Raw genomic sequence first — 42,491 nt, 5'->3', positions numbered from 1 at the left:
CTAATTCAGGGGGAAAGAAATTTTCTCAGACCCCACAAGCATTGCAAATCAAGGACTTCGGGTTATGAAAAACCCTCGATAGACTGAGCGTCGGACACAAACCGAGCGGCTATTGCATGCAAGTGCGCATGTGCCCAAGGAGCGGAAGGGTGTTTAAACGCGCCAATGATGTCATCCAAAGTACCGGCAGCTAAGTGACCGAGTAGCCCTACGACTTGAGCCAACGTCGAGTTGAACGAAGGTCCTAACGTTGGATTACCAGTGGGCCCCAACATGGCTCGTACCTGCTGGGAAGACGGATGAACGGGTATCGAAAAGGCTGAATACATACGAGCGTACCGTTCAGTGTATTTGTAATCACTCCGCGATTTATCCAATTCCTTGCACACCGTCTTTAGAGAGCAACTGACCTGTTGTTTGCCAGCCAGAGCCTTGACCCCGCCGTCAGGTTGCTGTTTAGCAAATTCCCACCACCACCATTGGCTGACGGGACGTTCGGGAAACTGGTTCTTAACCGTGTTCCAATTCGCCTTGACGCGGGACCTCTCTTGGGCTGAAGGACCAAATGGGACCTGGGTCCCCGTGGCCTGCTCGACTTCTTCAATGCCTTTAAGATGATAGTACTGTTGCGCAGTCTGGAATTCTCCAAAGAGCTGGGAACGGGCACTCGGACTAGCCAACATAAACTGCACCGAGATGTCCGCCTCAAAAAGGTTCCGCAGAGTACTCGCCGTCTCAGCCAGAGCGCCCATTTGGACACATCCAAGTGCTCCCCAAAGTCCGTGACAGACTCTGGCGTAGAGCGTTGGCAACCCCGATAAGGCGGCATTCGGTGGTTCGAAGAGCTTGCCCTCCTCTACCATGTAATTGGCTACATAAACGAGATCGTGTAGGTCGGTTACCATCGAGGCTAGTTTTGCCTGGTTTCCTGCAAGAAACTGGCTCATGCCACCCGTGATTGTCGATTTGTATTGAGCAAAACCTGAGTCACCAACGGTATTCATTACCTATTCCTCCATTCAGATTGAACCAACCTGCTATGCAGGGAATTGTTTCCATTCTTGCACTAGTCCAATGTTACCACATTCAGGAAAATGTTCTTGCGTCGGGAAGCTCAACGCGAGTTGCTTAACGATACGAATAATCTGCTATCCGGCCCGTTAACAGCCCATTCGCCTCGTTAAGTTTAGGTCCACAAGATGCCGTAGGAGACGACGCGAAACGCCGGGGTTTCCCCGGCGTCAGCGCAGAACTTTATTACCAAACATCAATAGGCGGCACAGTCTATACCGTCATTCCACGGTCACGGATTTAGCGAGATTACGCGGTTGGTCGACGTCTTGACCGCACTTAACAGCAGTCCAATAGGCCAGCATTTGAAGCGGTAGAGCTGCTAATGCCGGCGCGAGCAGCGCGTTTGGCACCCGAATGGGAATGAGATGATCCACTGGAACCCGAGTTTTGAGCCGATCATCAACGATCGCCCACACCTCAGCCCCCCGCGCCTTCACTTCGAGGATATTAGAGATGCTCTTTTCTGCCACGCTGTCTTCGGTAACAATTGCTACTATCGGCGTTCCGTCTTCAATGAGCGCTAGCGTTCCATGCTTCAGTTCGCCGGCCGCATAGGCTTCGGCGTGAATGTAGGCAATTTCTTTGATTTTCAGCTGCCCCTCCATGGCCAACGCGTAGTCTAGCCCACGCCCGATATAGAAGACATCGCGGTTGGTGGACAGTCTGGACGCCATATCCTCGATGTGTTCCATTTCAGCCAGAATGTCTGCCCCCATCTTAGGAAGGGTCAATAGACTGCGCACTAGGTCAGGGCGAGGCCGACCATGAACGTCCGCCAGCGCAAGCGCCAACAGTGTTAACACAAGAATCTGGGTAGTGTAGGCTTTAGTGGAGGCAACGGCAATTTCGGGTCCGGCGTGCGTATAGACTACGGCGTCGCTTTCCCGCGCAATCGTGGACCCTACGGTATTGACTAGCGCATAGGTCGGCATTCCCTGTTGCCGCGCGAGATTGATGCAGGCCAAGGTATCTGCCGTTTCACCAGATTGAGACACGGCCATCACAAGCGTGCCTCGCTGCAGCACTGGATCTTGATAACGGAACTCGGAGGCAACAGCCACATCGACAGGAATACGGGCCAACCGCTCGATCAGGGCTTTGCCAATGAGGCCCGCATGATACGCAGTGCCGGCTGCCACAACCTGAATGCGGCGAACCTGTTCCAACTGCGTCTCGGTAAGGCCGAGTTCCTCAACGACAACGCGGTCACCCTCCGTACGGCCTAGAAGGCAATCACCCCACACGTCCGGTTGCTCCATAATTTCTTTCAGCATGAAATGAGCATATCCGCCCCGTTCCGCCTGGCGAATATCCCAGTCAATGGTCAACGGCTGCCGAACGATGGCCGTTCCGGCCATGTCGGTAATGGTTACGTTATCCGGTTCTACCACCGCCATATCCCCATTTTCGAGCACCACGGCTTGCCGGGTGGCGGACAAAAAGGCGCTGAAGTCCGAAGCCACATAGTTGACGCCCTCCCCCAAACCGATTACCAGCGGACTGGATCGGCGTACGGCCACAATCTTGTCCGGCTGAGTGGAACAAATGGCTAGGAAGGCGTACGCGCCGCTCAACCGCTTTTCCGCTCGTTGCACGGCTTTGACCAAATCCTGCTGAGCCCCGTATTCCTCCAACAAATGGGGAATGACTTCCGTATCGGTATCAGAAGCGAAGCGATGGCCCTTCTCCTCTAACTCCTGTTTCAACTCCTGAAAGTTCTCGATGATGCCGTTGTGCACCGTAGCAATGGTCCCGCTGCAATCGGTATGCGGGTGCGCATTTTCATCCGTAGGACGTCCATGGGTTGCCCAACGGGTATGGCCGATTCCGCAGGGCACTCCCCGCGGCATACCGCCAATGATTTGCCCCAAAGCTTCCAACTTGCCGCGGGTCTTTTTGAGGGCAATTCCGCCCGCTTCCGCCAGTGCGATCCCAGCGGAGTCATAGCCCCGATATTCAAGTCGCTTCAGGCCATCAAAAATAAACGGCAAAGCATCTCCCTCTTTGCCGACGAATCCGACAATCCCGCACATGAGACTCGCCTCCATCGATAGAGTGAGTCGGTCCCAGCCGCACGGTTTTGTGTCGCCCTTGCGGACTACCTTTGTCCGTGATTTAACGGCTGCTGGGAAGCCGGAGGTCACCCGCCGAAATTTCGAGATCCCTCTCCTCGTCACCCCCATCATGCCCCTGGGGGTCCGGCGCTCGGCTCTACGCTTAAGCCTCAGCCGACTCCAAGGCTTGACGCACTCCCGTTTCGAGCCGGTGAGCCCACTCATTGATCAGTTCCACATCCCTCCCTTCAAGCATGATGCGAAGCAATGGCTCCGTCCCGGATGGACGAATCAGCACGCGGCCATCTTCCCCGAGCGCTGCTTCTGCTTCTGCGACGGATTTGCGCAGACCCGGAATCGCCGTCCAGTCCCTCACGGGTTCCGCCAGTGGCACATTTCTAAGAATTTGGGGATAGCGGACCAAGGGCGCCACAGCTTCTTCTAGCGTGCAGCCCATTTCCCCTAACGCGGCCATCAGAGCCAACCCCGTCAAAACCCCATCACCGGTTTCGGTCCACTCTTTTAATATGACGTGGCCGGACTGTTCGCCACCCAGTGCCACGCCGCGACTCCTCATCTCCTGCGCCACCCAGCGATCCCCAACCGGCGTGCGCAACAATTCGATGTTCTCCTCTTCCAGTGCCCGCTGCATCCCTAAATTGGTCATCACGGTGGCCACGACCTGGTTGTGCGGCAACTTGCCGTTGGCCTTCAAGTCGCGAGCCAGAACATAAAGGATTTCGTCGCCATCTACGATCCGACCGGTGGCGTCCACCGCGATGACCCGATCGGCATCCCCGTCAAAGGAGAGTCCAATGGCGGCTCCGGACCGCAGAACCGCTTCTCGCACCTTCTCAGGATGGGTGGCCCCGCAATCGACATTGATGAGCTCACCCAGGGGTTCACCGTGCAAAACCTCAGCTGGGATACCAAGGGCTTGAAAAATGGCCGGGGCCGTTCGTCCAGCGGCGCCATGGCCCACATCCAACACCACTTTCCATTCCGGCAAACGTCCGGCAAAAATGCTTAGCAGGCGGTTTTGATAGATGGCCGGCGCGGCGTCCTGATACGCATGCTGCTGCCCAATATGGTGGGCATCGGGGGCGGGCCAATCCTTGTCGGCAATGGCCTGCTCCACTGCGGCCTCCGCCTCTGGCTCCCACTTGCGTCCCGCCACGTCCAACAGCTTAATGCCGTTATATTGCGGAGGGTTGTGCGACGCGGAGATCATCACCCCGGCGTCTGCCTTCATGGCACCAATAAGATAGGCGAGAGCAGGGGTCGGTACCACGCCGGCCAGCATCACATCCACCCCCGACTCCATAAAGCCGGCCGACAACGCGGCCTCCAAGAGTGGGCCGGATATGCGGGTATCCCGTCCAATGAGAACCCGAGCCGGACGCGGTAGATGCCGGGCCGTCCCCTTTGCAATGGCGTAAGCCAACTCCGCTGTTAAGGTTTGATTCGCGATGCCTCGCGCACCATCGGTGCCAAATAGCGACAACCCAATCCCGCCTTCTCTCTAAAGGTGTGTAGAACTACCCTATTAACTCCCCTTGGTAATGGTGACAGTCACCGTCACCTGACCAGAACTTACCAGGCTGGTGCCGGACGGAAGCTGAACCGGCACCGATTCGGTAATGGTCTTGGTCGCTCCCGACACGTTGACCGGCACCGTAAAGATGTGGTTCAACCCGGCCAATGTCTGGGTTGTCCCAGAAACGGTCACCGACGACGGATATACATTGATTTGCGAGACGGTATAGCCCGACGCGGGCTGCCCGGTGAGTTTGGACACCACCGGCAACACCTTCTCAGGTGGTTTCTTCTTGATCGTCGCCGTGACCGCGGCGGTGGGCGGATCAACCTGCACTTTCGGAACCACCCGACCGGCCGCATTGACCGGTTCCAACACCACATCCTGGCTAAATGTCGTGTTATGCCCGGACAGCGACACCGTCCCTGCTACCGCCTTCACCTGTCTCAGTGCATTGGTGGGACCCGATACCGTGGCGTCCTTGATGCTGCTGGAATAATTGGATAGCTCATAACCCGCTGCCGGCTGTCCGCCCAAATGCACCTCCACTGGTCGCTTAGTATTGCCAATCCGGGCTACAGTTACCTCCACACGGCTCGGCGTTACCGACACCGGCGTCACCCCAGCCGGCACCGAAGCGGACACCTTCAGGAGATAGGTGCCAGGACTCTTAATATTGGACAGATTGACCAGGGCCGAGACACTGGCGGTCGAACTGCTGTTCACCGAGCTCGGTGGACCACTAATTTGAACCGTCACCGTTCCCGGGTTCAATGACAGCACCGTCAAATGCGGGTTGATGGTCGACCATCCCACGGCCACCCCCTGAATGGTGTGGTTTTCGTTTGGAACATGCGCCGCCGGACCGGCCCGAAACCAAATAAAGATGGCCACAATCACGGACAGAATCTTGAGAAAGGTGTTGTTCTCCAAGAGGCGGTCAGTCATGGCTGCGCCCCCCGATGCCATAGGCGAAGCGGCGGGTGAGGACGGGGCCTAAGATAGCGCATCAACATTTCACGAAGAGCCCGATCCTCCAGCCGCCGATACAGGCGGCCTTCCGCGGCGATGGATATCCACCCGGTCTCCTCCGAGACGGCCACAGAAATGGCGTCCGATTGCTCGCTAATGCCGATGGCGGCGCGGTGGCGGCTTCCCAGTTCGCTTCCCGGCTGGGCGCTTTCGGTGAGCGGAAGGAAGGCTGCCGCTGCCACTACCCGATCGCCGCGAATAATGCAGGCGCCATCGTGAAGGGGTGTGTTGGGCACGAAGATGTTTTCCAACAAGGCGGCACTCACCACGGCGCCGATGGGCGTGCCGGTGGCGACATACTCTTGCAGCCCCGTTTGCCGCTCAATCACCATTAAGGCCCCCGTTCGGCTCCGGGACAGACGGTCGGCTGCCCGTGCCACCTCATCAATCACGTGCGCCACATCCACTTCCTCATTGCGGGCCAAAAGATTTTCGGAAAAAAACCGGCCTTGCCCCAATTGCTCCAAGGCTCGGCGCAACTCCGGCTGGAACACAATGGGGATGGCAACGATTAGCATGGTCTGGATGTCCTGCAGCACCATATGGGTAGCGGACAACTTTAGCCATTTAGAGATAGGAACCGCCAACAGCAGCAGAGCAATGCCCTTGATGAGCTGCACTGCGCGGGTGCCGCGTATCAAGAGAAATAACCGATATATGCCGTACGACACGATGGCGATGTCCACGATGGAGATGAACCAGGAGAACGCCGTCATGTTATGAATAAACGATAGCACCAAATCACACCCGCGTCCTGAAAATTCCCCTCTTAGGTTACCACAGTTAATCCCAAACACCATGTCCGTATCCGGTTATCCCGGTATGCTAGACTGGTGATGCGGACGAGCCTAACCCTGAATACCGACGAACGACGGGGCCCGTGCACAACCAAGTTTTGAAGGTCATTTTTTGAGGAGGGACAACATGGATCGTCGCGCCCAGAGTGCGTCCACCCGGTCTGTTCTGTGGCGCAGCTACCGCATTACCTTCCTCTTCGTGTCTATCATGGTGGAGCTCATTTGGCAGGCACTCACCTTAAAAAATCAACCCCCGGACGTGGCGGAACCGCGCCGTACTGCCCTGTACCAACGCCAAGCAACTCGCTTTCGCCGCCGCGCGGAGGAAATGGGGGGCCTTCTCATCAAAGTCGGCCAATTTCTGTCTAGCCGCGTGGACCTCCTTCCCAAACCCTATTTAGACGAGCTGGCTAAACTGCAAGATAGTGTCCAGGCCGCGCCTTGGGCCGCTGTCCGGCCCATTTTGGAAAAGGAGCTGGGCTCGCTTTCCGATCACTTTGTGTGGTTTGGCGAAACGCCGGTCGCGGCCGCATCCTTAGGTCAAGTTTACGAAGCGGTCCTCAAGGACGGCCCACGTGTCGCTGTCAAAGTGCAGCGTCCCGGTATTCATCGCATTGTCGAAGCTGACCTGAAGGCACTCGGATGGGTTGTTTCCTTAGCCACCCGTTTTTCACACTTTGGGCGCACGTTTGACCTACGGACGGTGCTGCGCGAATTTCGCCGCTTGGTCTTTGAGGAATTGGACTATCATCGCGAACTCACGAACACGGAAGCCATCCGCGAGGACTTGGCCGCCGATCCAACCGTCGTGGTCCCTGAAACCTTTCCCGCCCTTTCCACCGGCCGTGTGCTGGTGATGGAATTCTGCGAGGGCATCAAAATCGATCGGGTGGCTGAACTCGAAGCGCACAACATTTCGCGCGCACAGGTGGCGGAACGGGTCATCCGCCTGTATCTCCACATGGTGTTGGAATCGGGTCTATATCATGCCGATCCTCATGCGGGGAACCTCTTAGTGGATGATGACGGCCGCATTGTGCTTTTAGACTACGGCATGGTGGGAAGCCTCGACTTAGCCACCAAACGCCACATCCGCCACATTTTTGTGGCCGTCTCCACCCGCGACCCGGGGGCTCTCATTGAGGCCATGTCGGCCATCGGCATGATCCGCCCGGACGCAGACATCGCGGCGCTTCGCCGCCGCCTCAGCTATCTCTTCGACCGCTATTACGCCGAAACCTTGGATCAGTTGGGGAATCTGGATATCCCGCAAATGCTGCGCGATGCGGAAAGCATTTTGCGCGACCAGGCCATTCAAGTGCCCGGCTACTTTGCTTTCTTAGGCCGCGCCATCGCCATATTGGTGGGGCTGTCGACCGCCATCTATCCCGAAATCAACCTGATAGAACTCTTTACCCCCTACGTGCGCCGCTTTGTCACCGAGGAGGCTGGCGGGACAGCGGGCTATATGGCTCAGCACGCCAAGCGCTATGCCCGTACCCTTGCCGAACTGCCCCTCCTTTCCGCCAAGGTGCTCCACACATTGGACCAAGGGAACCTCGAGACGCAAATCGAATGGGTCCGCGGGCAGACGGAATTGGCGCGCGTAAATCGCTCCGTGCGCCTTCTCTCCAGCAATCTCTCAGCCGTTGGCCTGGTCATTGCCGGTGTCATGGCGCTCGGAAACCACACGCTCTGGCTGGGGCGTGTGCTTTTGGCGATTGGAGCCCTCGTCTTTTTAGCTGGGCGTATCGGCCGAAAGCGGTAGCACCATCACCCAAAACGAGCCGCTGGCGGCGCTGAATGTGCGAACAATGGCAAAGCCAAGCCGTTGATAGAGGCGGACAGCGCGCTGATTGCGGGTGGCGACGGTGAGGCGAAACCCAGCGATTGGAGAACTGCGCGCAAGCACCTCCAGCACATCTTCAAGAAACGGGCCGCCCAGCCGCCGGCCAGTAAGATCGGGCCGCAACCCCAACCCGACATCCAGATAGTTCTCGCTATACACGCCGTCCGGCACCCGCGCGGCCACACCGGTGCAATAGAAAGCGGCCACCCGCCCGGACGTGTCTCGGGCAACATGATAGGAGCCATCGAGAAGTTCCGCCAGCACTTCGGGCGCCGGTTCGAGATTGTAGAAGTCGAAGGGAGGCGGGTACCGCCACTGAACCACCTCACCAGCAGCCTCCGGGGTCATGGGTCCCATAATCCATGTGCTTCGCGGAAGCTGGATCATACGCTCTCTTCCGCCGCCGGAGGTTCCATGGGCCCGGACTTTTGCCGCATAAAGCGCCCGTCGGCCCACGCCACCCCCGCCAAAATTGCCACCGCACCTACCCCCTCCAAAATGCCGAGCCGTTCGCCCAAAAACACCCAGCCGGCCACCGCTGCCACCAACGGAATAATATACAGCATCAAAGAGGCCCGTCCGGCTCCTAAGCTGGCAACGGCGGTCTGCCAGAGTGAGAGCCCCATCAGAGTCACAAAAATAATGGTGTAGAGAAGTGGCCATACCGTACTGCCACCCGCCTGCCACGGTGCGGCGAAATTTACAAAGGGCAATAATCCCAACGCCCCGATCAGGCTAATCCATCCTGTCTGCGCAAGCCCCGTCACCGACACCCGAAAATGGTCCGTAATGAGGGCAAAAGCACTCCAAGACGCCGCGGCTCCCAGCGCGAAGACATCCCCAAGATACCCGCCGCCGTGAAGCGAAGCGCGCGCCAATAGCGCCACGCCCGCGAACGATAGAGCCGCCCCCCACCAGATGTGTTGACCCATGACCCGTCTCTGGACGACACGCTGCCAGAGCAGCGTCAAGAGCGGTGACAGGTTGAAAATGAAGGCTACATTTGCAGAAAGCGTCAAGTTTAGTGCGGTTGAGAAGAGCCATTGATAGAGGGAGACCCCGACCAATCCCATGACCACGATGCCGAGCCACTCGCGCCGCCCTCGCGGCCGCTTTCTAAGAGTCCAAGGCAACGCAAAAAGGGCGGTGCCAACAAACCGCCAAAAAACGAAATCCACTGGGGACAGCTGGGCGACCCCAATTTTGGTCACCACATAGTTAATTCCCCAACTGAGCACGATGAGCGAAATCCCTAGTTCCCCGCGTCGGTCGCTCTTCAAGGTCGCGTGCGGGCCGCCGTTCCCACGAAGTACGCCAACGCCTGCATTTCCAGGGTGAGGTCAATGTCTTGCACGAAGACTTCTGGATTGCCCACGGTAAGCGAGGTGGGCGCAAAGTTTAAAATGGCGTGCACCCCCGCCGCCACTAAGCGGTTGCACACCGCCTGCGCTCCCGCCGCCGGGACGGTAATGATGCCCATCCCGATGTCCCGCTCAGCAATCAAGTCCTCCAAGTGGTCTAGCGGCTCCACCGTCAAATGCCCCAGCGCTGTGCCTATCACCACAGGGTTGATGTCCACGACGGCGCTAATGACCACGTCACTGGCCATTTCGTCGGTGTGGCGTACGAGGGCCGTACCCAGTCGGCCGGCTCCCACCACCACAGCCCGCACCCCTTGATCCAGCTGCAGTATGTGGCGAATTTCCTGCGTCAGCATGGATACGTCATAGCCCACCCCGCGGGTGCCAAAGGCCCCGAAGTAGGCGAGGTCCTTGCGCACCTGCTCAGAGGAATAACCGGAAGCCTGACCTAAGGTCTCCGAGGTCACGCGGTCCAGACCTGTCAGTGTCAATGCCCGAAGATACGCAGGCAGGCGCCGAATGGTGGTCTCCGGTATTTTTCGCAACTTGCCGTCATGTCGCTGCATTAATGATCCCTAACTCCTATAAATTCCGCTACATCTTCGAGCGCCTGCCGTTCGGGACCGGAAGACACTTCGGCAAGAGCCTCGCGGGCCGCCTGCAAGTGTTCGCCAGCCCGTCGCTGACAATACGCGAGCGCGCCACTCTCAACCAGGAGCTCCCGCACGGCATCTACCGACTCCGCCCCCTGTTCGAGCGCCGCCTTAAGCGGCGCCCGGAACTCTGGTGTCTCCAATCCATGAATTACCGGAAGCGTGTAGATGCCCGCCGCGATATCCTCCCCCACCGCCTTGCCCAACCGTTCAGGGTCGGCGGTCCAATCCAGCAAGTCATCAATCACCTGATACGCTAGGCCAATATGGTGCCCATAACGGCCCAGCGCATCCTGAACCGACTGCGGAGCCCGAGAAGCCACCGCGCCTAGCCGGCAGCAAGCCTCTAGGAAATGGCCGGTCTTGGCCTCGATGCGCCGCCAATAGGCGGCCTCCGAGGCGATTTTGCCCTGATCCAGATGCTGGCTGATTTCCCCGGTAGACATCACATAGACCACATCCGCGGCCAAATTCACAATTTCCGGCCGTCCCGTTGCCGACAGCAGTTGGAAGGCGCGGGCGAAAAGGAAATCACCCGCCAGCACCGCCACTGGATTTGAGAATTTGGAGCGCACGGCCGGGATTCCCCGACGCATGTCGGCTTCGTCAATGATGTCGTCATGCACCAAGGTAGCCATATGAATCATCTCAACCCCCGAGGCCACGTCCAACAAATCGGACGCAACCGCCGGGGCCTGGCCAAATTGCCCAGCCAATAACACCAGCGCGGGCCGAAGCCGTTTGCCACTGGCCTCCTGTAAATAGTCCGATACTTCGCGAACGACCGGGTTGTGCTGCTCCAGCACTTCCTTCAGCCGTCGGTCGACAGCTGCCATTTGGTCAGCTATCAGGGTGAACAGGCCCAATCGCGTAGCTCCTTTAACGGGTTTGCAATGAAACAGAAGAGTCTCCGCTCCATCATATCATGCCGAAAAGCCGCTTAGCGCAACCAATAGAAAGCAGCTGAGTGATTTACGATATGCACCACGGGTGCCGGGTAGACGCCTAGTCCGATGGTCCCAACCACCGCCACCACCAGCACAATGGCCCCAGCCAAGGGCCAACGGATCGGTTGGGTGTCAACCTCGCCGCTGGGAGCAGAAAAGGCCCGCTGCAAGGGGCGGACATAGGCTGCCAACCCGACCATCGCACCGACCACCAATCCAATCGCCAAGCCCGGCTGGTTGGCAAACAGCGCCGCTTGAATGAGATAGAACTTGCCGACAAAGCCTCCTGTCAAGGGAATGCCGGCCATAGACAGCATGGCAACGGCTAAAAAGCCGGCCAGCCACGGAGAGCGGCGATAGAGTCCCGACAAGTCATTAACCGTCAGGCTTTCCCGTTCACCCGCCACCATGTAAATCACGGCAAACGCGGCCAACACGGCTAAGCCGTATGGCAACAGGTAGAACAACAAGGCTCGCGCCCCGAACATATTGTGCGCGGCAATTCCCACCAAGAGATAGCCGGCGTTGGCAATTCCGGAATAGGCCAGCAACCGCTTAAGATCCTTTTGCGCCAAGGCCAATAGATTGCCGACCACCATGGTGAGAACCGCCAAATAGCCCAGAGCCGGGCCCCACCAGCCGGTGTCCAAGGAAAACCCAAAGAAGAGAAAGCGCATTAAGATGGCCGCGGCTCCGACTTTGGTGCCAAAAGCCATATAGCTGGTCACCGGCGTGGGCGAACCCTCGTAGACGTCCGGGATCCACATGTGGAACGGCACAATGCCCAGTTTGAAGGTGAGCCCAACCACCGTCAGCGCCAGTCCCCCGGCCGCTAACGGGAAAATCATATGGGACGGATCCAACTGCGTGAAAACCATTGTGCCGGACGATCCATATAAGAGGGCTAAGCCAAACAGCAGGATGCCGCTAGAAAACGCCCCCAACAGCAAATACTTCAGCCCTGCTTCACCACTCGGTCCGGGCCCGTGGCTGGCGGCGAGGATATAGAGCGGCAACGACAACAGCTCAATGCCGATAAACAGCACGATGAAGTTGTTGGCCATTCCCAGCACCATCATGCCCAGCATGGCCAAGAGCACCAACACGGGGAAGTCTGGGCCATATCGCCGGTCGTTCCAGCCAATCAGCAGCGCTCCGCCCGCTGCTAGTAGAACCAGTCCGTTAACCACCAAGCTAAAGGCATCCACTGACAACCCATGAGCATAAAGCGATGCCGGGAAGCCTGGGCTTCCCCAATCCACTACGGTAATAAGGCCTGAAGCGACAATTGTGGTCAGGGCCACCCAATAGGCTTGAATGGAGCGCGCCTTAAACGCCATGACGGAAAACATGGTGATGAAGATGCCAATGATCACACTATACTCGGGCCACAAGGCGTAGCTCATCAGCGCACGCCTCCTTTCCCTAACGCCACATGCATGGCGTGATAAAGAGACGGAACCGCATGGCTGGTAATCCCGGCAGGCCACACGCCCAACAAAATCACCAAACCAGCCAAGGGCACCAGCCATACCACCTGACCTGTAAACAGATCCTTGATGCCGCTGGTGCGCACAGGTCCCTGCATCACGCCTTGGAACACCCGGAGCATATACCAGGCAGCCACAATCAGCACAAACCCCGCAATGACAGCGAAAACCACATGGGAAATGATGAGCCCCTGAATAATCATGTACTCACCCGCGAATCCCGGAAGGCCCGGAAGTCCCAGTGTCCCTAGCACGAAGAAGAGGAAATAGGCCGCCAGGCGGGGCGCCGAACGGTTCAAGCCCGCCAGCTCTGCCATCGAGCGGGTGCCGGTGCGCTTCTCCAAAAGCCCCAGCACCAAGAACAAGCCGCCCACCATCAATCCGTGAGCCACCATGTAGAAGGTGGTGCCAAGCAATCCCGCTTGGGTCAGGGAGAATATCCCCAATGCCATCATGGCCATGTGGGACAAGGAGCCATAGGCAGTCACCATCTTCATGTCGGTTTGCCGCAGCGCCATGAACGCTCCATACAAGAGTCCGATGGTGGCCACAATCAAAAGCCACATCTGGTATTGGTGAAACTGGGGCATAAAGATGGGAATCATCACCCGAAGAATCCCGTAAATGCCCGCCTTCGACAAGACGCCGGAAATAATGGCCGTCACCGGCGATTCAGACTCGCGATAGGTTTCCGGCATCCATCCGTGCAAGGGCCAGAGCGGCGCCTTGATGGCAAAGGCCACCAGAAAGGCGAAGAACAGCCAGCTGGCTACCCCGCTGGCCATTGACATGTGGCTCAGCTGGGCGATTTCAAAGGTAAAGCCGCCCCCGTTCTGATTGTGGATGACCGCCAGGGCGACCACCCCCACCAACATGAAGAAGCTTCCGACCAAGTTCATAACCAGCCACTTCATGGCGGCCTTCCGACCCTTTTCTCCCGACCATCCCGTCAGAAGGAAGAAGACCGGAATCAGCAGCACCTCCCAGAACACATAGAAGACAAACAAGTCCACCGCCGCGAAGAGACCGAAGGTGGAAAACGCCAGCACCAGCACCCAGAAGTAGTAAGTCCGGCCTGCCTCCTTATTGGATGCCAACACCGCCACCACAAACATGACGGCTGATAGCCCTAACAGGAACAGCGAGAGTCCGTCAGCGACCAAGTGGAAGCGGATGCCCCACTTGGGGATCCAGGCCCAATTGATGGATGCGCGGCTAATGAACAGCAAGCCGGCATAACCCAGCAACGTCAGCACGCTGGTGATGGCCGCAATCCCTTTGGCAGCCCGATCCGGGGCCACCAAGGCTGCGATGGCGCCCAAGAGCGGCACCGCTAAAAGCCATACCAAAAACATGTCCTAGCCTCCTTAGCCTTACGAGATGAATCCGACGCGAATCAGGTAGTAGGCCAACAACGCCACGCCGCCGACCATAATGGAGAGCGCGTAGCGCCGCACGTAGCCGGTCTGGATGGGAGCCAAGTCGCTGGCCCAGGCCTGAATGCCCACAGCGATTCCGGCTACCCCGCCCAAAATGGCCCGCTCCACCAGCAACATGCCGTCGCCCAATACCTTCAACGGATTGACTACGATAGCCATCCACACCGCATCCATCCCCCAGGCCTTCAGCATCCAAAGACCCGGTGCCTGATTGGTGCCGGCCTTCGGTGCCGTGTCACGGCGAATGTACAACAGGTAGGCGACAATAAAGGCGATGACTGCCAGAGCCACCGTGATAATCGTGCCGAACATCGGCCCCGACTCCAATGCTGCGTGCGATGCGCCCGGATAGAGACGAAAGGCGGGAGCCAACCAGCCATTCAGCCAGCCGCCAAAGAACCCCCCGATTGTGGACAGCACCCCTAAAATCACCACCGGGATGGTCATGACCAAAGGCGCTTCATGCGCGTGATCGTAAAGATGCTGATTGCGCGGCTTGCCAAAGAAGGTCAGGAAGAAGAGACGGAACATATAGAAGGTGGTCATTCCGGCCGTAAACACGCCAATGCCCCAGATGAAATAATGGCCCGAGTTGTACGCCTGACCCAAGATGGCTTCCTTGGAGAAGTAGCCGGAAAACGGCGGGATACCGGAGATGGCCAAGGTAGCCGCTAAGAAGCTGGCCATCGTCCACGGCATTTTCTTCCACAACCCACCCATCTGGCTCAAATCCTGCTCGGCCTGCAGCGCATGGATGACGCTTCCTGCCGCCAGGAAGAGACAAGCCTTGAAGAAGGCGTGGGTCATGAAGTGAAATACACTGGCGGTATAGGCGCTGACGCCAATCCCAAGGAACATGTAGCCCAACTGACTTAATGTCGAATAGGCCAGCACCTTCTTGATGTCTTGCTGGAAAAAGGCGACGCTGGCCGCGAAGATGGCCGTAAAGGCGCCGATGAGACCTATGAGCTCATGAGTTACGGGGGCGAGCCGCAAGAGCGGGTAAAGCCGCGCCATCAAATAAACGCCGGCGGTCACCATGGTGGCCGCGTGAATTAAGGCCGACACAGGGGTGGGACCCTCCATGGCATCGGCCAGCCACATGTGCAGCGGGAATTGTGCCGATTTGGCCATCGCGCCGACATACAGCAGGAAGGCGCTCCACTCGAAGAAAGCCGAGCCCGGCTTGGCCGTGCTAAAGGCTTGGAACAAATGGGTGTAGCCGACCCCGTGATAGTGGATGTATAAGAGCGCCAAACCCAACAAAATCCCGATATCGCCCAAGGTATTCATGACAAACGCCTTCTTGGCGGCGGCAACGGCGGTCGGCCGCTCGTACCAGAACCCAATCAGGAAATACGAGGCCAACCCCACCAGTGCCCAACCAATCAAGAGCACAATGAGATTGCCCGCCAGCACCAAGAGCAGCATGGAAAAGATGAAGAAGTTCAGATAGGAAAAGAAACGCGCCTCACCCGCATCATCGTGCATATAGCCGATGGAGTAGATGTGAATCAACGCCCCGACACCGGTAATAATGAGCAGCCACACCGCCGACAGCGGATCGAGATATAGTCGGAAGTGAATCGTCGGACCAAATCCTGTGGCCCAGTTCCACAACACGCCGGAGAAGACGCGGTGGCTGGCTCCTAAGGCATGAACCCGACTGTCAGCAAGGATGCTCAAGATGAAACTGACCACCACGAGAAAGCTGGCCCAAATCCCTGGCAGCTTCTTGGGCATCAGTCCCTTGAATGCGGTGATGGTCGCGGCTCCCAAGAGCGGCAAGACCAAAATCTCCACTAAACCCTGCATTCTGTAAACGCCCCTTCAAAGCGTAGTCGCTATCTAGCCTTTCAGCTCCGAAACCTCATCAATATCTAAGCGATGGCGATGGTGAAACACCGAGACAATAATCGCCAAGCCGATGCCCACCTCGGCTGCAGCCGTGCCGATAATGATAAAGGCCATCACCTGCCCATTCATGGCGTGAAACGACCGTGCGTAGGCCACAAACACTAAGGCCGCAGCGTTCCACATCATCTCGGCAGCCATAAACATAATCAACGGGTTCTTGCGAACCAGCACACCCACGGCACCAATGGCAAACAGCACCGCACCCAATCCGACGACGTCGTTCAGCGGTATCATGATGACTCGCCTTCCTCCTTCCAGCGCGTCCGGGTCTTCTGCTCGCGCCGGGGTCGATTGAGCACCAGCACCCCAACGGCCGCCGTGAGCAGCATCAAGGCCACCGCCGCTAGATAGATGAAGTCCGGACCCCAGAGAATGGCGCCCATGCCGTGCAGATTGCCAAAGTTGTGCGGGAGTGCCAAATTAATGGACTGACTTGGATACTTGACGGCCAATACCGCCAACCCGCCGCCCATCAACACCGCTAAAATGAGGGCCCAGCCCCGCTGCCCTACCAGCTTGTCTTTAGGCTCGCGGTCATCCTTACCCGCAGTTAACAGCGTCACCACGAACAGGAACAAAACCATGATGGCGCCCGCATAGACAATCACTTGCGCGGCGGCCATAAACTCGGCCGACAGCAATATATAGAAGATGGCCAAGGACAAGATGTTGAGAATCAAAAACAATGCGCTGTGCACCGGTTGGCGGGCAACGATGACGCCAAACCCGCCCACCAGCGCAATAATCGCCAGAATGATAAACCCAATCATGACCGATCGGTCACCTCATTTCCGAATGGCTGGATGGAGCAGCTCTTCCTTGTCGGCGATCATGCTCTCGCGATCATAAGCCGCCAACTCATTAAACGGCGTCAGCCGCACCGCATTGGTCGGGCAGGCCTCTTCGCACATGCCGCAGAAAATGCAGCGAATTAAATCCACCTCGTAGTCCACCGAATAGCGATTGGTCCAGGAGACCGGCTTGTCATTCGGCGCCTCAGCCGCGACCACCCGGATGGCGTGCGCCGGGCACACCGCTTCGCATAGGCCGCATCCGACACACAACTCATGCCCTTCTTCATCCTTGGCCAACATGTGCTTGCCCCGGAAACGGGGCGAATATTCGCGCCGCTTTTCCGGGTAGGGATAGGTGTCCCGAGGCTCGCCCAGCGCCTTGAAGGTGGTCCCCAACCCTTTAGCGATGGCCTTGATTCCGTCCAGCATGACGATCCCTCCTTCAACTTGTTAAATCAATCCCGAAACAAATGCCGCCGTGCCGAGAAAGTAAATCAACGCCGCCGGCAACAGCACCTTCCAGCCAAAGTTCATGAGCTTGTCATAACGGAACCGCGGCAGCGTTGCCCGAATCCAGATAAACACGAACAGGAAAATCGCCACTTTGATGAAAAACCAAATGATCGGGGGAAGCCAGGGGCCCAGCCAGCCGCCAAAGAAGAGCGTCACAGCCACGCCGCTGACGGTAATCATGTTGATGTACTCAGCCACAACATAGCTGGCAAAACGCATGCCAGAATACTCGGTGTGATAGCCGGCCACCAGCTCCGACTCCGCCTCCGGAAGGTCGAATGGGGTTCGGTTGGTCTCAGCGATGGCGGTAATGAAGTAGATGAGAAAGGCGATAATCTGCGGAAGCCATAGCCAGCCATGATGCTTTTGATACAGCACAATGCCTTCCATATTGGCTGTACCCGCCATCATCAAGACGCCCATGACCGACAACCCCATAGCCAACTCGTAGGAGATGACCTGCGCCGAGGCGCGAATGCCACCGAGCAGCGAGTACTTATTCTGCGAGGCCCATCCGCCCAGCACCAGACCATATACGCCGATGGAGCTAAAGGCAAAGATGATTAGGAGCCCAATCGACGGGTTGGCAATGTCCAAATTCACCGTCAGACCAAACAGGTGGATGGGCGCTCCGAAGGGGATGACGGCGTCAACACAGAGCGCGGCAAACAGTGAGATGACGGGGGCCAGCCGGTAGACCATGGGGTCTGCACCGGCAGGCATCAAATCTTCCTTTAACATCATCTTCAATCCGTCGGCGACGGGTTGAAGCATCCCACCCGGTCCAACCCGATTGGGTCCCAGACGGAGTTGGAAAAATCCTAGAAGACGCCTTTCCAGAAGCATGGTATAGGCGAAACCGCCCATCAAAATCGCAATCAGGAGCACAATTTTAATGACTAGAAAGAGCACCGATAGCCAAATCATGCGCTCGGAACCTCCTCGCTGACGCTGACTTGGGCTGCCCCGACACCAATCTGATTCACCGGAACGAGGGGCATACCGAGCGGAATGAAGATCCGTCCTGGCGTCAGACGCGGATCAACCTCGACCGGCACCTGAATCGTCTCCCCATTTCGGCTTACCGCAACCGTGCCGTGTTCCTGAACACCCAGCCGTTCCGCATCCGAGACGCTAATACGACCGGGATAGAGAGGAATCCGCGGCTTTAGGATATCTGAAGGAATGCCGTTCTCGATAACTAGCGCCCCGGTGATGACCTCGAGTCCCTCCGGCGATGGGGCCGCTTGAATCGGGTTGACGGCGTTCTCGTCGACCGGCACCCATGGTACCAAGTCGCCCGAGTTATCATCATAGGGATCCCAGTCGTCTTGCAGCACAAACGGCGTCTTCAAGGCGTGCGCCCAAGCTGTAATATACGCCTTGGTGGGCCGTGCCTGACCGGGCGGCTGCACCGACGGCATAGCGACCTGCAACCGTGCCTCCATGTTGACGTACGTGCCGTAAACCTCCCCCGGCGCTGTCGCCGGCAAGATGGCCTTGAAGTATTCGCGTCCTGCGGGTGGGAAGAGCGATTCCGCCACCAGCACCGGAACGGCCTGATAGGCGGCCTCGACCAGTTTCCGGTCGGGGAATTCCCTTAGCAAGTCGGCGCCCCAGAGCACCAGCATCTGGATTTTGCCCGCCTTAGCATCTTCCAAGATCGCCCGAAGGTCTTCAATGTGTGCCGAGAAGCCCGCCCGCTCAAAGCCGCGCCAGTTGCTCGGGCCCCATGTCGGCAGCACCCGCGTGGCCTTGTCGCCGCGCACCGCTTTCAGTGCTACCAGCACCGACTCCATATCGGCCTCCAGTCCATCCCACAACAATGTCAGATGTTGGCTCTCCGCCACGACCTCAGCCAATGCCTGCAGGCGATCCTGACCAACCCCATCCACGGATGGAACTTGAAGTGCCTGGACGGCCGGATGCTCGGGAGCGACTAGTTGCAACGCAGCTCCGAGAACCGCTGCTTCCTGACCACCGTGCGTCACGACCGTGTCGACCGCGAGCGTTTCGCGGGCTAATTCCCGCGGCGCCAGCCCCATGAGTTTAAGCTTGGGGAAAGCCCGTACCCGGTCGCGCAGTCTCAGATGCACCACCGGCACGGCTTCATAAGGATCGGTGCCAATTAGCATCACCGCATCGGCTTCGTCGAGGTCTTGGAAGGTTCCATTCAGTCCTCGCGGCAGGTATCCCGGAACATCCCGACTAACCGCCAAGCGGTCAGTCTTGACCACCTCGCGGGCAAAACGGTTTAGTTGGTATGCTTCCTCGGTGGAGTGCAACCCGCCTACCACAAAGGCGACGGAATTCCCACCATGCTGGGAAACGGTCTCGCTAAGCCACTGGCCAACTTGCCGCGTGGTTCGGGCCGCTGCTTCCGGGTGCCCCTCGAGGAAGGAGCCGGTCACCCGGTCGGCATTCACCGCGAAGTCATAGCCAAAGCGCCCGCGATCGCAGAGCCAGCCCCAGCTGCGGTCCGGAACCGGTCGGCCCTCGACCCGTACGATATGGCCGTCACGACCGGTATTCAAGGTTGTGCACCCGACTGGACAGAGCGTGCAGACCGCTTCCTCCCGCTCAATGTTCCAAGGCCGGGCCTTGTGGTGATATGGCACCGAGAGCAGTGCGCCGACGGGGCAGAGATCGATGACGTTGCCGGAAAACTGGCTGGTAGCAGGCTTGCCGTCCACCGTGGCCACCACCGTCTCGACTCCACGGCCATCCAACAGCAATTGCCGCTCGCCCACATATTCGCCCATGAACCGCACGCAGCGCTGACACAGCACGCAGCGTTCCTGATCCACCAAGATAAACTCGTTGATGGGCCCATCCTTCACCTTTTGAATCTTGGGCTCCTCAAAGCGCCCCTTGGGTGGCCCATACTGAAAGGTGTAGTCCTGTAGAAAGCATTCGCCGCCCTTGTCGCACACCGGGCAGTCCAAGGGGTGGTTAATAAGAAGGAACTCCAAGACGCCCTTACGGCCTTTGTCCACGGCAGGTCCGCTGGTATGCACCACCATGCCCTCCGACACGGCAGTGGTACAAGCGGTGGCCAGTTTGGGCATTTTCTCCACCTGCACCAAGCACATGCGGCAGGCACCCAACGGTCCCAGGGCTTCATGATAGCAATAGACCGGGATGTCGATGCCCAGCTTGGCCGCGGCGTCCGCAATTAGCGTCCCTTCCGGGACACTAATCTCCTGGTCATCAATAGTTAACCGTATCATAGACTTTCGCCTCCAATGGACAGCCGCGCTCCGTCACATGAGCTTCGAACTCGTCCCGGAAATGTTTGACGGCGCTGACCAAAAACCCGATGGCGGCGTCGCCCAAGGGGCAAAAACATTTGCCATTCATGTTGTCAGCGACATCCAAAATGGTGTCGAGGTCCGCCTGGTCGCCGATCCCGGCCTCGATGCGTTCCAGCACGTCGGCCAGCCAATAGGTGCCTTCCCGACAGGGAGTGCACTTCCCGCAGGATTCTTCACGATAGAACTTCACCAAGCGGGCGCTGGCTTTGACGATGCAGACCGTATCGTCAAGAACGATACACCCGCCTGAACCCAGCATGGACCCGGCTTTGAGCACCGACTCATAATCTAGCGGCGTGTCCAACTGGTCCGGCATCAAGAGCGGCACCGAGCTGCCGCCTGGGATAATGCACTTAATCGACCGGCCCTCCTGCATACCCCCGGCATACTCGTCAATCAATGTCTTAAGCGGGGTCGCAAGCGGAATCTCGTAATTGCCCGGTCGGTTGACCTTGCCGCTGACCGAAAAAATCTTGAGCCCAGGACTCTTTTCGGTGCCCATCGAGGTATACCACTCGGCCCCGTAGGTGACGATCGGCGGGAGGTTGGCAATCGTCTCGACGTTATTGACAATCGTCGGCATGCCATAGAGCCCCGCCACCGCGGGAAACGGCGGCTTCAAACGCGGGTTTCCCCGCCGACCTTCCAAGGACTCCAAGAGCGCCGACTCCTCGCCGCAGATGTACGCGCCCGCACCCCGATAGACAAAGAGGTGAAGGGAAAAGTTGCTGTCGAGAATGTTCTCGCCCAGGAATCCGGCGTCATAGGCTTCCTTCACCGCACGGGTGAGCTCTTCATAGCCCTCGAGGAACTCTCCCCGGCAGTAGATGTACGCTTCCCCCGCACCAATGGCGTAACTGGAAATAATCATGCCTTCAATCAATTGATGCGGGTTATGCTCGATCAACTCGCGATCCTTGAAGGTACCCGGCTCCGCTTCGTCCGAGTTGACCACCAAATACCGCGGGCGACCGTCTTTGGCAAGAAAGCCCCACTTCACGCCGGTAGGAAAACCCGCGCCGCCGCGGCCGCGAAGACCAGATTTCTTGACCAAATCTACGATCTCTTCCGGCTGGTATTGGGTGAGCGCTTTCTTCAGCGCATCGTACCCGCCATGCGCCTGGTAGACCTCGATCTGTCCGATATCCGGAACCTCTCGATTTCTAAGGAGATAATATGTCTGGCTCACTTAGACACCTCCTCATTCAAGAGCTGATCGGCGTTTTCCGGCAGCACCCGACCCTTGTAGCGGAGATTGACCTGCGCCACGGGCGCAAGGTCGCAGGCGGCCAAACACTCCGCCTCCAACAAGGTGTACTCGCCGTCGGGGGTGGTTTGCCCTTGCGAAATGTTGAGCTTGTGCTCCAACCGATGCATCAGCTCATCCGATCCGGCCAGCATGCACGAGAGCCCCACGCACACGTGGATCACCTTTTTGCCGACCGGTTGCTTGAAGTAAAGCGAGTAAAACGATGCCACCGACTGGACGTATTGCGGCGACAGCTCCAACAACTCCGCCACATCGCTCAGCGTCTCGGGACTCAGCCAGCCTTCCGACCGCTGAATACGATGCAGGAGCGGCAACAGCGCTGAGTTGGCCTTCGGGAACTCCGCCTTGGCCTCTTGGGCCCATTCCTTCCACTCTGGCTTCATTTGTCGACATCTCCCAGCATAATATCGATGCTTCCGATGGCGGTAATCACGTCGGCCACCAGCCCGCCCTGACACAAAATGGGCATCGTCTGCAAATTGTAGTAAGACGGCGTGCGCGCACGCCAGCGATAGGGTTTTGGGCCACCGTCGGATATGAGGTAAAATCCCATTTCGCCGCGCGGTCCCTCTACCGCCTGATAGACCTCACCGGCCGGCACGGGAAATCCTGCCGTCACCAGTTTGAACTGGTGAATCAGGGCCTCCATATTGCCGTAAATCTCCTCACGGGGCGGCAACGCCACCTTGCGGTCGCGCGTCGCGTACTCGCCCTGCGGCGCGATCTTCTCAATCACCTGCTCGATAATCTTGTAGGACTCATACATCTCGTCGTAACGAACCCAAAAGCGAGCGTAGGCATCCCCCTCAGTCCGCGTCGGGACGTTGAAGTCGAACTCCTCATAAAAGCAGTAGGGCTCAATCTTTCTAAGATCTAAGGCCAATCCCGTCGCCCGGATGTTGGGACCCGTCACCCCATATTGATAGCAGGCCTCCCGGTCAAGCACGGAGATGCCCTCCAAGCGCTCGTTAATCAAAGGGTTGCCGTCTACGAGATTGCGATACATCTTAAGCCAGCGGGGGAAGTCCTTTAAGAAGTCCCTGACCTTCTCGTGAAAGCCTTCCGGCAAATCATAGGCTAGTCCGCCCACCCGGAAATAGCTGGGGTTCATGCGGACTCCGGATGCCGCCTCAATCAAGTCCAAGATCACTTCGCGCTCCCGCATGCAATAGAAGAAAAGGCTCATGGCGCCCAGGTCCATCACGTGAGTTCCAAGCCATACCAGGTGACTGGCCAGACGGGTGAGCTCAGAAAAGAGGACCCGAATATACTGGGCCCGTTTTGGCACTTCAATATCGAGTAATTTTTCCACAGCCAGCACGTAGGCCAAGTTGTTGGTCATCGGCGCCAGATAGTCCAGCCGGTCGGTTATGGTGTTGCACTGCTGATAGGTGAGCGTTTCCGCCGTTTTTTCGAATCCGGTGTGTAGATATCCAATTACCGGCTCGGCTTGCACCACCCGCTCGCCGTCTAACGTTAACCGTACCCGGAGCACCCCGTGGGTGGAGGGATGCTGCGGACCAAGGTTTATCACCATGGTTTCGTCCGGCGCTTGTTCAAGCTGCTGGTCTTTCACATCGTTGACTGCCATGCTGATCCCTCCTAATCCACCCGCGGGCCCGCGGTGGGATAATCCTTGCGCAAGGGATGCCCTTCCCAGTCATCGGGCAAATAAATGCGGGCCAAATTTGGGTGACCGTCAAACACGATCCCAAACAAATCGAAGGCTTCACGCTCCGGCCAATTAGCACCCGCCCACACGTCGGTCACCGTCGGCATGGGCTCATCCTCGGCCACAAACGACTTAAAGCGGAGACGCTGAAACTTCTCCGGGTGATACACGTGGTAAATGAGCTCAAAGCGTGGGCGGGATGGAAACCAATCGGCCGCCAGCACATCGTTGAACATGACATAACCTTCGACATTTTTCACGTGCTCAGCAAACGCCTTAAGCATTTCGCGCGGAACCGTCACGGTCGGCTGATCAATGCTCGCCACGACCTCCAAGCTCCCCGGAAAACGTTCCTGGAGGCGGTCCAAAATCCCTTCGTCGGTCAGCTTCATGAAGCGCCCCCCCGCTCTGCGATCTCCTGATACTTCGGCGGCAACCCCATCTGGATTTTCTCGCGGAGCTTCAAAATGCCGAACATCAGCGCTTCCGGGGTGGGCGGGCAGCCCGGCACATACACATCCACAGGCACCACGTGATCCACGCCCTGGATGATGGCGTAGTTGTCAAACACACCACCCGATGAGGCGCAGGCGCCCATGGAGATAACCCACTTCGGCTCCGGCATCTGTTCCCAGATGGTCCGCAAGACCGGAGCCATTTTCTGGCTCACGCGTCCAGCTACAATCATCAAATCCGCCTGTCGGGGCGAGGCGCGGAAGGCCTCGGAACCAAATCTGGCCAGGTCATAGCGCGAGCTGGTCACGCTCATCATCTCGATGGCGCAACAGGCCAGCCCGAACGTTGCGGGCCAAACTGACGACTTGCGCGCCCAGCGGGTCATCTTGTCGACAGTTGTCAAAAGAATCCCGCGTTCGGCCTCTTTTTGGGCAGACTGGGTCGAAGTCAGTCCCATTGAAATCCCCCCCTGTTCCACACATACATAAAGGCCACGGCAACAATCACCAAGAAGGCCAGTGCCTTTAGCATGCCCGCTTGATGCAGTGTTTTGAGACTTGTCGCCCAGGGATAGAGCGACATCACCGCCACGTCAAAAATCATGAAAAACATCGCCACCCGGTAAAAACGCACCGAGAAGTACTTAACCGGCGCCTCCGGAACAATACCCGACTCATACGTGGTGCCCTTCAATCCGCCAGGCGCTTTGGGTCCCATGCGCTCTGACGAGTTGGCTACCATAAACGCGACCACAAAGGCCACAACAACATATAGCAGCAAAGCCCCGTAATGGGTGATCATAAGTCTTCGCTCCTATCTCCGCAAAACGATTCAATTGTGACGCAATTCACATATGATTCCGCGACTCTACCAACGTTCCTATTCATATTGTAGCCATCTTGGCTCGACGATCAACCTAAGTGCTAAAATTGATCAACGATTCTCCGATTCCTGTTCTAACCACAGTCTGAGGCGCCTGAGACGGTGATTGACCGCCGACTTGGAGATAGGCGGATGGAGATTCCGGCCCAGTTCCTCAAAACTCCACTCAGGGTGGGCAACACGTGCTTCCGCTAGTTCGCGAAGATTTTCCGGAAGCCGCGATAGACGTCCCCGGGCACCCAGAGCCGACAATTTTTCCGCGTCCTTAAGACCCGATTCGACGCTCCGTTTCATATTCGCGGTCTCTGAGTTGACCAGCCGGTTGATTTGATTTTTCATGGACTTCACCACGCTCTGGCTCTGGATCGCCAGCACCGTTTGATGGGCGCCAAGGCGCCCCAACAGATAGGCCACCTGCTCGCGGTCTTTGAGGTAAATAAGAGGTTGGCTGCGGCGCGACGAGGTATGCGGTACCACCCCTAGCGCCTCAACAGCCCAGGCCAGCGTCTCACTTTGCCGAGGACCGGCCGCCTGTATTTCAAAATGGACCGGGCGATCAATTTCGGAAACATACCCGCGCATCAAAAAGGCTCCCCGGACCAGCCCCGCCGGACAGTCGCGAAGGCTTTGGTCGAGATCCGGGGGCGGCACATCGTTCCCCCACAGAGAAAAGGTGACTCGGTGGGTGTGGCGGCCGATGTGAATCGACGGATCCAAATCCAGATGTTTCATGAGGCGATAGGCGCGACGGCTGACAAAGGCCGAGCCGGCCTCCACCCAAGGTCCACCATCCTCATATGGATCCGACACCCGGCCCGACAGTCCCCAGAGCTCCGCCCAACAACACGGCAGCGAACCAAGCGGCGTGCCGGCCAACTCCGCTTTCACTTGGCGCGTAAACGACCAAGTCACGCTCCTCGCTTCCTTTCCCGCAGGCGAGCTTCAAGCCACAGCCCATCCAGTATCCGGCCCTCCGACCAATGCGGGCGGTAGCGCACCAAAAGCTTTAGCAACGCCCGCGCCAACTTTTGGGGGTCGTGGCGCACTACCCCGTCGGCCGTAATCAAGGGCGATGCCACCACCTCTGGCCAAGCCGACGCACCGCCCTCGAATGGCAGCACCGGCTCCGCCCCTTCTTTGCGATAGCGGGCCAGCACCTCGTCGTCCACCTTCTGATTATTGACCAGCACCACATCCACCAGACCGCGGCCCACCTGCCGCTCCAGCGCGTCGAGATGATCCCGCACCGTATAGTGTGTCGTTTCTCCGGGTTGAGTCATGACGTTGGCCACATAAACGCGTACCGCGGGGGTATGGCGAATCGCTTCCTGGATAGGCCGTACTAAAAGATTGGGGATGACGGAGGTGTAAAGACTTCCCGGGCCCAGCACCACCATGTCGGCCTCCATAATCGCCTGTACGGCCTCAGCCAGCGGCGTGGCATCTTCCGGCTCCATGCCTAGGCGGCGGATGCGCGCCGGACTCCTGCCGATCTTGCTCTCCCCCCAAATTTTCTCACCAGTCTCCAATTCCGCCCATAAGGTCACTTTTTCCAGGGTGGCGGGTAGCACTGTGCCACGAACGGCCAAAACCCGGCTGGATTCCCTCAGCGCGGTGACAAAGTCGCCCGCCGTCTGCTCCATGGCTGCCAAAAACAAATTGCCGAAGCTGTGACCCTTCAGCTCACCGCTTTGAAAGCGGTGCTGAAATAGTTCCTCCATCAAGGGCTCAGTATCCGCCAAGGCCACCATGCAGTTGCGAATATCGCCAGGCGGCAATACTCCTAAGTCGCCGCGCAGCCGGCCTGAACTGCCCCCATCATCCGCAACCGTCACGACCGCGGTGAGATTGGAGGTGTAGTTTTTTAGCCCACGCAACACCACCGGCAATCCCGTCCCGCCTCCGAGCGCTACAATCTTGGGTCCCCGGGCCAATTGCCGACGGGAATACAGAACCCCCGCCCATTTGTCGGAGCCCAACACATCGCCCACAGTCTTGGAAAGTCCCCAGGACGCCCCCGCCACGATGAGCACGCCCACCGCGAACATGACGGCGCCGGTCGAAAGACTCATAGGATCCGGCAGCAACCAACGGCCAAACGCCACCCCAATCGCGACAAACCCTAAGGCAATAATCACCAAAAAGCGTTTAATTCTGAGACCCGGCACCAAAAAACGCCACATCTAGACCTCCCCCGTCCTTGGGGGCAAATCGCGGTGCTCGACCCACACCGCATGGCCGCCGTTCTTCAGATGCGACGCCAAGCGATTGGCAAACACCACCGATCGGTGCTGGCCGCCTGTGCATCCCACAGCCACGGTCACGACCGGTTTTCCTTCACTGTGGAATTGCGGAATGAGAAAATCCAGGAGCTCACTCAACCGCTCCAACGTTTCCCGGGCCAAGGGGAATCCCATCACGTAGGCGTCCACCTCTCCCTCATTACCGGTCAAGGCATGGAGCTCAGGCACATAATGGGGGTTGGGCAAAAAGCGGACGTCAAAGACTAAATCCGCATCCTTGGGCAGCCCATGCTTAAAGCCAAAGGACACCAACCGTATCTGAAAAGGCACTGTCTCCTGAAGGCGGAAGGCATCATTAAGCCGTTGGCGAAGCTGCAACGGGGTTAAGCCCGAGGTGTCAATCACCAGATCGGCGCGGCCCCGCAGTTCCTCCAATGCCGCCCGCTCTTGGCGAATCGCCTCCACCAGGCGCGAGCCCGCCTCGAGTGGATGCCGCCGTCGGGACAGCTTATAACGGTGAATCAGCGTCTCCTCGTCGGCTTCCAAGAACAATATTTCATAGGACGTGCCCTGGGCGTCTAACTCGTCCAGCACCTGCGCTAATTCGGGAAAGAAGCTCCCCCCGCGGATGTCCATGCCTAGTGCCGCCCCGTGCACATCCGGACTTCGGTTCGCCAATTCCGCAAACTTGGCCGCTAAGGAGGGCGGCAGATTATCAACGCAAAAATATCCCAAATCCTCGAAAGCCCGTATGGCCTCACTGCGGCCGGCTCCCGACATGCCGGTGATAATGATGAATCGCGATGCCAAACCCCGTCCCGCCTTTCCCCGGCCACCATTTCCCCCATTGTAACCTTTTCTGGTTTCTCCCCGTTGACATACCGAGACGAATGGTGTCGAATAACAAGGAATCACCACTGCGACAGGGAGGAGACCATGGCTCAAACCGAACCCCCGTCATTGCAACCGCCGTCCCGGCGAGAGCGCCGTCACCAGCCGACGCTGGTCGAACCGGAACTTCCATCCAGCCGTGCAGCCCGAACCCGGGCCCGCCGCGAGCGTTCTATTGAGCGCCGCTTTACTGCGTTGTTCGTACTAGCTGTGGCCGCCTTAGTGTTGTATCTCATGCTCGAGAGCCGTTGGGGCACAAACTTAATCCACCACTGGCATCCCTAGGGCATAGCGCTCAATAGCCCGTGCTGCACCGTCCTCGGAAATGGGAGCAGTGACAACCTGAGCCGCTTGCTTAACCGCATCCGGTGCCTGCCCCATGGCAACGCCCAGCCCCGCCCATTTCAGCATATCGATGTCGTTTTCAGCGTCGCCGATGGCCATCACCTGCTGTTGGGGAATGTTGAGCGTTTGGGCGGCAGCCGCTAATCCCACCGCTTTGCCGACGTCTTGGTGCACCAATTCCAAGTAGTCGGGCTGCGATTTAAAGACGCGGATGGGGAACCGCGCCACTTCAGGTTCTAAATGCCGCCGCACTCGATCCAAAACCTCTGGCTCATCCTGCAGCAGCACCTTAATCGGCGGCTCCGGCCACTGCAGCATTTCCTCGGCTGTCCGAACCCATGCGGGGATGTGATTCTTTTCAATGTACTGGCGGACGCGAGGGTCCTCTCGCGACACCCAAAGTTCCGTACCCACATACACTTGCGTCAACATCTCACGGTCGAGAGCCCAACGAACCGCCGCCCGCGCCCCTTCGTCAGGAAGCAGGGTTTTAGCTACCAGCTTGCCGCTCGGCATGTCCGCTACCACCGCCCCCTGATAGGCAACCAGAAGGCCCGGCGGCAGCTTCAACTCCCGCCAAAATGGCTCTGCCGACTGTACCATGCGCCCGGTCGCCAACATCACCCGGATGCCCCGTTCCAGCGCCTTACCCACGGCCGCCTGTAATCGATCCGAAATACTGCCGTCCGCCTTTAGCGTGGTCCCATCCAGATCTAATGCAATTAGCGCGATCGACGACGAATGACCCAATTGACCACCCCCGATACAATCCCTAGAATTACCGATGCTTCCAAGGCGGGAACAAATCCCGCCACACGAAACCCGGGCACCAATGCCGACACCAGCCACAACATGAGGGCGTTAACCACCCAGCCAAACAATCCGAGCGTAATCAGCGTCAAGGGAAGCGTCAAGAGCTTGACGATGGGCCTGACAACCAAGTTGACCAATCCCAGCACGATGCTGGCCACAATCACCCGGCCGAGGCTGGTGGCCTCAATACCCATGTGGAGGTGAGCCATAACAAATAGCGTCACGGCCGTAAAAAACCAGAGCCACAGGCGTCTCATGAGGAACTCCCCCTCACCTGATTTTTCCTAAGATATTCAAGGACGGACTCGGCCGCCGTGCGCGACATGCCCGGAAGATTTCCCAAATCGTCCACGCTGGCCGATTGGATGGCTTCCAAATTCGGGTAGGCGCGCAAAAGCGCCTTTTTGCGCTTCGGCCCAATGCCTGGCACATCATCCAACAGCGACTTCAAATTGCGGCGAGTCCGCAGTTGGCGGTGAAAGGTGATGGCAAAGCGGTGCGCTTCGTCCCGAAGATGCTGCAGCATCTTTAAGGCTGCCGAATCCCGGTCAAGAATGATAGGGTTGGGGCTGTCTGGCTCAAATAGCCACTCATGCTGCTTGGCTAACCCAAACACCGGGACCTCCACCCCAATTTCTTGCATGGCCCGCACCGCATAGCCCAATTGCCCCCGGCCCCCGTCAATGATGACCAAGTCAGGCAGGGTGGCAAAGCGCTTGAGCCCCGGATTATCCTCGGCCAGCTCGCGGTGACGAAATCGCCGCCCAATGACCTCATACATCGATTGAAAGTCGTTGGGCCCTTCGACCGTGCGAATTTTAAAGCGCCGGTACTGCGACTTGTCGGGCTTTCCGTCAGTAAAGACCACCATTGACGCCACCGACTCAGTGCCCTGGGTATTGGAAATGTCGTAGCATTCCATGCGATGCGGCAGGTGTTCCAACCCCAGCGCATGCTGCAATCCCAATAATCCGTCATGCACATGTCTTTCCTGCAGGGCCTCTTTTCGAAGACCCTCGTCGCGAGCCATCTCGGCATTCTTCTTGACCATGGCCAAAAGGGCGGCTTTTTCACCTCGCTGCGGCACTTTGACACTTACTGTCCCACCGCGGCGCGACTTGAGCCACTCGGTCAATTCCTTGACGTCGTCAGGGAGTGCCGCAATGAGAATCTCCGGTGGGATGTCTTGGGCATTGCTGTAGTATTGCAGTAAAAATGCCTGAGCTATATCCTCGTCCTTGGCTCCTTCCACCCCCGTCAAGGTGAGCGCCTCCCTCCCGCTCAAGCGTCCCTGCCGCACCCGAAAGATTTGCACCAGAGCCTCATCGTCGCGGAGCGCCCAATGAATGGCATCGAGTTCGCGTTGGGTGCCGGCCGCCACCTTTTGCGGCTCCCGCACCTCCCGAATGGCCTGCACCTGATTGCGCAACTCCGCCGCTTTCTCAAACTCGAGATTCTCGGCGGCCGCATTGAGGCGCCGCACCAAATCTTTCTCCACCTCATCCTGACGGCCCTCTAAGAAACGCTCCACCTGCTTCATGGTGGCGCGATAGGTCTCTTTGTCCACCCACCCTTGACACGGCGCTTGGCAATGCCCGATATGATATTCCAAGCACGGGCGGGCGGCATTTCGGAATTTGGGATTGGTGCAGTTCCGGATAGGAAAAATTTTGCGCAATAGCCGGATGGTGTCTCGGACTGCCTGGGCCCGGGGATAGGGGCCAAAATAACGGCTGCCGTCCTCAGCCGGCTTGCGGGCAATCAGAAGCCGGGGGAAGTCCTCCTCCCAGGTGAGGCGAAGATACGGGTACGCCTTGTCATCCTTGAGGCGGATATTGTAATGCGGCTTCATCTGCTTGATTAATGTCGCCTCAAGGATGAGGGCCTCCACCTCGGTGGTTGTGGCAATATATTCCATGTCCATGACATGGCGCATCATAGCCCGCACCTTGGGCGCCAAGCGTGCCGAATCTTGAAAGTACGAACGCACCCGGTTCTTCAGCACCACCGCCTTACCCACGTACAGTACCTGGCCGTCATCATCCTTCATGAGATAAACGCCAGGGCTTTGCGGCAGCGACTTCAATTTTTCTTCCAGTTGTGGACTTCTCATATTGTCCCGTCAGCGAGCCTCGGACAGCGTCTCCTGCCGTTCAATATGGCGACGCAGATACTCCCCGGTATAAGATTCAGGCACCGCCATGACGACTTCCGGCGGTCCCTCGGCAATGACTTGCCCGCCTTGGTCCCCCCCTTCTGGTCCCAAATCAATAATCCAGTCGGCCGTCTTAATCACATCCAGATTATGCTCAATCACCAGTACCGTATCGCCCTGACTCACCAGTCGGTCCAACACGGAAAGCAAATGACGGATATCCTCCGCATGGAGTCCCGTGGTGGGCTCATCTAAAATATACAGTGTACGGCCGTCGGAACGGCGCGAGAGTTCGGTGGCCAATTTTACGCGCTGCGCTTCGCCGCCCGACAAGGTGGTGGCGGGCTGACCGAGGCGAATATAGCCTAATCCCACGTCATGCAAAGTCTCCAGCTTCCGCTTCAAGCGGGCATGATGCTGAAAGAAGTCGAGCGCTTCGTCCACCGTCATGTCCAGCACATCGGCGATGGATTTGCCGCGGTATCGCACTTCCAGCGTCTCACGGTTGTAGCGGCTGCCCTTACAGACCTCGCAGGGCACATAGACATCGGGAAGGAAGTGCATTTCAATCCTGAGAATCCCATCGCCACGGCAGGCCTCGCAGCGGCCGCCGCGCACATTGAATGAAAAGCGGCCGGCTCGATACCCGCGCACCTGGGCTTCCGTGGTATTCGAGAAAATTTCTCGCACCAAATCAAAGGCGCCCGTGTAGGTCGCTGGGTTGGAACGCGGCGTGCGCCCAATCGGACTCTGATCGATGGCAATCACCTTGTCCAGGTGCTCGAGGCCGCGAATATTCTTGTGCTGGCCTACGCGGCGGCTTCGGGCCCCGTTTAGGTCGATCTCCAGCCGCCGGCGGATAATGTCGTTCACCAGGGTGGACTTGCCCGAACCGGACACCCCCGTAACCGCCACCATCATTCCCAAGGGGATTCGCACCCGGATATTTTTCAAATTGTGCTCGCGGGCTCCCTCGACCGTCAGCCAGCGATCGCCAGGCGTGCGGCGGCGAACCGGGGTTGGGATCTCCCGACGCCCGGAAAGGTAGTGGCCGGTCAAGCTGGTAGGATGCGCCATCACCTCTGCGGGGGTGCCTGCCGCCACCACCTCGCCGCCATAGACCCCTGGGCCAGGGCCAATATCAATCAGATAATCGGCCGCCAGCATGGTGTCCTCATCATGCTCCACCACCAGCACGGTATTGCCTAAATCCCGAAGCCGCTTCAACGTCCGGATTAGCCGGTCGTTGTCCCGCTGATGCAGACCGATGGACGGCTCGTCCAAAATATAGAGCACCCCCATCAAGGAGGAGCCAATCTGGGTAGCCAGACGGATGCGCTGCGCCTCGCCGCCCGACAGCGTGCCAGCCGTCCGAGAGAGCGTAAGATATCCTAAGCCCACGTCCACCAAAAAGCCCAGCCGCTCGAGAACCTCTTTCAAAATCGGCTTGGCAATCTTCTCCTGGCGCCCTTGAAGCGAGAGCTCTTGCAGAAACGAGCGCGCCTTGACAATCGACAAATCGGTCAGCGCGGCGATCGACAATCCGCCCACGGTCACAGCCAGCACCTCAGGCTTCAACCGCTGTCCATGGCAGGTTTGACAGGGGCGTGCCGTCATGTAGCCTTCAATCTCCGCTTTTTGCACATCCGAAGTGGATTCCCGATAGCGCCGCTCTAAAATAGGAATGAGACCGGTCCACATGATGGTCTCTCGCCGCGACTGGCCGAAAATCGACTCGTAGGTAAAGGGGATAGGCTTGTCATAGCCGTGCAGCAAAATCCGTTGGGCGGATTCTGGGAGTTCCTTGAAGGGCACATCGGTCGGGATGCCCGCGTTCCGTCCCAAGGCTTCGATGAGATCCGGGTAAAATCGGCTGGTGCCGCGGTAGAGGGGAAAGAGCGCCCCATCCGCAAGCGACCGTTCCGGATCAACAATTAAATCCGGATCAATTTCCTGTTTAAATCCCAATCCCGTGCAATCAGGACAAGCCCCAAATGGGGCGTTGAACGAAAACATCCGTGGGCTGAGCTCTTCGAGGGAGATATTGCACTCCGCGCAGGCCAAATCGCGGGCATACAGCGTGCCCTGTCCGTCAGGCGGCCCAATCTCCACCAATCCCTGGGCGATTTCAAAGGCATGCTCGATCGCTTCCGCCAACCGCGCCTGAACTTCGGGGCGGAGGACAATCCGATCCACTACCGCCTGAATGGTGTGCTTCTGATTTTTGTTGAGAGATGGTGCCGACTCCACCTCGAACAATTCTCCGTCGATCCGGGCGCGGGTATAACCTAGTCGGCGAATCTCCTCCACAACTTTCTCATGGGTGCCCTTTTTTCCCCGCACGATGGGCGCGCGCACCTCAAGCCGAGTTCCTTCCGGGGCTTCCATCACCCGGTCGACAATCTGCTGCACGGTCTGCGGCTGAATCTCGCGGCCGCATTTGGGACAGTGGGGCTGGCCCGCGCGCGCATATAGTACGCGCAGATAGTCATAAATTTCCGTGACCGTGCCCACGGTGCTGCGGGGATTGTGGGACGTGGTCTTCTGGTCGATGGAAATCGCCGGCGACAGCCCGTCGATGGTATCCACATCAGGTTTATCCATCTGCCCCAGAAATTGGCGGGCGTAGCTCGACAGCGATTCCACGTAGCGTCGCTGGCCCTCTGCATAAATGGTGTCAAACGCCAACGACGACTTCCCCGATCCCGAGACGCCGGTAATCACCACCAACTCATCGCGGGGAATGTCGACGGTAATATTCTTCAAATTATGCTGCCGCGCTCCTTGAACGCGAATCACGCCGCTAGCCACGCCTCTTGCCTCCTCCCACGCTCTTGATTGGGCGCTCCGCCTCGAGTTCCATCAACATGTCCCGCAAAGCCGCCGCCCTCTCGAATTCCCAATTGCGGCTGGCTTCCTTCATCTCCTTGCGAAGTTGATTGGCTAGCTTGATCCGCTCCCGCTGGGTCAACTCCTTGACCGGCTTTTGAGCGATGCCGTCGGCGGACGGCTTAATGGCGGTGATGACCTCGCGCACATCCTTGGTGACACTGACCGGGGTAATATGATGTTCTTTATTGTACCGCTCCTGAATCGTGCGGCGTCGCTCCGTCTCGGAGATGGCCTCATGCATGGAGTCCGTCATTTTGTCGGCATACATGATGACCGTGCCCTCCACATTGCGGGCGGCCCGTCCGATGGTCTGGACCAGGGAGGTAGCCGAGCGGAGATATCCTTCTTTGTCCGCATCCAAAATCGCGACCAAGCCCACCTCGGGCAGATCGAGCCCCTCCCTCAGCAGATTAATGCCGACCAGCACATCAAACTCGCCCAAGCGCAGATCGCGAATGATCGCCATGCGCTCCATGGTGTCGATGTCGGAATGCAGATAACGGACCCGAATCCCCGCCTCGCGGAGATAGTCGGTCAAATCTTCCGCCATTCGCTTGGTGAGCGTGGTAACCAAGACGCGCAAATTTTTCTGCACCCGTTCGCGAATCTCGCCCAACAAATGGTCAATTTGCCCCTGGGTGGGCCGCACAATCAATTTCGGATCCAAAAGCCCGGTGGGCCGTACAATTTGTTCGACCACCTTTTCAGCATGTTCCAGCTCATACGGCCCTGGCGTGGCGGAGACATACATCACCCGATCCACGTGCCCTTTAAATTCCTCAAAGGTCAAAGGCCGGTTGTCGAAGGCGGACGGCAAACGAAAACCGTATTCGACCAAACTTTCCTTGCGCGATTTGTCGCCGGCATACATGCCGCGAATCTGCGGCACGGCCACGTGCGACTCGTCGATAATGGTGAGAAAGTGTTCCGGAAAATAGTCTAAGAGCGTGTAGGGCGGCTCCCCCGGGAGGCGACCCGTAAAATGCCGCGAGTAATTCTCGATACCCGAGCAGAATCCCACCTCCTGGAGCATTTCCAGATCATAGCGCGTACGCTGCTCAAGCCGCTGGGCTTCCAGGTCCTTCCCTAACTCCTTCAGTTGCCGCAGCCGATCCTCCAACTCCCGCTCAATACTATCAATGGCCGGATCGCGACGAGCCTGCCCCATCACATAGTGCGACGCTGGATAGATAGCGACATGCTCGCGATCCCCTAAAATCTCGCCCGTCAATACGTCGAACTCCCGGATGCGCTCAATCTCGTCTCCGAAAAGTTCCACCCGAATCGCCTGCTCGCTGCGGTTGGCCGGGAATATCTCAATCACATCGCCTCGCACCCGGAACTTTCCGCGCACAAAGTTCATGTCGTTGCGGTCGTACTGAATTTCAATCAGCTTGCGCAAAATGGACTCGCGGCTTCGCTCCTGACCGGTTCTTAAGGACAGCACTAGGTCCCGATAGTCTTCCGGAGAGCCTAAACCGTAGATGCAAGAGACCGAGGCCACGACAATCACATCCGAACGTTCCAACAGCGACGAGGTTGCCGCATGGCGCAGCTTGTCAATTTCATCGTTTATCTGCGCGTCCTTCTCAATATACAAATCCGTTTGGGCAATGTAGGCCTCGGGCTGATAGTAGTCGTAGTAGCTGACAAAGTACTCAACGGCATTGTTGGGGAAAAAGGCCTTAAGCTCCCCCGCCAATTGCGCTGCCAAGGTCTTGTTGGGCGCCACCACCAAGGTCGGCAAGCCCACTTCTTTAATGACGTTGGCCATCGTGAAGGTCTTGCCGGAGCCGGTCACACCCAACAGCACCTGCTCCTTTAGCCCACTCAGAAAACCCTCGGACAATGCCTTAATGGCGCCTGGCTGGTCGCCAGCCGGCGCATACGGACTCTGCACTTCAAATTCCGCCACGATGTCCTCCCTCTAGCGTGAACCCGAATCCTTGGCTATCCTCTGCTCCAACACCCGAATGGCCGCTCTCAGCTGGGGATCCTGGCTAGGCACATCAGACGGCGCGATTGCCGCCGGTTCCTTGACCAGCACATTGGGTGTCAGACCCTTGTGCTCGATATAGTCTCCATCAGGCGTATAATAGCGGGCCACCGTCAACTTTAAGGATGCCCCGCCGGAGAGCGGAATTACCTCCTGGACAATGCCCTTGCCATAGGTTTTGGTGCCTACCAGCTCACCGCCTTGCCGCTCCTGAATGGCCGCCGACAATATTTCCGCCGCCGACGCGGTATTGCCATTCACCAGCACCACAATGGGCAGACGCGTTCCCGGGCCCGTAGAATCCAACGTCTCATCCCGCTTTTGGTTCTTATACTTTAATGTCACCACCGGCCCCTTGGGAACCCAAAGATCGGCCACCCGAAGCGCCTGCGTGAGTTCGCCGCCAGGCTTGCCACGCAAATCCAGCACCAGCCCCCGCGGATGGTGGGCTAGCAGTTGATGCCATGCGGCCTGGACCTGGCTGCCGGTGTCTTGACCGAACTCGCTAATGTCCAAGTATGCGATGCCGCCCGGCAGCATGGTGGAGGATACGGTGGGAAAGGCGATCGTGCGACGCGTCAGCGTGAATCGACGAGTCCCCGTCCCGTGCCGTATCGTGAGCGTCACCTGGCTTCCCGCCCGACCATGCAACAAGTCCATAGCCGCCTGGGGTGCCATGCCGTGTGTGGCGTGACCGTTGATGGCGACAATCTGCTGACCTGCCTTGAGCCCCGCCTTGGCTGCCGGCGTGCCCGGAAAAACGGCTTGGATGACCAACGACGCCTTGAATGACACCTCAATGCCAATCCCCACATAGGTGGGGTCCAACATGGCGTTTAAGTTGGCCGTCTGTCCTCCGGTCAAATAATCGCTGAACTGGTCGTGCAACGTGTTAACCATGCCATTCGTCGCTCCCAGCAACAACTGTTGGGGGCTGTTCTTCCATATGGACTGGCGCCGAATCAGTTCATACGTGGAGACAAAGCGCCGAAACTGGGAACTCGTTCTCATGCTGGGCGGTATCTGACTTTGACTCGCGCGCGTGGTGAGCCACCAAGTGGCGCCCGACGAGCCCGCCATTAGCATCACCGTCACCAAAGCCCAGGCTCCCCACGTGCGCGCCTTCAATGAGAGAGACCTCCTTAACCGTATCTCTCATTATAACACACGATTGTTCCGGCTTAGATCTTAAGGAAGCGGCGCACAGCAATCAAGGACGCCAATCCGCCCACAATCAGCCCGCCAGCGACCGTAAAGAGAGTGGTCTGTGCCATGACCTGATGCCAACCCGCCATAGGCCAAAAGGGGAGTGAGGTCGCAGCCCGTTTAATGACCCAACGGTATCCCGATCCAATCACCATATCAGAGACCACGGCGCCAATGAGGCCAATGGTCAACCCTTCCAGAATGAAGGGCCAACGAATAAACCAGTCTGTCGCCCCCACCAGCCGCATCACCTGTATTTCACGACGGCGGGCAAATACCGCCAAACGGATGGTGTTGACAATAATGAGCATGGTGGCGATGGCCAACAGCGCCTCCACCACCCATCCGCTCCACTTTAAGATGTTCCCCAAGCGGGTCAGGCGGCGCACCACCGTCCCCTGATACACCACGTTGTGCACGATTGGGTCTTTGGACATGCGGGAGGCCACGACCGGAATCTGCCGAGGGGTCTTGGTGTAGATGTCAAAGCCGTCAAAGAGCGGGTTGGACTTTTGAATCACCTGAAAAAGATCTTGTTGATCAGGAAATTCGCTTTTCAAATTGTCGGCTGCCTGCTGTTTGGTGAAATAATCGATACGGCGTACCTGCGGCCATGCCTTGGCCTCCCGATATAATGCCATCTCTTGCTGGCGGCTGACATGCGGCTTAATGAACACCCGCATCTCGACCTGATTCTCCAAGAGTTGCGTGACATGGTTCACGTTGGCACTGACCACCACAAAAACGGCGAGCACAAACAACGCAATAGTCACCGTGGAGACGGAAGCCAAGGCCATCCAGGCGTTCTTAGTGAGCGAACGTCCCGTCTCGCGCAGAAGATGTCCGATGGCATTAAGACTCATAGCCGTACACCCCCTTGGCCTCATCACGCACAATACGGCCGGCCTCAATAGCGATAACCCGCTTTTGCAATTGGTTCACCAATTCACGGGCATGAGTCGCCATCACCACCGTAGCGCCGCGACGATTAATTTCCAAGAAGAGGCGCATAATATCTGACGCGGTGTCCGGGTCCAGATTGCCAGTAGGTTCATCCGCCAGCACGTAGGTCGGCTGATTGACTAACGCGCGGGCAATCCCCACCCGTTGCTGCTCGCCGCCAGACAATTGGCTGGGCAAATGGTCGCGCCGACGGCTCAATCCGACCAACTCCAGCACTTGCGGCACACGCTTTTGAATCTCTTTGCGGGAGGCTCCCACGACCTCCATGGCAAAGGCAACGTTTTGAAAAACATTGCGCGTGGGCAGAAGCTTTACGTCCTGAAAGACAATGCCCAATTGACGGCGCAGTTTAGGCAGTTGGCGCATGCGCATGGTGGTAAGGCGAAAATGGTCAATCGTGACCTCACCCGACGTAGGACGCTCCTCACCATACAATAGACGGATGAGGGTCGATTTCCCTGCTCCCGAGGGACCGACCAGAAAGACGAACTCACCGCGATGCACGGTCAGCGAAACATCGGTCAAGCCGCGATGACCATTGGGGTATCGTTTGGTCACCCCTTCGATGCGAATCAATTATCCGAGTCCCCCTTGACAACGGTCCGACAAAAAATTCCGTTAAGATCTATGATTCGACAGGGAGGCGGCAATTCCTTCCTCCCACCGTAGATGCTATAATCAAGGCTTGAAAAGCGAAAGGGGGACGAGCATGCATCCGGCAAGTTTTGGAATTGCCTTTGGCGCAGGACTAGCCTCCGTGTTGTCTCCCTGCGTCGTTCCCCTCGTCCCCTCTTATCTCACCGCCATGGCCGGCACCCCGCTGACGGTGGAAGCTGTTGAAAACCGCGCCGTACGAGCCCGGGTATTGACCAACGCCTTAATTTTTATCGCCGGATTTTCCCTGGTGCTGATTTCGTCGGGGCTTGTGGCCACCGCCATTGGTGAATTTATCCACCGCTATCAGACCCTCATCAGCGAATTGGGCGGCGTGGTCATGGTCATCTTCGGCTTGGAATTGGCGGGCGTCATTCATCTCGGCCTCTTAAAGCGAGATGTGCACATGGCCCTTCCAGCACGCGGACGGCTCGGCGTTTGGTCTCCACTGATCATGGGTATCGTTTTTGCTGCCGGCTGGACCCCGTGCGTAGGCCCTATTTGGAGCAGCATCCTGATTTTGGCGTCGCGCAGCCATACGGTGGTGTTGGGCGGTGTGCTGCTGGCCGTCTACGCCTTGGGATTGGCGCTGCCATTTTTCATCTTGGCCCTGTTTCTGAGCCGCGCCACCCAGTGGACCCGCCAGTTGGGCCGCTATTTGCCATGGATTGAGCGCACGGCCGGAATCCTCCTCACCGTATTGGGCCTCTTGTTGGCAACTCATCTTTACGTGCGACTGGCCGCTATCGCCTAGCTTACAAGTCTTCCAACCAGCGAATCACAGCCCGGGTGATGGGACTGGGCGTTGATGAACCGGCGGTGACGGCAACCCGCGAGCGCCCTTGAAACCAGGCCGGATCCAGGTCGCTCACCTGTTCCACACGCACGGCCGGCTTTCCTGCGACCTTCTCTACCACCTCTACCAAACGGTTGGAGTTGTTGCTGCGCCGGTCACCCACCACAACCACCATATCAGCCTCTTGAGCCGCCTTGACAGCCGCCTCTTGACGGAGCTGCGTGGCGAGACAGATTTCGTTGTGCACTTCAGCATGAGGGTAGCGCTGCAAAACGGCCTCAATGATGGCGGCCGTATCCCATTGACTGAGCGTCGTCTGCGTCACCACCGCGAGCTTCGTGTCTTCACTGAACGGCAGGCTCTCCACTTCGTCAGCCGTGGTAAGCAGCGCGACTCGTCCCGCGGGCGCTTCGCCCATGGCGCCCTCCGGTTCGGGGTGGCCTTTCGTGCCGATGTAGATGATGGAGTATCCGTCGCGTATTTTTTCCTGGATCAGCACATGCGTTTTAGTCACGTCCGGGCAGGTCGCATCATAAAACGTCAGATTGCGCTTGCGCGCTTTTTCCTTAACGGCCGGTGCAATGCCATGGGCAGTAAAGATGACGGTCGCCCCCTCGGGCACTTGGTCCAGCAAATCGACGCGCGGCCCCCCATCGAACGTCTTGATGCCGAGGCTCTCCAGCTCATCCACCGCATGGCGGTTATGCACAATTTGTCCGAGCACGTAAATGGGTCTTGGCACATTGGGGTCCTTGGCCACCTGCCTAGCCATGGTCATCGCGTCCACCACCCCGTAACAGTACCCGCGCGGCGCAATTTTCAACACGTCCATCAAAGATCCCTCGCTTCTTGCTTTCATTGTACACGAAAGCGCAAGCGGACACGGTCAGTCAACAAGCAGAGCCACGGGTTATTGCTGGCGCCGGTTCAAGAGCCCAAGACCATAGGGGCGTATCTTATCGGCCGAGCGCCGGATTCTCCAGATTCCCCAGATTAACGGGCCCCAGATGAGGAGCACTTGCACAAGTTGCAAAGCCACTGGAAGACCGAATGGCCACCCAGTCACGCGGACAATCTCCAAGTAAGCCAGATATTTGACCATCGCCGCGGCCCGAAGTTTACGGCTGACGACGTAAAACGGCAACGCCCAGCCCAAATACCAAAACTGCAGCCACGACATCAAAATGAGCGCGGCTGCCAACAGGACATCGGCAATGTAAATAGGATCTTGAGTACGCCAAAACCTCTTGGCAGCCCAAAGATACAGGACACAAAATATCCATGAGGTGATTCCCGTGGCCCAATGGCGGCTTGATGCTCGCGTCAGTCCTCCCAAGTGCACCAGCATCCCCTGGATGATGAAAGCCGGCGAGCGAAGAAAGAGATGCGTAGGATCTGAAATGCCCGCCAATGTCGCTTGCCCGTGCCAAAATGGAGCGAGTAGGATCACCCCGACAACCAGAGCCGCACCGGCCACCTTAAATCGCTGCCCCCAGTCTCGCGGAGCGACAGCCAGCCACAAGAGTCCTACCAAGGTCACGTACTTTGTCGCCACGGAAAGACCTGCAGCCATGCCCGCAAAAATCCAACGGCGCTGGCTCCACAACGCGAAACTTAGAGCCGCCATAACCACCATGATGACATCATTGTGGCCATTGGCCAGAAACTCAACCATCACCACCGGATGTAAGACATAGCGGACAGCGCTCGATGTACGCAGGCGCTGGAGAACGCCTCCGGTCACAAGTGTGCTCGCCAACGCCATCGCCTTCAAGAAAACGAAAAATCCCACAAAGCCGTAAGGGGCAAGGCGCCCTAGACCATCGACGAGCGCAAACCAGGCTGGTCCATAGGGATTAATGGACTTCTGCCATCCCGCCCGAATGAGCCACAGGTCAGCCCGCCAATGAGGGATAGCTGCAACTGGGGTGGTCATGGGGTTTTGGTGATAAAGAACCATCAGACGCCATTCTCCGTAGTAAGAGAAGATGTCGTGCGAGACAAAGGGAAAGGAGAGACTCGCCAATAGCAGACTCAGGCCCGCCGGCAGCCAGGGTTTTCTGCGGGCCGTCTCCCACGCCTGAATAGCCGGTTGATACGAAAGAATAAGAACGCTGACGCCAACAAAATACCATCCAGCTGCCCAGAGGTGGTCGACATGGCGATCGGGGCTGATAAACCCCATTGGTGAGCGCAGCAATTGGGCAATGGACGCTTTACCCATCCACCAACAAAAGCTGGGGATATCAAGCCACAGCCAGGCTAAGGCCATCCAAAAGAATGGCGTGCGTGACACGACCGCTTTCCATCGCATGGCTCGTTCGCCTCCAAGAACTACCACCAAAAGGGTGTCCGACACGAACGAGCGCTATTCCGCAAACAAAAACAACCCGCTCACATGAGCGGGATAAAAAATGGGTCGGCACGGCCTGATGATCCCGGGGCCCTGCGGCCCCAGTAGTCTCAGCGTGCGCGAGGGGGACGAC

Annotated in this window: 39 protein-coding genes; 3 read left to right on the top strand and 36 right to left on the bottom strand. The window is 57.9% G+C overall.

Annotation, left to right across the window (positions count from 1 at the left end; genetic code table 11):
• Positions 1 to 62: 62 nt before the first annotated feature.
• From HIJ39_RS10050 to cdaA, 5 genes are all read right to left on the bottom strand, one after another.
• Complete coding sequence (locus HIJ39_RS10050) at positions 63 to 1,004, bottom strand: DUF5677 domain-containing protein (RefSeq protein ID WP_169099230.1); 942 nt, start codon at positions 1,002 to 1,004, stop codon at positions 63 to 65.
• A 288-nt stretch (positions 1,005 to 1,292) separates the two neighbouring features.
• The gene (gene glmS, locus HIJ39_RS10045) at positions 1,293 to 3,107 is read right to left on the bottom strand and encodes a glutamine--fructose-6-phosphate transaminase (isomerizing) (protein ID WP_169099228.1); all 1,815 of its coding nucleotides are present in this window, start codon (positions 3,105 to 3,107) and stop codon (positions 1,293 to 1,295) included.
• Between the two features lie 184 nt (positions 3,108 to 3,291).
• Positions 3,292 to 4,632: a phosphoglucosamine mutase gene (gene glmM / locus HIJ39_RS10040; protein ID WP_207711596.1), complete on the bottom strand. Its 1,341-nt coding sequence runs from the start codon at positions 4,630 to 4,632 to the stop codon at positions 3,292 to 3,294.
• A gap of 42 nt (positions 4,633 to 4,674) precedes the next feature.
• Positions 4,675 to 5,613, bottom strand: coding sequence for a CdaR family protein (locus HIJ39_RS10035; protein WP_169099226.1), 939 nt, complete (start codon positions 5,611 to 5,613; stop codon positions 4,675 to 4,677).
• On the bottom strand, positions 5,610 to 6,413 hold the full coding sequence (cdaA, locus tag HIJ39_RS10030; RefSeq protein ID WP_243239506.1) for a diadenylate cyclase CdaA: 804 nt from the start codon (positions 6,411 to 6,413) through the stop codon (positions 5,610 to 5,612). The genes HIJ39_RS10035 and cdaA overlap by 4 nt, the downstream gene beginning before the upstream one ends.
• 208 nt (positions 6,414 to 6,621) lie before the next feature.
• Between cdaA and HIJ39_RS10025 the strand changes: the two genes are divergently transcribed.
• On the top strand, positions 6,622 to 8,262 hold the full coding sequence (locus HIJ39_RS10025) for an ABC1 kinase family protein (RefSeq protein ID WP_169099224.1): 1,641 nt from the start codon (positions 6,622 to 6,624) through the stop codon (positions 8,260 to 8,262).
• On the opposite strand, the gene HIJ39_RS10020 is transcribed toward HIJ39_RS10025, so the two are convergent.
• From HIJ39_RS10020 to rapZ, 21 genes are all read right to left on the bottom strand, one after another.
• A complete protein-coding gene (locus tag HIJ39_RS10020) occupies positions 8,233 to 8,730 on the bottom strand; it encodes a GNAT family N-acetyltransferase (RefSeq protein WP_169099222.1) in 498 nt (165 codons plus the stop codon). The two genes, HIJ39_RS10025 and HIJ39_RS10020, sit on opposite strands and share 30 nt — an antisense overlap.
• Positions 8,727 to 9,623, bottom strand: coding sequence for a DMT family transporter (locus tag HIJ39_RS10015; RefSeq protein WP_169099220.1), 897 nt, complete (start codon positions 9,621 to 9,623; stop codon positions 8,727 to 8,729). The genes HIJ39_RS10020 and HIJ39_RS10015 overlap by 4 nt, the downstream gene beginning before the upstream one ends.
• Positions 9,620 to 10,270, bottom strand: coding sequence for a redox-sensing transcriptional repressor Rex (locus HIJ39_RS10010; protein WP_169099218.1), 651 nt, complete (start codon positions 10,268 to 10,270; stop codon positions 9,620 to 9,622). Before HIJ39_RS10010 ends, HIJ39_RS10015 begins: the two co-directional genes overlap by 4 nt.
• On the bottom strand, positions 10,270 to 11,223 hold the full coding sequence (locus tag HIJ39_RS10005) for a polyprenyl synthetase family protein (RefSeq protein WP_243239504.1): 954 nt from the start codon (positions 11,221 to 11,223) through the stop codon (positions 10,270 to 10,272). The genes HIJ39_RS10010 and HIJ39_RS10005 overlap by 1 nt, the downstream gene beginning before the upstream one ends.
• 74 nt (positions 11,224 to 11,297) lie before the next feature.
• The gene (locus HIJ39_RS10000) at positions 11,298 to 12,710 is read right to left on the bottom strand and encodes an NADH-quinone oxidoreductase subunit N (RefSeq protein ID WP_169099216.1); all 1,413 of its coding nucleotides are present in this window, start codon (positions 12,708 to 12,710) and stop codon (positions 11,298 to 11,300) included.
• Complete coding sequence (locus HIJ39_RS09995; RefSeq protein ID WP_169099214.1) at positions 12,710 to 14,149, bottom strand: complex I subunit 4 family protein; 1,440 nt, start codon at positions 14,147 to 14,149, stop codon at positions 12,710 to 12,712. Before HIJ39_RS09995 ends, HIJ39_RS10000 begins: the two co-directional genes overlap by 1 nt.
• A gap of 18 nt (positions 14,150 to 14,167) precedes the next feature.
• Entirely contained in the window at positions 14,168 to 16,048 is a 1,881-nt protein-coding gene (gene nuoL / locus HIJ39_RS09990) for an NADH-quinone oxidoreductase subunit L (RefSeq protein ID WP_169099212.1), read from the bottom strand.
• A 33-nt stretch (positions 16,049 to 16,081) separates the two neighbouring features.
• A complete protein-coding gene (nuoK, locus tag HIJ39_RS09985) occupies positions 16,082 to 16,384 on the bottom strand; it encodes an NADH-quinone oxidoreductase subunit NuoK (RefSeq protein WP_207711594.1) in 303 nt (100 codons plus the stop codon).
• On the bottom strand, positions 16,381 to 16,920 hold the full coding sequence (locus HIJ39_RS09980; protein WP_169099210.1) for an NADH-quinone oxidoreductase subunit J family protein: 540 nt from the start codon (positions 16,918 to 16,920) through the stop codon (positions 16,381 to 16,383). The genes nuoK and HIJ39_RS09980 overlap by 4 nt, the downstream gene beginning before the upstream one ends.
• Before the next feature lie 15 nt (positions 16,921 to 16,935).
• Positions 16,936 to 17,373, bottom strand: coding sequence for a NuoI/complex I 23 kDa subunit family protein (locus HIJ39_RS09975; protein WP_169099209.1), 438 nt, complete (start codon positions 17,371 to 17,373; stop codon positions 16,936 to 16,938).
• Positions 17,374 to 17,394: 21 nt separating this feature from the next.
• On the bottom strand, positions 17,395 to 18,384 hold the full coding sequence (nuoH, locus tag HIJ39_RS09970) for an NADH-quinone oxidoreductase subunit NuoH (protein ID WP_169099207.1): 990 nt from the start codon (positions 18,382 to 18,384) through the stop codon (positions 17,395 to 17,397).
• Positions 18,381 to 20,687, bottom strand: a complete 2,307-nt coding sequence (locus tag HIJ39_RS09965; protein WP_169099205.1) for a 2Fe-2S iron-sulfur cluster-binding protein — start codon at positions 20,685 to 20,687, stop codon at positions 18,381 to 18,383. Before HIJ39_RS09965 ends, nuoH begins: the two co-directional genes overlap by 4 nt.
• Positions 20,668 to 21,960: an NADH-quinone oxidoreductase subunit NuoF gene (gene nuoF / locus HIJ39_RS09960; protein WP_169099203.1), complete on the bottom strand. Its 1,293-nt coding sequence runs from the start codon at positions 21,958 to 21,960 to the stop codon at positions 20,668 to 20,670. Before nuoF ends, HIJ39_RS09965 begins: the two co-directional genes overlap by 20 nt.
• Positions 21,957 to 22,424 (bottom strand): NADH-quinone oxidoreductase subunit NuoE, encoded by a 468-nt coding sequence (gene nuoE / locus HIJ39_RS09955; RefSeq protein WP_169099201.1) that lies wholly within the window; start codon positions 22,422 to 22,424, stop codon positions 21,957 to 21,959. Before nuoE ends, nuoF begins: the two co-directional genes overlap by 4 nt.
• Positions 22,421 to 23,632 (bottom strand): NADH dehydrogenase (quinone) subunit D, encoded by a 1,212-nt coding sequence (gene nuoD, locus HIJ39_RS09950; protein WP_169099199.1) that lies wholly within the window; start codon positions 23,630 to 23,632, stop codon positions 22,421 to 22,423. Before nuoD ends, nuoE begins: the two co-directional genes overlap by 4 nt.
• An 11-nt stretch (positions 23,633 to 23,643) precedes the next feature.
• A complete protein-coding gene (locus HIJ39_RS09945) occupies positions 23,644 to 24,105 on the bottom strand; it encodes an NADH-quinone oxidoreductase subunit C (protein WP_169099198.1) in 462 nt (153 codons plus the stop codon).
• Positions 24,102 to 24,626, bottom strand: a complete 525-nt coding sequence (locus HIJ39_RS09940; RefSeq protein ID WP_169099196.1) for an NADH-quinone oxidoreductase subunit B — start codon at positions 24,624 to 24,626, stop codon at positions 24,102 to 24,104. Before HIJ39_RS09940 ends, HIJ39_RS09945 begins: the two co-directional genes overlap by 4 nt.
• Positions 24,617 to 24,970: an NADH-quinone oxidoreductase subunit A gene (locus tag HIJ39_RS09935; RefSeq protein WP_169099194.1), complete on the bottom strand. Its 354-nt coding sequence runs from the start codon at positions 24,968 to 24,970 to the stop codon at positions 24,617 to 24,619. The genes HIJ39_RS09940 and HIJ39_RS09935 overlap by 10 nt, the downstream gene beginning before the upstream one ends.
• A 132-nt stretch (positions 24,971 to 25,102) precedes the next feature.
• The gene (gene whiA / locus HIJ39_RS09930; protein WP_169099192.1) at positions 25,103 to 25,963 is read right to left on the bottom strand and encodes a DNA-binding protein WhiA; all 861 of its coding nucleotides are present in this window, start codon (positions 25,961 to 25,963) and stop codon (positions 25,103 to 25,105) included.
• The gene (locus HIJ39_RS09925) at positions 25,960 to 27,234 is read right to left on the bottom strand and encodes a gluconeogenesis factor YvcK family protein (protein WP_169099190.1); all 1,275 of its coding nucleotides are present in this window, start codon (positions 27,232 to 27,234) and stop codon (positions 25,960 to 25,962) included. The genes whiA and HIJ39_RS09925 overlap by 4 nt, the downstream gene beginning before the upstream one ends.
• A complete protein-coding gene (gene rapZ / locus HIJ39_RS09920) occupies positions 27,235 to 28,104 on the bottom strand; it encodes an RNase adapter RapZ (protein ID WP_169099188.1) in 870 nt (289 codons plus the stop codon).
• Positions 28,105 to 28,230: 126 nt separating this feature from the next.
• On the opposite strand from rapZ, the gene HIJ39_RS09915 reads away from it, so the two are divergent.
• Positions 28,231 to 28,470 (top strand): hypothetical protein, encoded by a 240-nt coding sequence (locus tag HIJ39_RS09915; protein WP_169099186.1) that lies wholly within the window; start codon positions 28,231 to 28,233, stop codon positions 28,468 to 28,470.
• Here HIJ39_RS09915 and HIJ39_RS09910 read toward each other — a convergent pair.
• From HIJ39_RS09910 to ftsE, 8 genes are read right to left on the bottom strand one after another with little or no spacing between them, the layout of a single operon-like run.
• A complete protein-coding gene (locus HIJ39_RS09910) occupies positions 28,447 to 29,280 on the bottom strand; it encodes a Cof-type HAD-IIB family hydrolase (RefSeq protein ID WP_169099184.1) in 834 nt (277 codons plus the stop codon). The two genes, HIJ39_RS09915 and HIJ39_RS09910, sit on opposite strands and share 24 nt — an antisense overlap.
• Complete coding sequence (locus HIJ39_RS09905; RefSeq protein ID WP_169099183.1) at positions 29,253 to 29,600, bottom strand: phage holin family protein; 348 nt, start codon at positions 29,598 to 29,600, stop codon at positions 29,253 to 29,255. The genes HIJ39_RS09910 and HIJ39_RS09905 overlap by 28 nt, the downstream gene beginning before the upstream one ends.
• Positions 29,597 to 31,456, bottom strand: a complete 1,860-nt coding sequence (gene uvrC / locus HIJ39_RS09900) for an excinuclease ABC subunit UvrC (RefSeq protein WP_169099181.1) — start codon at positions 31,454 to 31,456, stop codon at positions 29,597 to 29,599. Before uvrC ends, HIJ39_RS09905 begins: the two co-directional genes overlap by 4 nt.
• 9 nt (positions 31,457 to 31,465) lie before the next feature.
• Positions 31,466 to 34,309: an excinuclease ABC subunit UvrA gene (gene uvrA, locus HIJ39_RS09895; RefSeq protein ID WP_169099179.1), complete on the bottom strand. Its 2,844-nt coding sequence runs from the start codon at positions 34,307 to 34,309 to the stop codon at positions 31,466 to 31,468.
• Complete coding sequence (uvrB, locus tag HIJ39_RS09890) at positions 34,302 to 36,305, bottom strand: excinuclease ABC subunit UvrB (protein ID WP_338055137.1); 2,004 nt, start codon at positions 36,303 to 36,305, stop codon at positions 34,302 to 34,304. The genes uvrA and uvrB overlap by 8 nt, the downstream gene beginning before the upstream one ends.
• Positions 36,306 to 36,317: 12 nt before the next feature.
• Positions 36,318 to 37,514: a S41 family peptidase gene (locus HIJ39_RS09885; RefSeq protein ID WP_243239503.1), complete on the bottom strand. Its 1,197-nt coding sequence runs from the start codon at positions 37,512 to 37,514 to the stop codon at positions 36,318 to 36,320.
• Between the two features lie 53 nt (positions 37,515 to 37,567).
• Positions 37,568 to 38,455 carry a permease-like cell division protein FtsX gene (gene ftsX, locus HIJ39_RS09880; RefSeq protein ID WP_169099177.1) on the bottom strand — a complete coding sequence of 296 codons (888 nt, stop codon included), beginning with the start codon at positions 38,453 to 38,455 and terminating at the stop codon, positions 37,568 to 37,570.
• Positions 38,445 to 39,131 (bottom strand): cell division ATP-binding protein FtsE, encoded by a 687-nt coding sequence (gene ftsE, locus HIJ39_RS09875; RefSeq protein ID WP_169099175.1) that lies wholly within the window; start codon positions 39,129 to 39,131, stop codon positions 38,445 to 38,447. Before ftsE ends, ftsX begins: the two co-directional genes overlap by 11 nt.
• Positions 39,132 to 39,264: 133 nt before the next feature.
• Between ftsE and HIJ39_RS09870 the strand changes: the two genes are divergently transcribed.
• Positions 39,265 to 39,963 carry a cytochrome c biogenesis CcdA family protein gene (locus HIJ39_RS09870; RefSeq protein WP_169099173.1) on the top strand — a complete coding sequence of 233 codons (699 nt, stop codon included), beginning with the start codon at positions 39,265 to 39,267 and terminating at the stop codon, positions 39,961 to 39,963.
• A gap of 1 nt (position 39,964) precedes the next feature.
• Here HIJ39_RS09870 and HIJ39_RS09865 read toward each other — a convergent pair whose 3' ends face one another.
• Together HIJ39_RS09865 and HIJ39_RS09860 are read right to left on the bottom strand one after the other, a co-directional pair.
• A complete protein-coding gene (locus HIJ39_RS09865) occupies positions 39,965 to 40,837 on the bottom strand; it encodes a 4-hydroxy-3-methylbut-2-enyl diphosphate reductase (protein ID WP_169099171.1) in 873 nt (290 codons plus the stop codon).
• Between the two features lie 78 nt (positions 40,838 to 40,915).
• Positions 40,916 to 42,319, bottom strand: a complete 1,404-nt coding sequence (locus HIJ39_RS09860; protein WP_169099170.1) for a glycosyltransferase family 87 protein — start codon at positions 42,317 to 42,319, stop codon at positions 40,916 to 40,918.
• Positions 42,320 to 42,491: the final 172 nt, after the last annotated feature.

The sequence above is a fragment of the Sulfobacillus harzensis genome (assembly GCF_012933365.1).
GTDB classification, from domain to species: domain Bacteria; phylum Bacillota; class Sulfobacillia; order Sulfobacillales; family Sulfobacillaceae; genus Sulfobacillus_B; species Sulfobacillus_B harzensis.
This window is presented reverse-complemented; position numbering and strand designations above follow the sequence as displayed.

Coding starts and splice junctions, on each gene's coding strand:
- HIJ39_RS10050 (WP_169099230.1), bottom strand. CDS start 1,004: ATGAATACCGTTGGTGACTCAGGTTTTGCTCAATACAAATCGACAATC.
- glmS (WP_169099228.1), bottom strand. CDS start 3,107: ATGTGCGGGATTGTCGGATTCGTCGGCAAAGAGGGAGATGCTTTGCCG.
- HIJ39_RS10035 (WP_169099226.1), bottom strand. CDS start 5,613: ATGACTGACCGCCTCTTGGAGAACAACACCTTTCTCAAGATTCTGTCC.
- cdaA (WP_243239506.1), bottom strand. CDS start 6,413: ATGACGGCGTTCTCCTGGTTCATCTCCATCGTGGACATCGCCATCGTG.
- HIJ39_RS10025 (WP_169099224.1), top strand. CDS start 6,622: ATGGATCGTCGCGCCCAGAGTGCGTCCACCCGGTCTGTTCTGTGGCGC.
- HIJ39_RS10020 (WP_169099222.1), bottom strand. CDS start 8,730: ATGATCCAGCTTCCGCGAAGCACATGGATTATGGGACCCATGACCCCG.
- HIJ39_RS10010 (WP_169099218.1), bottom strand. CDS start 10,270: ATGCAGCGACATGACGGCAAGTTGCGAAAAATACCGGAGACCACCATT.
- HIJ39_RS10000 (WP_169099216.1), bottom strand. CDS start 12,710: ATGAGCTACGCCTTGTGGCCCGAGTATAGTGTGATCATTGGCATCTTC.
- HIJ39_RS09995 (WP_169099214.1), bottom strand. CDS start 14,149: ATGTTTTTGGTATGGCTTTTAGCGGTGCCGCTCTTGGGCGCCATCGCA.
- nuoL (WP_169099212.1), bottom strand. CDS start 16,048: ATGCAGGGTTTAGTGGAGATTTTGGTCTTGCCGCTCTTGGGAGCCGCG.
- nuoK (WP_207711594.1), bottom strand. CDS start 16,384: ATGATACCGCTGAACGACGTCGTCGGATTGGGTGCGGTGCTGTTTGCC.
- HIJ39_RS09980 (WP_169099210.1), bottom strand. CDS start 16,920: ATGATTGGGTTTATCATTCTGGCGATTATTGCGCTGGTGGGCGGGTTT.
- HIJ39_RS09975 (WP_169099209.1), bottom strand. CDS start 17,373: ATGCTGGACGGAATCAAGGCCATCGCTAAAGGGTTGGGGACCACCTTC.
- nuoH (WP_169099207.1), bottom strand. CDS start 18,384: ATGATTTGGCTATCGGTGCTCTTTCTAGTCATTAAAATTGTGCTCCTG.
- HIJ39_RS09965 (WP_169099205.1), bottom strand. CDS start 20,687: ATGATACGGTTAACTATTGATGACCAGGAGATTAGTGTCCCGGAAGGG.
- nuoE (WP_169099201.1), bottom strand. CDS start 22,424: ATGAAGCCAGAGTGGAAGGAATGGGCCCAAGAGGCCAAGGCGGAGTTC.
- nuoD (WP_169099199.1), bottom strand. CDS start 23,632: ATGGCAGTCAACGATGTGAAAGACCAGCAGCTTGAACAAGCGCCGGAC.
- HIJ39_RS09945 (WP_169099198.1), bottom strand. CDS start 24,105: ATGAAGCTGACCGACGAAGGGATTTTGGACCGCCTCCAGGAACGTTTT.
- HIJ39_RS09940 (WP_169099196.1), bottom strand. CDS start 24,626: ATGGGACTGACTTCGACCCAGTCTGCCCAAAAAGAGGCCGAACGCGGG.
- HIJ39_RS09935 (WP_169099194.1), bottom strand. CDS start 24,970: ATGATCACCCATTACGGGGCTTTGCTGCTATATGTTGTTGTGGCCTTT.
- HIJ39_RS09925 (WP_169099190.1), bottom strand. CDS start 27,234: ATGTGGCGTTTTTTGGTGCCGGGTCTCAGAATTAAACGCTTTTTGGTG.
- HIJ39_RS09915 (WP_169099186.1), top strand. CDS start 28,231: ATGGCTCAAACCGAACCCCCGTCATTGCAACCGCCGTCCCGGCGAGAG.
- HIJ39_RS09905 (WP_169099183.1), bottom strand. CDS start 29,600: ATGAGACGCCTGTGGCTCTGGTTTTTTACGGCCGTGACGCTATTTGTT.
- uvrC (WP_169099181.1), bottom strand. CDS start 31,456: ATGAGAAGTCCACAACTGGAAGAAAAATTGAAGTCGCTGCCGCAAAGC.
- ftsX (WP_169099177.1), bottom strand. CDS start 38,455: ATGAGTCTTAATGCCATCGGACATCTTCTGCGCGAGACGGGACGTTCG.
- HIJ39_RS09870 (WP_169099173.1), top strand. CDS start 39,265: ATGCATCCGGCAAGTTTTGGAATTGCCTTTGGCGCAGGACTAGCCTCC.
- HIJ39_RS09865 (WP_169099171.1), bottom strand. CDS start 40,837: ATGGACGTGTTGAAAATTGCGCCGCGCGGGTACTGTTACGGGGTGGTG.
- HIJ39_RS09860 (WP_169099170.1), bottom strand. CDS start 42,319: ATGCGATGGAAAGCGGTCGTGTCACGCACGCCATTCTTTTGGATGGCC.